A 55480-nucleotide genomic window follows, 5' to 3' on the forward strand; every position below is an offset into this window, starting at 1 on the left:
CCGTATTCATCGAAGAGTCTGCGGACCCTGGCTTCCATTTCCGTCATGGGCAACCTCCATTCACGAAATGAACGCCTTTTCGGCCATTCGGTTCACCTGCATTTCGAGAGTGCGGCAAAACAGAAAGGCCGCTCCGTTGCCGGGGCGGCCTTCTTCCTCCTCCTTGAAAAGGCGCTCCTCAGGCGGCCTTTTCGAGATCCTTCTTCCAGCTTCCCTTGGCGGAGAGCGTGTTCAATGGCCGTAGCATGTCGCCCGAGATTGGCGATGTGCTCCACAACCGATCATCAGGTCCGCGTCAGGACTTATTGACGCTTGCGGCGTAGATCTGATCGATCGTTTTGGCCAAGCTCGCGTCGAAGTCTACGTCGCTCATCGTGACGCGCAGGTTTTCCGCCAGCGCGCGCGAGAAACTCGCGATCATGCCGTGGTTATGGCTGAGCTTTTCGCAGGCGTCCGCGGTGCTGTAGCCGCCGGAAAGGGCGACGACGCGGATGACCGATTTGTGGGCGACCAGAGGAGCGTAGAAATCGGCGACCGTCGGGATCGTCAATTTGAGCATGACCGTCTCGCCTGCGGGAAGCTTGTCGAGCTGCTGCGCGATCTCGTCGCGCAAAATGGCTTCAGCCTGTTCCTTTGTCGGGCTCTTGATGGAGACTTCAGGCTCGATGATCGGCATGAGACCCTGGCCGATGATCTGGCGCGCCACCTCGAACTGCTGCTTTACGACGGCAGCGATGCCGGCCTTGTCGGCATGGCCGATCACCGACCGCATCTTGGTCCCGAATATCCCTTTTTCGCGGCCGCGGATCAGAAGAGTATCCAGCTCGGGCATCGGCTTCATCGTTTGAACGCCGTTTTCCTCGGCATTCAGGCCCTTGTCGACTTTGAGAAAGGGCACGACGCCGCGCTTTTCCCAGAGATAGGAGGGGACAGCCTGACCCTCGACGTCGCCGTCCATGGTCCGCTCGAAAAGGATGGCGCCGATAACCTTGTCGCCGGTAAAGGCGGGCGCGCTCATGATACGGACGCGCATGGCATGCACCAGGCGGTACATCTCCTCGTCACCCTGATAGTCGGTGTCGGACACGCCATACAGACGCAACGCTCCAGGTGTTGAACCACCGCTCTGATCCAGCGCCGCAATGAATCCGGGCGCAGAGCTCATCTTGTTCAACATCTTGGCGTCCACCATACTAAACTCCTGTCCCTAAAGTTGGCGCGAAACGCGCGCATATCCAAGCTATCATCCGCGGATAACAGAAGTTTTTTTAAAGGGAAATGCATGCTTAAGTTATTGAAACGATTGAATTCGTTTCAATCGTTTAAAATATCTAAATTTTTTAAAGGCAGTTCATAACGAAGCGCGCCGCTCTATATAGGCGCGCTTCGTGGCAAGTATACAACGATCAGGCCGACTTCGACAGCACCGAAACGCCCGGCAGGTCCTTGCCTTCCATCCACTCCAGGAATGCCCCACCGGCGGTCGAGACGTAGGAGAAGTCGTCTGCAACGCCCGCATGGTTGAGGGCGGCGACCGTATCGCCGCCGCCGGCGACGGAGGTGAGCTTGCCGGCTTTCGTCTGGGCTGCGGCATGCTGTGCGGCAGACACCGTCGCCTTGTCGAAGGGTTCGATTTCGAAGGCGCCGAGCGGGCCGTTCCAGACCAGCGTCGAAGCCTTGGAGATCCAGTCGTTGACGGAAGCGACCGACTTCGGGCCGACGTCGAGGACCATGGCGTCGGCCGGGATCTTGTCGATATCGACCACTTCGTTGGCGGCCCCGGCCTTGAATTCGCGCGCGATGACGCCGTCGACCGGCAGCACGATGGCGCAATTGGACGCTGCCGCTTCGGCCATGATCTTGCGTGCGGTTTCGGCAAGGTCATGCTCGCAGAGCGACTTGCCGACGTCGATACCCTGTGCCGCGATGAAGGTATTGGCCATGCCGCCGCCGATCACCAGCGCATCGACCTTCTTGACGAGGTTCTGCAGCAGGTCGATCTTGGTGGAGACCTTGGCGCCGCCGACGATCGCAACGACCGGGCGGGCGGGATTGCCGAGGCCCTTTTCGAGCGCTTCGAGCTCTTCCTGCATGGTGCGGCCGGCATAGGCGGGCAGGTGATGCGCCAGGCCTTCCGTCGAGGCATGGGCGCGGTGGGCGGCCGAGAAGGCGTCGTTGACGAAGATATCGCCGTTTTTGGCGAGCGCCTCAGTGAAGCCCGGATCGTTCTTTTCCTCGCCCTTGTGGAAGCGGGTGTTTTCGAGAAGCAGGATATCGCCGTTCTTCATGCCGGCGATCGCCTGTTCGGCTTCGGGACCGATGCAGTCGGAGGCGAATAGGATCTTCTGGCCGAGCACCTGGTTGACCGCCGAGACGATCAGCGACAGCGACATGTCGGCGACCGGTTCACCCTTCGGACGGCCGAAATGGGCGAGCAGGATAACCTTGGCGCCCTTCTTCGACAGTTCCAGAATGGTGGGCGCGACGCGCTCGATGCGGGTCGCATCGGTGACCTTGCCGTCGGCGACGGGAACGTTGAGATCGACGCGCACGAGGACGCGCTTGGCTGCGATATCGGTGAGGTCGTCAAGGGTTTTGAAGGCCGGCATGATGCTAATCCATTTACTTGGGAAATGTGCAGCGGACCATACTATGCCTGACCGGCGACGCAAGACGATTGGTTGCAGCCACCCCTATTCCGTCCAAGGCCGGACTTCGGTATGCATCTCAGAATTGGTCTTTAGACTACCGAGTCGCGGATACGCTGTACGCTCATTTTATTGTGACAATGCAGCGCGTTAACGGATTCTATTTGGACTCCTGCTAATAAAGCGACCGATCTTCTACCGCGGTGATCTAAAGAGGCGGGGAATGGCAGAACAATCGAGGCCCGGTCCTGGGCACGCCAGCGGAGTCCGGCAGACCGTCGATGACGGCCTGCTCGACAAGGCGCGCCTTCTCGACCTGATGCCGGGGATGATCGCCTATTTCGACAGCGGGCTGCGTTTCCGCTACGCCAACCAGAAATATGCCGACTGGCGGGGCACCGACAGGCAGTCGATCATCGGCCGGCACTGCCGCGAGGTCGTCGGTAGCGCGAATTTCATCGCCGTGCGCCGATGGGTGACCGAGGCGCTTGAGGGCAAGGCCGTCGCTTTCGAATACGACATGATCACCCGCGACGAAAAGCGGCGGGTGCAGGTGGAATATGTCCCGGATTTCGATAGCAGCGGAAAGGTCGCCGGCATCGTCGCGCTGGTGATCGATCTCACTGCGCGGCTCGACATCAATCAGCGGGTCGCCGAAAGCGAGGCGCTGTTCGACGATGCGTTTTCCAATTCGCCGATCGGCATGGCGCTGGTTGATACCGATGGCGTCCTGATCCGCGTCAATGCCAATTTCAGCAGCATGCTGATGCGGTCCCCGGAGGAACTCGTCGGCATGAGCTTCGGCGAGATCACCCATCCGGACGATATCGACGCGGATCTCTGTCTTTTCAACCAGGTGCTGGCGGGAAGCCGCGACGGCTACAAGATCGACAAGCGTTATCTGCAGGCGGAGGGCGGCATCGTCGAGACGACGCTGACGGTGACGGCGATGCGCAACGCGGCCGGCGAAATCGTCCGCTTCATCTCGCAGATCGAGGACATTACCCAGAGCCGCCAGGCGCAGCGGCGGCTGACCGAGACCAATACGCAGCTTTCGCTCGCCATGGAACTGGTGAGCGGCGGTTTCTGGCACATGGATGTGGGCAGCGGATATTTCCAGACGTCCGAGCGGCTGGCGCATTTCATCATGGGCGAACCGAGCGATCCGCTCGATCTGGCTGCCTATGTGTCGAGGATCAATCCCGAGGATATGGGAAACGCCGATATCCGCCCGCTGGTCGAAGGCAGGGTCGACCGCAATCGGAGCGAATACCGCCTGATGACGGCCGCCGGCGAGCGCTGGCTGCGCTGCGACCGCAAGCTGGTGCGGGGCAGCGACGGCGAGCCCCTGAAGATCGTCGGCATGGCGGTCGACATCACCAAGGAGCGCGACCAGCTGCGGCGGACGCAGGACGAGGCCGATACCGACAGCCTGACCGGCCTGCTCAACCGCCGCGGCTTCGAGAAGAGGTTCCGGCAGGAGGGGCAGGACAGCAGCTGCGGCATCCTGGCACTCGATCTCGACGGTTTCAAGCAGGTCAACGACCGGCTGGGGCACGATGCGGGCGACCAGGTGCTGGTCGAAGTGGCGCGCAGGTTGCGAGCGGCGGTCCGCGAGGGCGACCTGATCGTCCGTCTCGGCGGCGACGAGTTCGTCGTCGTTCTGGTCAAGTCCGACGAGGCGTTGAACCGTACGGTGGCGGAGCGGATCAGGGCGTCGCTCTGCGCCTCGATCCTGGTGAACGGGCAGGCGCTGGAAGCCGGCTGCAGCATCGGCACGACCTGGTTCCGGACATGGCCCGTCGATCTCCGGCAATCGCTCGCCCGTGCGGATGCGGCGCTCTACCGGGCAAAGGCCGCGGGCAAGAACACCTGGCGCTCCGGCTGATTGAACACGCGCCTATGCCGGACCTTCGGGCGGCACGGCGCCCGGTTTTACGGGGACGTGCTTGCCGCGATATTTGCGGACCAGATCGCGGATGCGATGGGCGATCTCGCGCATGTTGATGAAGATCGGCAGATTGGTCGCCGGCTCCACGGGTTCCAGCGAGATGCCGATGCTGCGGACATGTTCGTGCTCGTCGAGTTCCCGCACGATCAGGATGATCGAGCCGAAGCGGATGCGGTCGGCGTAATCCGCGCGGCCGCCGAGCCGTGAGGTCACCAGGTCGCCGACGGTCATGTTCTGCTCGTTGGCGGTGAGCAGGCCGGGGCCGTAGGCCGCATCGAGTTCCTTGGCGGGCCTGGTCGGCGAGATCGCAAACGCGCCGAAAAATTCCGCATCGTCCTCGTCGACCGGCACCTGGCTTGCGAAGATGCGGTCGAGCAGTTTCGAATAGGCGGGCGAGATGAACAGGTAGACCTGGTCGTTCTCCTTCAGCCGCCCGGCATATTGATACCGCATGCTGCGGCCGTCGCGGATGACCAGCGACGGCATGGCCCAGCGGGGAATGCGCTCGCCCTGCAGGATCGGGCTGCCCTTCATGACGCGGTAGGAGATCAGCTCGTGATGGGCGGTGCCCGGCAGGTCGAGCTCGACCTTGTCGACGGCGCCGATGCGCGGCGGAATGATGAGCCCGAGCTTGTGGGCCACCGGCTTGATCGTCCAGCCCTGGACGAGAAGCGAGACCAGCACGATGATGAAGGTAACGTTGAAAAACAGCTGGCCGTTCTCGACGCCGCTTAAGACCGGCATGATCGCCAGCAGGATGGAGACGGCGCCGCGCAGGCCGACCCAGGCGAGGAAGCTGGTCTCCTGCTGGGTGAAATCATAGGGCAGCAGGCTCAGCCACACGGCAATCGGCCGGGCGACGAAGATCAGGAAGAGCGCCAGCGCGATCGCCGGCACGAGGATGGCCGGAAACTGCGACGGCGTGGCGAGCAGGCCCAGCACCAGGAACATGATGATCTGGGCGAGCCAGGTCAGCCCCTCGTTGAAGCGGACGATCTGCGGCTTGGCGAACATCTTGCGGTTGCCGGAATAGATGCCCGCCACATAGACCGCCAGGAAGCCGCTGCCGCCCATGGCGCCGGTGAAGGAAAAGACGAGCAGGGCGAGCGTCAGCACGAAGATCGGCGCCAGCCCGCGGTCGGAGGTGAAGCGGTTCAGCACCCAGACGATCATCATGCCGCCGAACAGGCCGAAAATGACGCCGAGCCCCATTTCCTCGACGAATAGCAGCAGGAAATGCAGGTCGAGGCCGGAAAAACCCTGTCCGGTCGCCAGAAGTTCGGCGAGCGCTATCGTCAGGAAGATCGCCATCGGGTCGTTGGTGCCGGACTCGACCTCGAGCGTCGAGCGCACCTTGTCGCGGATGTTGATGCCGCTGACGCGCAGCAGGAAGAAGACGGCGGCCGCATCCGTCGAGGCGACGATCGAGCCGAGCAGCAGGCCTTCGAGCCAGCTGAAGCCGAGAAGGATCGTCGCGGCGAAGGCGAAGATGCCGGCCGTCAGGAGCACGCCGACCGAGGCGAGCGTGACCGCCGGAACGGCGGCGATGCGAAACGAGTGGATGGGGGTCATGAAGCCGGAATCGAACAGCACGATCGCCAGCGCCAGCGAGCCCAGCATGAAGGTGAAGGAAAAGTTCTCGAACTGGATGCCGAGGCCGTCGACCCCGGCAAGCAGGCCGATCGACAGGAAGATCAGGAGGAGGGGAGCACCGAAGCGGAAGGCGAGGAGGCTCGACAGGGCAGCCGCCAGCACCAGGACCGTGCCGACCAGCAGGACGATATAAAAAGCCTCCACCTATAAAGTCCCCTTCCTCATACCTCGCGCCTCACATGGTCCCCGCCCGCAGCCCCGGAAACCGGACCTGTGCCACGCCGCAACACGGCCATGCAAGAATGGGGCAGATCCCGGCCTGGGGCCAGGCGAATCGACTGATCGATTAGGCGGGAACAATTCCGGCAAGAGAAGGGCAGGGGCGGAAAAAAGACGGACGCGTGCCTTGGTGCCGATGGCTTTTCACTTTCTACCCAGCGTCCTGTCCTAAAACCGGTGCCCACTTTTGGGGACGCTGGATGATCGGAGAGCCCACACGAATGCGGAACCTCGATAGATTGAGTTAAGTGGCTCCGCATTCGCGTGGCCTTCGGCGTCTTTTCGGGGTGTCCCTCCCCTACAGGTGATCACCTCGCCTCGCTGCGTGGCTTCGTTCGCGGTCTCCTTTCGGGAAACCTTGCCACTTGCACGGCTCAACCGAACCCGGCCCGGCGGCCAGGGGGAGGCTTGATAGGGTTCGGGTTGCCCCCAGCCCATGGTTTTCACCTCTTCCACCATCCCCGCACGTTACGGTTCTGATGAAAGCGCCGGCCCCCGCCTGCCCGCGAACGTCTCGCGAAACACTCCGGTGGTGGGAGCGAGGAGGATTGTAGGCATGGGTTGGAGGGGTGGGGAAATTGGGGGTGAAAAAAATCTGGCAGTGCGTCGCGCTATGGCGATTGTCACCAATGACCCATTTTGACCCACAGCGGCCATATTTTGCGCAGCTCAAGGTATTGAAATTGCAAGGCTGGCCGCGTGTGCATAAATTTTGATTTTGCATAGCAATGGCCTTGTCTTTAGGCGTCACGCAACGGGGATTCGTATCCGCCTAGTGCCACAATTAAATGTTATGCGATCTGGTTTCGAGAAAATCGCCGCCCGCGCGAGGACGCGCATCCTCCCACTGCGGCAGTCCCGCGGCCCACCGTGGATTGCAAATCCTCGCTTCTTGACGGCCAGACCAGAAAACTGAAGGTTGAGTGTTGGGGACGAATCGGTCGCGCGTTGCCGCGCGTTTAGGGGTGTGGGGCTTTTTAATGAATTCCTTTTTAAGTCGGCTTGTGGCTCGGTTTTTGAGCCTGCTGCTTGTAGGCAGCATGATATCTGTTTCATTTGGGTCAGTAGTAAATGCTCGATTTATTTCGCCGGATACCTGGGACCCGACGGCGCCCGGTGTGGGGACAAATCGATACTCTTACTCTGAAAACGATCCGGTCAACAAAAGTGATCCTAATGGACATGCCGTTAGTCCCGACGTCTCCGAATATGGAAGCGACGGAACAGGTGGAGACGGAAACGACCGCGCCGCTGAAAAGTCTGAGCAATCAAAGGCGGTTACGGAAGCAGCCGACACACGCGTAAACGATCGTGATAAAAAGGAACAGGAACGGGAGTCTACCCCAGTGGCGACTATGGCGGATCCGCCCGGTTCTAAAAAGTTCGACTTGGTGGGGCCTTTTGGCGGCGGAGGGAGTGGAAGTCGTGCAGGTGGCGGAGGTAGGAGCAGCGCTCCGGCATCAAACGCAGCACCTCGCACTATCCAAGAGCCTAATATAAGTGAGAAGTACCAAAGGCCTAGCAACGCTACTTCAAAATCTCAACGAGAATCTGTACAGGGGAAGCCGTGTGTAGATTGTGGCACGACCGCAAAACGTCAAATTGCAGATCATAAAGAACCCTTAGTCAAAGAATACTATCGAACTGGAGCAATCGATCAGAAGAATATGAAGTCTCTCGATGCTGTTCAGCCTCAATGCCCGGAATGTTCTTCTAGGCAAGGTGGCTTTCTAAGAGGTTTTTCGACGGAAATGAAACGCGTTTTTGGGCTCGATTGATGATGGATGAAATCCAAAGAGAGTTTTGTAAATCGCATGGTATAGGCTTTTCGCCTCCAGAGGCGGATAGTATATTAGGCGTATCATTGAACGTTAAAACAGATATTCTTCCAATAAATGGGCTGAGGCACTTACCAAGCCGCGGGACAAGCGGGTGGTATATCTGGGCTGGTGATGATTTCTCACCGGAAGACGATGGTTTTTTCCAGCCTTTGCATTATTCTCATATTTCTATGTGGAATCCTCTCGTAATAAAATATTTGGCTTTGCCTCCTGGGTGGAGATTTTTGACAGACGGATCATATGAAGATATTTGGTTCGACAAAGAATTACTTATAGAATAGATAAAATACGCTCATCTATCTATTCCCCGTTCTCTCTTAATCTGAATGCTCCCTTTCTGAGCAACCTGTCGCGCTGCATGGGCGTGAACCGTGGCGGGCTGGCGTTCGTATCTTACCGTTCCAAACTGACCTCGCGTTCCCGCTGCTGCGGCCGAGAGCTGTCGCTCTTTCGAACCGTTCCCACACCACATCGAACCTCGTCCTTTTGAGCGCGATCCGTGCGCCGAAACGGTGGAGGCTGCGGGCGACGATTTCGCGCTAGAGAAGGGCAGGGGCGGAAAAAAGACGGACGCGTGCCTTGGTGCCGATGGCTTTTCACTTTCTGCCCAGCGTCCTGTCCCAAAACCGGTGCCCACTTTTGGGGACGCTGGATGATCGGAGAGCCCACACGAATGCGGAACCTCGATAGATTGAGTTAAGTGGCTCCGCATTCGCGTGGCCTTCGGCGTCTTTTCGGGGCGTCCCTCCCCTACAGGTGCTCACCTCGCCTCGCTGCGTGGCTTCGTTCGCGGTCTCCTTTCGGGAAACCTTGCCACTTGCACGGCTCAACCGAACCCGGCCCGGCGGCCAGGGGGAGGCTTGATAGGGTTCGGGTTGCCCCCAGCCCATGGTTTTCACCTCTTCCACCATCCCCGCACGTTACGGTTCTGATGAAAGCGCCGGCCCCCGCCTGCCCGCGAACGTCTCGCGAAACACTCCGGTGGTGGGAGCGAGGAGATTATAGGCATGGGTTGGAGGGGCGGGGAAATTGGGGAGTGAGTTTTTTATTAAGGAGAGGAGTTGGTTGGAATTGACAACTCAGTCGAGTAACCAGAGGTTGAAAGCGAGGGGCGAATCAGCCGCGCCTCGCTACGCGTTTAAGAGTGTGGGGCTTATTATGAATTCCTTTTTTATAGGGCTTATGGCTCGATTTTTGAGCCTGCTGCTCCTATGCGGCATGCTATCTGTTTCATTCGGATCAGCGGCGAATGCGCGATTTATTTCGCCCGATACCTGGGACCCAACTACGCCTGGCGTAGGGACTAATCGATACTCCTATTCGGAAAACGATCCCGTCAACAAAAGTGATCCTAACGGCCACTCTATAAATCCAGACGTTTCTGATTATGGCAGTGAGGGGACAGGGGGAGACGGTGGAAACCAGGAAGCCGAAACGCAGACATCAAAAGATTTCGACAATGCTGCAGGTGAAACATTTGGAGAGCGCACAGAAGACAAAAAATCCCAACAGGCGCAAATGTCAGGCAATTCGAAGCCCGGTGATGAGGATGGTGATGGCCTCCTCGACTCCAAAGACCCGACGACACCGCATGCGGTTACACTTGGACCTAATCCCTTATCCGTGGATATTGACGGCGGAAAAATCCACTACCCCGGAACTATTGGCCCTATTGGAGGAGGTGTAAGGACTGGTGTTGATCCTAGCGCTTTGTCTCCTTCTCACTCCATTGGCGGAAGGGCGTCGAGTCGGAACGTTGACGCTATATCTCAAAGTATGCGTGAGAATGGTTACAAGGGTAAACCGATTGATGTGATTGAATATAATGGTAGAACCATTATTGTTGACGGACATCACAGAGCTGCCGCAGCGAATCGCACTGGCACACCCGTTGATGTTAGAACCGTAAATCCCGGTGAATTCCCTATGGGATCTGGGGGATGGAAATCCATACAAGAAGTAATCAGCGGGGCAAACAGTTTCACAGGAAATAGTTTATCCCGGCCGGGTCGTAGATGATGAGTGACTTTCTTCATCTGGTGCATGAGTATGTTGCTGAGGTCAAAATGTGCATTGACCTCTTTGATCAACATTTCGGAAGAAAAGATATCGTTAGGGCGTGGCGAGAAGGAAAGTTACCACAGACCGGTATTTTACCCGGCAACATACGATACCAAATCCACGGCAAAGGATGCCAAGTGGAATTTGCTACCCATGATATCGACTTTGACTTCGCAGATTGGGAAGGTAATTTCGGTTTTGATGCCTGGAAGTTATGGTTGTTTGCTAGTCAATTTCCGGAAAAATATCCGCAATTACAGCATCAAGGAATTGTGGAGGAGGAAATGAAAAGATACGTATTAAACGGCTCTATTTCAGCTATTAATGATGATATGACTCTTTATATGCCAGACAATTAAATCCTGATTTCTAGCTCGTTCACAACGGGATTTATCTGAGCCGTGATGTGCTTGGGTTAGCTTCTCCACGAAACTGAGATGTAGTCGTGTTTTCTTGTCCGTGACATCTTCTGCGATAAAAAGCCCTCTCCGTTATAAGGAGAGGGCGGTTTTCCGGCTACGGCCCCAAGGGGCGACCTAAGTTAACTAGATCAGCTTCGAAAACGCCACGGCCGTGTCGGCCATGCGGTTCGAGAAGCCCCATTCGTTGTCGTACCAGGAGAGGATGCGGACGAAATTGCCTTCGAGCACCTTGGTCTGGTCGATCGCGAAGATCGACGAATGGCTGTCGTGGTTGAAGTCGCGGCTGACGAGCGGCTCTTCGGTGTAACCGAGGATGCCCTTGAGCGCGCCGTTGGAAGCGGCCTTGATCGCTTCGTTGACTTTGGCAACCGTGGTCGTCTTCTTGGCGACGAACTTGAAGTCGACGACCGAGACGTTCGGGGTCGGCACGCGGATCGAGGTGCCGTCGAGCTTGCCCTTGAGGTGCGGCAGGACTAGGCCGACGGCCTTGGCGGCACCCGTCGAGGTCGGGATCATCGAGAGCGCTGCAGCGCGGGCGCGGTACAGGTCCTTGTGCATGGTGTCGAGCGTCGGCTGGTCACCCGTGTAGGAGTGGATCGTGGTCATGAAGCCATGATCGATGCCGATCGCGTCGTCCAGAACCTTGACCACCGGAACCAGGCAGTTGGTGGTGCAGGACGCGTTGGAGATGACCAGGTGTTCCCGGGTCAGCTGGTCGTGGTTGACGCCGAAGACGACGGTGAGGTCGGCACCGTCGGCCGGAGCCGAGACGATGACGCGCTTGGCGCCGGCGGTCAGGTGCAGGGCGGCCTTGTCGCGGGCGGTGAAGATGCCCGTGCATTCGAGCGCGATATCGACGCCGAGTTCGCCATGCGGCAGGGTCGCCGGGTCCTTGATCGCGGTCACCTTGATCGGCTTGCCGCCGCCGACGGTGATCGTGTCGCCCTCGACCTTCACATCGGCCGGGAACTTGCCGTGGATGGAATCGTAGCGGAGCAGGTGGGCATTGGTCTCGACCGGGCCGAGGTCGTTGATGGCAACGACTTCGATATCGGTGCGGCCGGATTCCACGATAGCACGCAGAACGTTACGGCCGATGCGGCCAAAGCCGTTGATGGCAACTTTCACAGTCATGTCATTCTCCCGAAAATGTGCGGTCTGTCTTGGCGGGGCGCGCCGAATGCGCCCCTTTCACTGTCTGTCTTTGGCTCAGGCGAGCTGTTTTTCGGCTGCGGCAACAACCGCTTCCGCGGTGATGCCGAAGTGCTTGAAGAGATCCTTGGCAGGGCCCGAAGCGCCGAAGGACTTCATGCCGATGAAGGTGCCCTTCGGACCGATGAAGTGGTCCCAGCCCTCGCGCACAGCCGCTTCGACGGCGATCTTGACCGGCGAATTGCCGATGACCGCGGTCTGGTAGGATTCCGGCTGGTCGAAGAAGAGCTCGACGCAGGGGACGGAAACGACGCGGGTCGCGATGCCCTTGCCGTCCAGGGTCGCCTGCGCCTTCAGCGCCAGTTCGACTTCCGAACCGGAGGCGAAGATCGTCACCTTGGCGTCGGCCGCGGAGACGAGTTCGTAGGCGCCCTGGGCGCAGAGGTTCTTCTCTTCATAGGTCTTGCGGGCCGGCGTCAGGTTCTGGCGGGTCAGCGCCAGGCCGGACGGGCGGTGTTTTTCCTTCAGCGCCAGCTGCCAGCACTCGGCCGTCTCGGTCTCGTCGGCCGGGCGGAAGAGGAGCAGGTTGGGGATGGCGCGCAGCGCCGCCAGATGCTCGACCGGCTGGTGGGTCGGGCCGTCTTCGCCGACGCCGATCGAGTCATGCGTCCAGACATGCACGACGCGGATGCCCATGAGGGCGGCGAGGCGCACGGCCGGGCGGCAATAATCCGAGAAGATCAGGAAGCCGCCGGAATAGGGGATCAGGCCGCCATGCAGCGAGATGCCGTTGATGGCGGCGGCGGTCGCATGTTCGCGGATGCCCCAATGCATGTAGCGGCCGGAGAAATCGGTCGGGGTGATCGACTTCATCTGGCTGGTCTTGGTGTTGTTCGAGGGCGTCAGGTCGGCCGAGCCGCCGATCGTTTCCGGCAGCAGGCCGTTGATGACCTCGAGCGCGTCCTCGGAGGCCTTGCGGGTGGCGACCGTCGGGTTGTTCTCGGCGATCTTCTTCTTGAAGGCGTCGATGGCGCTGTCGAAATTGCCCGGCAGGTCGCCGGCGAAACGGCGCACGAATTCGGCCTTCTTGTCGGAAGCGGTGGCGGCGAGGCGATCTTCCCAGTCCTTGCGGGTCTTGGTCGAACGCAGGCCGGCAAGGCGCCAGGCATCGAGAACGTCGGCCGGAACGGTGAAGGCTTCCGCTTCCCAGTTCAGGTTCTTGCGGGCGGCCGCGATTTCCTCGGCGCCGAGCGGATTGCCGTGAACCTTGTGGGTGCCCTGCTTGTTCGGGGCGCCGAAGCCGATGATCGTTTTGCAGGCGATGAAGGTCGGGCGGTCGGACGTCTGGGCGGCTTCGATCGCGGCCGAGATCTGCTCGACGTCATGGCCGTCCACTTCGATCGTGTTCCAGTGGGCGGACTTGAAGCGCATGATCTGGTCGGTCGAATCCGACAGGGAGACGGCGCCGTCGATGGTGATCTTGTTGTCGTCCCAGAAGAGGACGAGCTTGTTGAGCTTCAGGTGGCCGGCAAGCGCGATCGCTTCCTGGCTGATGCCTTCCATCAGGCAGCCGTCGCCGCAGAGCGCATAGGTGAAATGGTTCTGCAGGTCGGAGCCGAATTCTTCTTCCAGCTTGCGCTCGGCGATCGCCATGCCGACGGCATTGGCAATGCCCTGGCCGAGCGGGCCGGTGGTGGTCTCGATACCCGACGCATGGCCGTATTCCGGATGGCCGGCGGTCTTGGAACCGAGCTGGCGGAACTGCTTGATGTCCTCGATCGTCATGTCCTCGTAACCGGTGAGGAACAGCAGCGAATAAAGCAGCATCGAACCGTGGCCGGCAGACAGCACGAAACGGTCGCGGTCCGGCCAGAGCGGGTTCTTCGGGTCGAATTTCAGGTAGCGGGTAAACAGAACCGTCGCGATGTCGGCAGCGCCCATCGGCAGGCCGGGATGGCCGGAATTGGCCTTCTCTACAGCATCCATGGCGAGGAATCGGATCGCGTTCGCCATCCGGTTATGTTTGTCGAGAGAGGTCATGGCTAATCCGCTTTTTACGGGTGTCGGTCACGGTCCGCGCGGGACCACTTGAAGGGCGGCCCGGGGACCACCTAAGAGCGGCTGATCCTTAGCAGGTGCAACGCGCAAGTCAACAAAAGCACGGTCTCTCGAAGAGAGGATGACGAACTTTCCTGCAGCCTGCCTGAATTCTATGCAGCATCCGGGCAGCCTGTGGCGAGGGGTAGAAACATAGTTGACGATCCACAGCTTGGACACGTTTGGGAGGCCTCGATTGATTGACCGGCTTGCGGGTGGTGAATAGTCTGCGGCCCTTGCTGGAGGGGCCGATCACAGCGATTCGGCCGATTTCGCGTATCGACAGGAAGCTTCGCATGCCGTCGGAAAAGACGCTCGACATGGTGATCTCGGAACTCAGGGCGGCGATTGGTGGCCTCGAGAGCGCCGTCGATGCGCGCATCGAGCGCCAGCGCGAAACGCAGGATGTGGAGGGCGAAGTCCGCCGGGTGCATGCCGACCGGGCGCGCCTGGCGCAGGAGCTCGACCAGTCGCAATTCCGCGCCAATCGACTGGAAGAAGTGAACCGGGAAGTCTCGCGGCGCCTGGTGACGGCAATGGAAACCATCCGCGCCGTGCTCGATCGCTGATGCGCCAAGATCAAAAGGGAATGCCATGGCCCAGGTAACGGTGATGATCGACGGCAAGGCCTATCGCATGGCCTGCGAGGAGGGACAGGAAGACCACCTGACCGAACTCGCCGACCGATTCGACCGTTACGTCGGGCACCTCAAGGGCCAGTTCGGCGAGATCGGCGACCTGCGCATCACCGTCATGGCCGGCATCATGATCATGGACGAGTTGTCCGAGATGACCCGCAAGCTCGGCCTCATCGAGACCGAGGTCGCGTCGCTCAAGTTCCATCGCGACGGGGCGCTCGAAAACCAGCAGCGCAACGAGCAGCAGGTGGTCTCGGCGCTCGGCGAGCTTGCCTCGCGGCTCGATGGCCTGACTGCCAAGCTCAACGGCCGCGCGCCGGCCCAGGTGAACTGATCCAAAGTCGATAATAAAGGTTTTCCGCTACTGGTGCGGATCGGCAATCACACATATATTGGCGACGCGATCTGCGCCTCACGACAGGAACCACAATCCCTGGGGCCATACTCGATCCAAAGGGAGCTGTCCCTGGCCAGGCCCGTGGGCTTGGACACACGGCGCCCACCTACGTTTGTAGGCACCCAGGATCGTAAACATCCACCGGTTGCCGTGGATCGCACTCTTTCTCTTTCACCTATTTCGGCTCTTGAGCGCAACTTTTCACACCGATTTTGACACCGGTGTGAGAATTGATCGGTCGAGATATGTCCAACCATTACCGGCTGTTTCCAGCATCCGAACGGCTGATCTCGCTGGGAGACGATCCCGAACGACAGATGCCCGGTCTGACGACTGTTCGTCGCGTGAGTTCTTTCACCACCGAAAGAAGCAGCCAAACCTCACCGCATATACGTCGTTTTCCCGATTTGAGCTGAGGGATTCCGCCGTATTTACTCAAGTCATTGAGGATGGTGTGGAGTGGCGAATGTTTTTCGTATCAGTCACGGGTGATGACGAGTTTCTGGCAGATAGCATCAAGATTGAAAACGGGAAGTTATACGCGACTGTAATCGGCGGCACACGGGCCTATAAGCTGTCGACCGTCGTGGAAGTCGCGCCCGTTGAACTGGAGAGCCGGAGCCCGGTCGAGCGTATCGAGAAAGTCGCAGCGGCCATGAAAGACCTGTTTGATTTACAGGGTCCCTCGGCAAACCCCATATCGTAGAACGTTCCTTCGGGAGGCGGAATCTCAGCACTCTCCAATGTTCGAGTTGATTGGTTCAGCTTGTAGGAAGGCCTGCCTATCTCCTGAGGAAAACAGGTTGACGACATAGACGCTAACTATCGGCGTAGTCCTGTTCGATCAGGAGGATGGCATCCCGCATCTTCATCACCTGCCGCTGGATTTGCTCCTCTGATAACGGCGGGTCTCTCTTTTCCAACTGATAGATCAGTTTGTCGCGCACCCGCTGATAAACAGCTGCCCGGTCGCCAGCCGATTGTTCGGGCAGGTTTTCAATCATCGCCCGTAATAGGGCAGTAAAAGCAGTCATATTGCCTCGGAAAAAGGGCTCGGCAGCCGTAGCTGTGAACCTGGATAAGCCGCGACCGAAACTAGTGCTGCTCGTTCTTCCGGCAAGTCATGCTAACGAGCTAGCCGAGCGCCGCCTAAAGGGTCATGTCGCAGCCGACTCATACCTTCTCTACCGCTCAAGTGGATGATGACAACCGCCGGCGTGCGGGCTTAGCTAGGCCCAAATGAAGGGGGAGAAAACCATGAGCGTAGTAGTTACGACAAGTGCGAGCTGGCGTGCGCCAGTGCTGATCCGGATTGGATTTGGTTCGTCGGAAGCCGTGCGGAGCCCATCTGAAGCCCTCGATTATTTGGTCGAGCGGTGGCCCCGTGAGGTCGGCGATCATCACAAGATTGCGCTTCACAAATGTCTTGTTGCGACGACCGGAGCAATTCCGGTGGAGGTTGCGCGGGAAGCATTTATCTCCGCTGCGATCGAGGCCTATGTACTAGCGTAGTAATCAACAGGCCTCACCAATCGCCATGGACAAGGCCCGAAAGTTGCTCTTCCGCGTAGACTTCGTTGTCGTTTGCGAGATGACGCTTTTACTCATATTTCGGCTTCCAACCGCGAACATATCCACGGCTCACAAGCTGCTCGACAATGGCAAGCTCGCCGCGAAGGTTCCGACAATCATCCAGGAGCGACTTCACGGATTCGAGGGCATCTCCGCCATGAAAAGCCAGCACCTCTTCAAGCTCGGTGCGGGCTTGCTCTTTTTCCGCGTCCTTCTGAACCGCTGACATGATTTCTCCTTCGCGCCGAAGCGCGTTCTAACCTGTGCGTAAACTGTGGATGGCGGTCCGCTGTCGGCGTATCGTGTTCCCTTTATGTTCCGTTTAGCCGTTAGAGTCAAGGGCGGGGTCAACCTCGCACGAAACTATCGAATAGGAACGTCAGTGGATGGCAATTCGTCCCTGCGTAATTACGAGAGAAACGCAATTCAGCGGTTGAAAATTTTGACACCTGTGAGCATCCGGACGTCGCGCAGGTGGACCATGAATTTAAGTGAATCCTAATTTATTTACCATGCCGCGGACTTGGCGGCGCGTGATCGCAGTTTGGGCGATAGTCTTAATCCTCTTTTCAAACGACGGGACTATTTTCCCGACATGCGCATCAACGAGATCACCAATTGGGCCTACGGCGTCACGGTCGTCCTGACCGTGCTGTCGGGCACTGCCTTCCTGCTGTCTGCAAGGAGCGCCGACCAGGAGCGGATCGCCGTCGAGGAGCACCTTTCCCTCGACGAACTTTCCGAAGGTTTGGCACTCGGCGCGGAAGAGCGCACGGATGAAGCCCGGCTTTACGTGATGCGCGGCGAGGACCGCCATCTTCAGGCTTTCCGTCGCAAGGAGGCCGAGGAACAGCGGCTTGAACAGGCCATCAAGGGCATAAAGGCGCTCGGCGCCTCCGATGCCGAGTTTGCCGCATTGGTCGAGGTAGGGCAGGATGCGGATGCTCTCGATCAGCTCGAAGAGGCGGCTGTCGCTGCCTACCAGAACGGCGACCGGGCCGGGGCGCAGGAGACATTGTTCGGCCCCGAGCATGACCGCCTTCAGACGGGGCTCCTGGAAACCGTCACCCGCTTCCGCGAACTGGTGAAGGCGCGCACCGGGACCGCAGTCGCGTTCGCGCAGTCGCGCAGCGACTGGTGGGGTTTTGCCGCCAAGACGATGCTTGCCATCACTGCCGCACTTTTCCTCGGCGTCCTCTATTTCGTGCTGAAGCGCCGCGTCGCCATGCCGCTCACCCGCATGACCGGTATCGTCACGCGGCTCGCCCGGCAGGACTATGCGGTGGAAGTGCCCCTCGACCGCCGGCGGGACGAGATCGGCGAAATGAACCAGGCCATCCACATTTTCCGCGAAAACGGGCTGGAGCGGGATCGTCTCGATGCCGAACGGCGGGCCGACCAGCTGACCAAGGATCTCATTCTGCAGATGATGCACCGCCTGCAGGCCTGCCAGGCGCAGGGCGAGCTGGCGGATGTCGTCTCCCGTTTCGCGCCGCAGATCTTTCCGAACCTTGCCGGCCAGCTTTATGTGCTGAACGACAGCCGAACGCTGCTCACCGAGATAGGCTCCTGGCTCGACCCGCAGCTTTCGGGGGCGTCCTTCCCGACCAGCGCCTGCTGGGGATTGCGCCGCGGGCGACCGCACCTGAGCCATCACGGCCAAGGCGACATTCCCTGTCAGCATCTCGGCGAAAGCGATGTCGCCGGGCTCTGCGTGCCCCTGACGGCGCAGGGCGATTCGATCGGCCTTCTCTATTTCGAAGAGCGTCCCGGCCATCAGATGGCGGCGGAAGGCTCGCGCCTCTACCTCGAACTGATCGCCGAGAATATCGGCCTTGCGGTCGCCAACCTGCAGCTTCGCGACAGGCTGACCAACCTCGCCGTGCGCGATGCGCTGACCGGCCTTCTCAACCGCCGCTGCCTCGACGAGACACTTGCGCGCCACGGGCGCGATCATGCGGGCCAGCCGCTCGCCTGCCTGATGATGGATATCGACCGCTTCAAGCGCTTCAACGACGAGTTCGGGCACGACGCCGGCGACGTGGTGATGCAATATGTCGCGCAGATGATGTTCGATACCGTCGGCCAGGCGGGGACCTGTTACCGCTTCGGCGGCGAGGAATTCACGATACTCCTGCCGGATACGGCGGAGGCCGCCGCCTTCGAGCTTGCCGAACGGCTGCGGCAAAAGATCGCCACCACGCCGCTTTCGCACGGCGGCCGCATCCTCGGCCTGGTGTCGGTTTCGATCGGCGTCGCGGGCTCGCCCGTCGAGGGGCCGGTGTCGACGCTGCTGACGCGGGCGGATGCCGCACTTCTCGAAGCCAAGGCCGGTGGGCGGAATCAGACCGTGCTTGCCGGCGCGGTAAAACTTAACGAGCAGGCGAGCCGCACCTCGGCTTGAAACAGATCGGCGATAGAACGCCGCGGCAGCCGATGTCCACTCTTGATCTGCCCATTCTTCAGCCTTTGCTTGACAACCGACGCGGTAGCGACAAGTTCTGCCCTCCATTCACTTGCCCTCCCGTTCACTTGCCGGCCGGTATCCATGCCCTTTTCGAATTCCACCTTCGCCCGATCCTCGCTGCTGATGCTTCTGGTCGGAGGCGCCGTCCTGGTGGCGATCGTGCTGTCGTCCTTTTTCCTTGCGCGCACGACGCAGGTCTATTTCCAGGACGTGGTGAAGCTGCGCGAGCTGCGAAGCGCCGCCGCCGACATCCAGCTTTTCCTGCGTGCGGCCGAATCCGGCCAGCGCGGCTACGTGCTGACGCAGGATGCCGAATTCCTGAAGCCCTATACGACTGCGAGTGCGGGCATTCCGCGACTGCGCGAGCGGTTGAAGACGTCTGCCGACAACCTGGGCGGCATGCAGGTTCCCTTTGCCGAACTCGATCCGCTGATCGACGACAAGCTCGCAGAAATGCAGTCGACGGTGGAGATGGTGCAGAAGGGCAATGCCGTCGGGGCGATCGAAGTCGTCCGCGGCGCCTACGGCCGCCAGCTGATGGAAGGCATCACGGCGATCCTCGGCAGACTGATCCGCGACCTGGATGTGCGGCTCGGGGCCGGCATCGACGATCTCAACGATTCGGCGTCGGCGCTGCAATGGATCACCATCGGCGGCGGCCTGATGATCATCCTGGTCATCGGCGGCGCGATCCTGATCGTTGGCCAGCATGTCCGCGAGCTTCAACGGGCCCGGTCCGAAGTCGAACTGCTCAATGAAGGGCTTGAGGAACGCGTCACGGAGCGCACCGAGGATCTGATCCAGGCAAACCGCGAGATCCAGCGCTATGCCTATATCGTCTCTCACGACCTGCGCGCGCCGCTGGTCAACATCATGGGTTTCACCAGCGAGCTCGACACGACGCTGAAATCGATCCGCACCTATGTGCTGGCCGAAGGCGCGCCGCTGTCCGAGAGCGACGTGAACGACGCCCGCGTCGCCGTCGAGGAGGATCTGCCGGAGGCGATCGCCTTCATCCGCTCCTCCACCAAGAAGATGGACGGGCTGATCAACGCCATCCTGAAGATTTCCCGCGACGGACGGCGCGAGCTGAAGCCGGAGAGGATCGATCTCGGGGAGCAGCTGGAAGCGACGGCCGCCAGCGTCTATCACCAGGTGAGCGAAGCGGGCGGCGAGGTGAATATTTCGGTCGGCCAGGCGCGTGGCCTTATTACCGACCGATTTTCAATGGAACAGATTTTCGGCAATCTCTTCGACAATGCGGTGAAGTACAAGCATCCGGAACGGCCGCTGAACCTTTCGGTCAAGGCCATGCCGATCGGCCGCGCTACGATCAGAATAGAGGTTGCGGACAACGGCCGGGGCATCGCCCCGGAGGATCACGAGAGGGTTTTCGAGCTTTTCCGCCGCTCGGGGGTTCAGGACCAGCAGGGCGAGGGCATCGGCCTTGCGCATGTGCGTTCATTAGTTAGAAATTTAGGCGGTGAGATTACGGTGACGTCCACATTGGGCGGCGGGACGACATTCGTCATCCGGCTGCCCACGGATTTGTCCCAGTATGTCAGGAGTAACGGGTCATGAAGGCTGCCGGCAAAGAAGTCACCATCGTGATGATCGAGGACGATGAAGGTCATGCGCGCCTGATCGAGAAGAATGTCCGTCGCGCAGGCGTCAACAACGAGATCGTTCCTTTTACCAACGGCAATGCGGCTCTCGATTTTATTCTTGGCGCGGACCGTTCCGGAAACTCAAACCAGGATCGCCATCTGCTGATCCTTCTCGACCTCAACCTGCCGGACATGTCGGGTATTGACATCCTGGAGAAGGTGAAGTCCAACCCTCATTCCAAGCGTCTGCCGGTGGTCATCCTCACGACCACGGACGATGAGCGGGAGATCCAGCGCTGCTACGATCTCGGCGCCAACGTCTATATCACCAAGCCGGTGGACTACGACAGTTTTGCGCATGCCATCCGACAGCTCGGGCTGTTCTTTGCCGTCATGCAGATACCCGGACAATAACGAGACGCGATGCCGCAAACCATACTCTATGTCGACGACGACCTTGCTCTTGCTCGACTGGCCGAACGCCATTTCGGGCGCGCCGGCTATCAGGTTGTCCATGCCGTCAACGCGGCATCGGCAATGGAGGCGGTTGAAAAGGGCGGTGTCGACGCGATCGTCCTCGATCACTACCTGAAGACCGAAACCGGGCTCGACATCCTTCACAGGCTGAGGGATCAGGGCTCGGCCATTCCGGTCATCTACGTCACCGGTTCCAGCGACGCGACGATCGCCATCGATGCGCTGAAGAGCGGCGCGTCCGACTATGTCATCAAGACGGTGGGCGAAGAGTTCTGGCCGCTGATGGAGAGCGCGATTGCGCAAGGCATCGCCAATGCCGAATTGCGGCGGGCCAAGGAAAAGGCCGAGCAGGAGATCCGCCTCGGCAAGGAACGCGCCGAGGTTCTGCTCGCCGAGGTGAACCATCGGGTGGCAAACAGCCTGGCACTGGTTGCGGCGCTCATCCGCCTGCAGGCGTCCAGCAGCAAGAACGACGACGTGAAGGCAGCGCTTTCCGAGACCCAGGCACGCATCAGCGCGATCGCCGGTATGCATCGCAGCCTCTACACGTCCGACGACGTCCGGCATGTGGAGATGGACAAATATCTGGGCACCCTGGTGCGCGAGGTGCAGGGTTCCGTCAACGACGACCAGGGGCCGTCGATCCGCCTCGAGGCCGAACCGTTGTCGCTGACCTCCGACCGCGCCGTCTCGGTCGGCATGATCGTTACGGAACTGCTCACCAATGCGCTGAAATACGCCTATCCGGCCGGCACCGAAGGCGAAGTGCGGGTGCTGCTCAAGCGTCAGGACGAGGGCAGCGCGCTTCTCGCCGTCGAGGACGACGGGATCGGCTGGCGCGAGGGCGACGCGCCCAAGGGCACCGGGCTCGGCAGCCGTATCGTCAAGTCGATGGCCGCGACGCTTGGCTCGACGATCCACTATGTGCCTTCTCTTTCCGGCACCCGCGCCGAGTTGACGGTCAGCCTCCACTAGGCTGCGGGATAAGCAGTTGCGCGGTTTTTGCAACGGCCCAAGCCGTTCATTTTGTTCCCACCATTGCAATGCCCGAATGGCGACCCTATGATTTCGCGATGCGAGTGAAGGTGCATAGCTCCGAGAACCGGCCTCGGTTCTCTGAACTGTGCGCGAAACATCGCGGACGAGGCGCTTCGGCGCGGTCGTATTGATGCGGGCTGATCTTGCGATCGGCACATTCGTTTCGCGTGCAGGCATATTGTTCCAATCAAAGAGTTTCTCTTGTTAACCGAAATACTCATCGTCATTGCCCTCACCGTTTTGAACGGTGTCCTCGCGATGTCGGAACTTGCCGTCGTCTCTTCCCGCCCGGTGCGGCTTCGGATCATGGCCGAGCAAGGTAACCGCGGCGCGGCAACAGCCATACGGCTTGCGGAAGATCCCGGCCGCTTCCTCTCCTCGGTCCAGATCGGCATCACCCTTGTCGGCGTGCTGTCCGGCGCATTCTCGGGCGCCACGCTCGGCGCGCGGCTGACCACCTGGCTGGAAGCGCAGGGAATGTCCGACAATCTCGCCGACTGGCTGGGCGTCGGTACCGTCGTCGTCGTCATCACCTATCTGTCGCTGATCATCGGCGAACTGGTGCCGAAGCAGATTGCGCTTCGGGCGCCGGAAGCGGTTGCCGCCCGGGTCGCGCCAGCCATGAAACTGCTGGCGACGGTCGGCGCTCCGATCGTCTGGTTCCTCGATGTTTCCGGCCGGCTGGTTCTGACCATGCTCGGCCAGCGGGGCGAGTCGGGCGAGCGGGTCACCGACGAGGAAATCCGCACCGTGCTGGCCGAAGCCCAGAGCGCCGGCGTCATCGAGACGGAAGAATCCGCGATGATCTCCGGCGTCATGCGGCTTGCCGACCGCACCGCGCGCGGCCTGATGACGCCGCGCCGCGATGTCGAGGTCATCGATATCGAGGACAATTCGGATGAGATCCGCGAGCAGCTTCGCGCCACCCAGCGCTCCCGCCTGCCGATCCGCAACGGCAGTTCGGACGAGATCATGGGCACGCTTTTTGTCAAGGACGCCTATGACTTCATCGCCGGCGGCAAGACGCTGGATATCCGCGGCATCATGCGCGAGGCGCCCGTCGTCTCCGACCTGACCGGCGCGCTCGACGTCATCCAGGCGCTGCGCCGCGCGCCGGCCCATATGGTGCTGGTCTACGACGAATACGGCCATTTCGAAGGCATCATCACGTCGGGCGACATCCTCGAGGCGATCACCGGCGTCTTCCAGGAGGAGGAGGACGAAGAACCTGCGATCGTGTCGCGTGACGACGGTTCTTTCCTGATCGCCGGCTGGATGCCGGTCGACGAATTCGCCGACCAGATGGGTTTTTCGCTCGGAGACGATCCGGGTTATGAGACGGTCGCGGGCTTCGTGCTCGACGAGATGAAGCGCCTGCCGGAACTCGGCGAGAGCTTCACCAAGAACGGCTGGACATTCGAGGTCATCGATCTCGACGGCCGCCGCATCGACAAGCTGCTGGTCAAGCGGTCGGACAGGCTGTGATGGACGGCTTGACGACCAAGGCGGAGCTTCGCGCCGGGCGGCTCGCCGCACGGGACGCCATCCCGCCGGTCGATCGCATCGAAAAGAGCCTTGTCATCGCATCGCACGGGGCAGAGGTGATCAGCTTCGAGGCCGGCGCGATTGTCTCCGGCTTCCTGCCGATCCGCTCGGAAGTCGATGTGCGGCCGCTGATGGCCTATCTGCGCGACCGCAGCGCGCGGCTCTGCGTGCCGGTCATCCTCGACAAGCAGACCATCATTTTTCGCGAGCTGGTGCGCGGCGCCGAGCTGGTGCCGGGCGTGTTCGGCACGTTCGGGCCGGGGCCCGACGCGGCGGAGCTCGAGCCGCAGGTGATGCTGGTGCCGCTGTCAGCCTTCGACGCGGCGGGGCACCGGATCGGCTATGGCGGCGGTTATTACGACCGGGCGATCCATCGCCTGCAGCAAAAAGGCCTGAACCCGAAGCTGATCGGGATTGCCTTCGACTGCCAGGAAGTGGCATCTGTTCCCACTGAACCTCACGATATCAGACTAGACGCTGTCCTGACGGAGAGCGGTTACCGGCCCTTCGAAGATATGGGCCGCGCACAGATTGGATAAGAATGCGCCTTTTGTTCCTGGGTGACATGGTGGGCAAGACCGGCCGCGTGGCGGTATGGGAAAAGCTGCCCGGCCTCGTCGCCGACCTCAATCTCGACTTCGTCATCGTCAACGGCGAGAATGCCGCCGGCGGCTTCGGCATTACCGAGGATATCTTTCTTGAGACGATCAATGCCGGCGCCGACGTGGTGACGACCGGCAACCATGTCTGGGACCAGAAGGAAGCGGTGAGCTTTGCCGGCCGCCACGAGCAGTTTCTGCGCCCTGCCAACTATCCCGCCGGCACGCCGGGCAAGGGATCGGGCATCTTTTACGCCCGCAATGGCGCACGTATTCTGGTCGCCAACATCATGGGGCGGGTGTTCATGCATCCCGAACTCGACGACCCCTTCAAGAGCGCCGAGACGATCCTTGCCGCGGCACCCCTGAAGGAACAGGCCGACGCGATCATCTTCGACTTCCATGCGGAGGCGACCAGCGAAAAGCAGTGCTTCGGGCATTTCGTCGACGGCCGCGCCAGCCTGGTGGTCGGCACCCACACGCATGTGCCGACGGCCGATTGCCAGATCCTCAACGGCGGCACCGGCTACATGTCGGATGCCGGCATGTGCGGCGACTACGATAGTTCGCTCGGCATGGACAAGGAAGAGCCGCTCAACCGCTTCATTTCGAAAATGCCGAAGGGCCGTTTCGAGGCGGCGACCGGACCCGCGACCATCTGCGGCCTCGGCATCGAGATTTCAGATACGACCGGGCTTGCGGAAAAGATCGAGCCGCTCCGGATCGGGCCGCGGCTTGCGGAGACCATTCCGTCCTTCTGGCGGTGATAGAAGGACAGCTATCTTGAGCCGCCGGATAAGGGTGAATATCTCAACATACGATCACTTCGAGATATTCGGGTGAGGCGAGATCTAGCATGACGGTATCGCGCGTTATGATGGGGACTTTCTTGATCCGTGCGGTGGCGATCAGGTAGCAGTCGCCCGGGTCCTTATGTCCGGTATCCATCACCACGGCCGCTGCCTCGCAGGCGATGCGATGCTTGATTGGAACAATTTTCGTCCCGGTTGCCGCGACGGCCCTCGAAAACCATTGGGCCGGCGATTTTTGGCGGGTCCCTGTGTGCCGGCTTACGGGAAGCGATTGTCAACTCCCAGGCTGTAATTGGTGACACGTAGAGTGTGCCCGCAGTCTGGTTGTCGGCGATCGCGATGAGCGCTTCTTCCGACAGCGTCTCGACAGCCGTTACCAGCCAATAAAACGTATGGGTATCGAGCAGCGCGCCCGGCAAGATCAGTTCTTCACGGAGAACTTACGCGACCTGGATGGGTCGTCTTCAAGGGCCTGTTCGGCAATCGGCTTCGTGAGATCGACGCTCTTCTTGAGAGGGAGCTGCGACGACTTCATCGAGTCGGCACCGCGCACTTCGACAAAGCGGCCGCTCTTTGAATCGCGCACCACCCACTTGCCAGTCGGTTCTCGTTTGAGTTCTGCCTTTGCCACGGCTCTTTATATAGCGCGCAATCGTTGCCAGAGCCAGTCCTGAGAAGGTTTTGATCGGAGGCCCGATTGCGTTGGGCGGAGATCGTGCCGTGCCTCCGACGTCCGGCTAAAGTTGCTGCCGGAGAAAAAACCATTCCTCGAATTCCGCGGTGGTCTTCACGTCATGATCGAGCACGGCCTCGTAGACGAGCGCGCTCGGCGCCGGCTTGCCGTCCTTCGGCGTCGTGGCGGCGAGTTCGGCCTTGATGGCGAGGATCGTTTTCCGAACCGTGTCGGTCAAGCGCGGCAGGAGCGTCTTCAGGTGTCTGAGGTCGGGCTGGCGGTCCGGTTCGTCGATGAACCAGATGTCGAAATTCCAGTCCTCGCCCTTTTCCGTCCGATAGGTGAGGCCAAGATAGAGGCCGTCCGGGTAGTTTTGCGGCTCGATGTTCCAGACGCCGCTGTCGTTGCGGTAGCGTAGCGCGCCGACGTGGCTGTCGAGCATCAGTTCGCCGGCGATCTCGGCGACGGTTCGGCGGGGGGCGGGGTCCAGCCTTTCGCAAGCCACGGTGATGTCGATGTCGCGGCGGACCATCAGGCCGAGCGCGGAGCTTCCGACCCGGACCGGATCGCCTGCGGTGCGAAGCAGGGCGTCGAGGCCGAGGGCGCTGACGATCGCATCCGCCTGCGCTTGCAGTTCGGCCTGCTTTTCCAAAATGCCCGGCATGGCCTTCTCCGCTCGATTTCCTCCCAACGGTAGATTTACGTCAGATATTAAGCTTATGGCGTCAATAGCGGCCCCGGCCGATGCCCCGCATGGACATGCTCTTTGACATTTGCGCTGCAAAAAAGTAGGAACGGCGCAAGTTCGGCTGCGAGTGTTGCAGCCACAGCGCTTTGCGCGCGGCAATCCGAAAGACAGATTTAGATGACCGACTACAACGGCGCCGTTCCGGCGATCGCCAAGGCATTGGCGAAACGGGGCTATGTTACGCTGACCCCCGTCCAGAAATCCATGCTGGACCCGGCTCTCATCCTCTCCGATGCGCTGGTTTCGGCCCAGACCGGCTCGGGCAAGACCGTCGCCTTCGGGCTTGCGATCGCACCGACACTGCTCGGCGACGCGGAGAAGTTCGGCCCGGCGCGGCAGCCCCTGGCGCTCGTCATCGCCCCGACCCGCGAACTGGCGATGCAGGTCACCCGCGAGCTTGAATGGCTCTACGAGATGACCGGTGCGGTCATCACCAGCTGCGTCGGCGGCATGGATATCCGCAGCGAACGGCGCGCGCTCGAACGCGGCGCCCATATCGTCGTCGGCACGCCCGGCCGTCTCTGCGACCATATCCGCCGCCACGCGCTCGACATGTCGGCCCTGAAGGTCGCCGTGCTCGACGAGGCGGACGAGATGCTCGATCTGGGTTTCCGCGAGGACCTGGAATTCATCCTGGAATCGGCCCCCGCCGAGCGCCGCACCCTGATGTTCTCGGCAACCGTTCCTGCCGCCATTGCCAAGCTCGCCAAGAGCTACCAGCGCGATGCGGTCCGCATCGCGACGTCTGCCGAGGAAAAGCAGCATGTCGATATCGAATATCGCGCGCTCACTGTGGCATCGGCCGACCGTGAGAATGCGATCATCAACGTGCTTCGTTATTACGAAGCCACCAATGCGATCGTGTTCTGCTCGACGCGTGCGGCCGTCAACCATCTGACGGCGCGGTTCAACAACCGCAATTTCGCGGTCGTGGCGCTCTCCGGCGAGTTGACGCAGAACGAGCGGACCCATGCGCTGCAGGCGATGCGCGACGGACGCGCCCGCGTCTGCATCGCGACCGACGTCGCCGCCCGCGGCATCGATCTGCCGGGCCTCGACCTCGTCATCCATGCCGACCTGCCGAGCAACCCGGAAACGCTGCTCCACCGCAGCGGCCGCACCGGCCGCGCCGGGCGCAAGGGCATCAGCGCACTGATCGTGCCGGTCAATGCCCGCCGCAAGGCCGAGCGCCTGCTCGGCGGTGCCGGCATTTCCGCCACCTGGGCCCGCCCGCCGTCTGCCGAAGACGTGACGCGTCGCGACGACGAGCGTCTGCTGGCCGATCCGATTTTCACCGAAAAGCCGCGCGAGGAGGAGCAGGACCTCATCGCGAAGCTGGTCGAGAGCCATGGCGCGGAAAAGCTGGCTTCCGCCTTCGTCAATCTCTACCGCACCAAATATTCGGCGCCTGAGGATCTGATCGAGGTCTCGGTGCAGCAGGATACCCGCAAGCCGCGCGAGCGGACCGGCGGTGAGGGCGATTTCCCGATGACGCCGCGCCCGTCGCGCGACGAATTCGGCCCGGCCGTGTGGTTCTCCCTGTCGGTCGGCCGCAAGCAGAATGCTGAGCCGCGCTGGCTGATCCCGATGCTCTGCCGCAACGGCAACGTCACCAAGCGCGAGATCGGCGCGATCAAGATGCAGCAGGACGAAACCTTCGTCGAGATCGCCGCCGATCACGCCGACGCCTTCATGCAGGCGGTCGGCAAGGACAAGGCGCTGGAACGGGGCATCCGCGTCACCCGGCTGGCGAGCGCGCCGGACCTCAGCCGTCCGGCACCGGCCAAGCCCTATGTCAAGAAGTCCTACGACGATCGCCCGAAAGAGCCTCGCGGCGACGACTGGTCGAAGGGCAAGCCGCGGAAGAATACGTCCAACGCGGCCGGTCCGGGCGGCCCCAAGGCAGCCGAGGCTCGCGACGGAAAGCCCTTCAACAAGGACGCCAAGCCATTTCGCAAGGACGCCCAACCCTTCAAGAAGGACGACAAGCCTTTCAAGAAGAAGGACAAGCCGAAACTGGCCAACAGCAGCAATTTCGAGCGCCGGAAGTAGGCCAGGCACAGCGTGCCAACCGGAATTGCGAGATTTCAGTGAGACCAGGGGCGGCCCGAAGCCGCCCCTTTGTCGTTTCAGAGGGTCTCTTCAAACAGGGTGAGCAGGCGCTTGAAGTGGCGCTCGGAACCGTCCTTGTTGTAGACGCTGTGGTCCGGCACCGCCCAGCCATGCGCCATGCCGACATAGTTTTCGACCGCATGATCGACGCCGGCGACGCGAAAAGCTTCGGCGAAGCGGGCTGACTGTTCCGGGGGAAAGCTGTTGTCCACGCCGGCGACGCCTACATAGACGCGTGCCTTGATCCTGTCCGCCAGCCTGTGCGGGCTGTCCTGCGCCTCGCTTGCGAGATTGCCGCCGTGGAAACTCGCCGCCGCCTTGATGCGTTCCGGATAGTGGGCCGCGGCGGTGATCGCGCGGGCGCCGCCCATGCAGTAACCGACCGTTCCGATCGCGCCGGTAACGCCTTCGGCCTCCAGCGCTTCGATGAAGGCGGCGCCGTCCTGCGCCGTCAGTGCCTGGGTGGCTGTCTGCATCATGGCCCTGATCCGGGTTTTGGTACTTTCCTCGCTGAAGGCGGTCCGGGCGATGAACGGGCCATATTCGCCGGAGCGGTAGTAGAGGTCGGGAACGAGCACGGTGTAACCGGCATCGGCGATGCGCTGGCCCATCCAGTAGAGGGCCTCGCGGGGTCCGAAGGCATCCATGTAGAGGATGACGCCCTTGGTCGTCGCCGCGCCGTCTTCCGGCTTGATGACGGCAGCCTTGGCGGTGCCGTCCTGGGTCTTGATTGCAATCTCGTGCTTCATGAAAAATATCCTCTCGCGCTTTTCAATCCGGATGCCGGCAAACTCATGTCGGGCGTTGCCCCCGCTTCTCAATAATCAATTCCATGACCTCGACCAATGACAGAATTGTGAGGCCGGCCTTCGCGATTGCGGCTGGACCGACCTTTCGCATTGCCGCATGTTTTCGCCCGGGAATGAGCATGAACGCAGTTCTTTGGGATCAGCATGATGCTACGGGCTCTCGCACTCGGCCTTTCCGGCCTCCTTCTCTCCGCCTTGGCCGCGTTCGCTCAGGATGGCCTGCCCGTCAGTCAGTGCCAGGCGATCGCCCAGAAGCTGCCCAGCGTCACCTTTGCGAGCTTCAATCCCGCGGGCCTGCAGTTCGCCCAGGCGAAGAAGAGCCTTGCGCTGGCCGAGAGGGAAGAGGTGAAGATCACCTTTGTCGGGCATTCCACCTATTTCATCGAGACGCCCGGCGGGATCGGTATCGCCACCGACTATAGCGGCGCCTACCGGCCGTCGCGCCTGCCCGACGTCGCGACCATGAACAAGGCGCATTCCACCCATTTTACACTCAGCCCCGATTCCGGGATCAAGCATGTCCTGCATGGCTGGGGTGCGGTGCCGGGCGAAAAGATCCAGCACAAGCTGATGGTGGGGGACGTCTATATCCGCAACGTCATGTCGGATATCCGCAACTGGGGCGGCGGCATCGAGGAGAACGGCAATTCGATCTTCATCTTCGAGGTGGCGGGCCTGTGCATCGGCCATCTCGGCCATCTGCATTTCGAGTTGAACGAGGCCCAGTATACCGAGATCGGCCGCCTCGACATCCTGATGGTGCCGGTCGACGGCGGGTTGACGATGGGGGCGGACAGCATGAGCCGGGTGGTGCAGCGGCTGCGTTCGTCGCTCATCCTGCCGATGCATCGCTGGGGTCCGCCGCTCGACAATTTCATCGCCATGTTCGATGCCAAGTTCGACATCGCCTATGCGAAGGACCCGACGATCCGGGTATCGATGCGCAGCCTGCCGAAAAAGCCGACGATATTGGTGCCGCAGGGGCTCTAGTTCGCCACAGCCGATAGCTCACGCGACACATCAAATTTATGTAACAGCGGGCGTTGAATACGAGGAGTTGCTACGTGCTGGCAACCATACGTTAAGTCGTTGACTTTAAATAGCAAGTGTTCAGCTTTAGGGGGTTTTGATGGACAAATTTGTTGCCCTACTTGATGCTTACTCCGTATTTTGCGCGCTTATGATCGCTCCTCGCAGCCTCGTACAATTACGGGGTGGCAAGAACGTCTACGAACTTAAGAAGGATGCTGAGGCCAGGAGTTACAATACCTTTTGGGCTTTTGGGTACTACGGTGCGTTCGCCACCGCCGCGCTGTCTTTGATAATGAAGACATTCGTGATGTGATGCTTTCTGGGGGCGGGGACAGTCCGCGAATTGGTGGCAACCAAATTACCGCTCACTATCCCCGCAATCCTTGGAGTAGTACTACTGCAAGCGCTTCAACTAGACTATGGCTCGTGGGCTATTAATCCAGACTCTAGTGGAACTGCGGGAAGGCGAGGTGCTGCTTGACGCCGACATCCGGCATCTTCTCGTCATGCAGGTTGGCCTTGGCGATCTCCCAGCCGAATTTCAGGGTGCTGTCGGTGGAGGCCCAGATTTCCGCGTCGTTGACCCGGAAGGCGAGCAGGGTCAGGAGCGGGTCTTCCTTGCCGTGCTCGAACCAGGCCGATGTCACAGCGCTCCAATATTCGTCGATCTTGGCGCGATCGTTGCGGACTTCCAGCGTGCCGGACAGGCAGGCGTGGTAGTCGTGGCTCTTGCCGATCACGACGAAGTGCGCCCGGCTGCCGGCCTGGATGGCGCGCACCAGATCCGTGTCGGACTTGGTGAAGAACCAGATGGTGTTCGACTTCGGATCGGCATTCGGCGCCATCGGCTGGAAATGCATGTGCGAACCCTCGATACCCAGCATGCCGGCATGGATATTGTTGATCTCGTCCCAGAGTTGACGTTCGGGCGCTTCGCGGGCTTCGGTCAGGCTTGCCATGGATTATCTCCTTTGTTGTTTGTCTCGGTGAACAAACGGCAAGGCTTTGGCTTTGTTCCGGGCCTTGCTTCGGCGAGGCGGTATCGGGAAAAGGCTCGACTTAGCCAGGAAATGCCCTTGAACGGCTTCGGCTTCGAAATTATAAGGCGCCATTCCAGAACAAGTTAAAGTGTCAGGGGTGCCATGGCTGGCCATTCACAGTTCAAAAACATCATGCACCGCAAGGGCAAGCAGGATTCGATCCGGTCGAAGATGTTTTCCAAGCTTGCGCGCGAAATCACCGTCGCCGCCAAGACGGGTCTGCCTGATCCGACCATGAACGCGGCGCTGCGCCTGGCGATCCAGAACGCCAAGGCGCAGTCCATGCCCAAGGACAATATCGACCGGGCGATCAAGAAGGCCTCCGGCTCGGATGCGGAAAACTACGATTCCGTCCGTTACGAGGGTTACGGCCCGGGCGGCACCGCCGTCATCGTCGAGGCGCTCACCGACAACCGCAACCGCACCGCCTCCAACGTCCGCTCGATCTTTACCAAGGCGGGCGGCGTGCTCGGTGAAACCGGCTCGGTTTCCTTCTCCTTCGACCATGTGGGCGAAATCACCTACAAGGCGAGCGTCGGCGATGCGGACAAGGTGATGGAAGCGGCGATCGAGGCCGGTGCCGACGACGTGACCACCGACGAGGACGGCCACACGATCATCTGCGCTTTCGAAAGCCTCGGCGAAGTGTCGAAGGCGCTCGAAGCGACGCTCGGCCAGGCCGAGACGGTCAAGGTGATCTGGCGGCCGCAGAACACGATCGAAGTGGATGAGGAGAAGGCGCAGTCGCTGCTGAAGCTCATCGACAACCTGGAAGACGACGACGACGTGCAGAGCGTCTATTCGAACTTCGAGGTTTCCGAAGAGGTCATGGCCAAGCTTTCGGCCTGATCCGTTCTCGACTGAACAGTTTTGAAGACGGGCTGGCATGACCAGCCCGTCCTTGTTTTATGCCTGGACTTTTTCCATCATCGGGAGCGTCGCGAACAGTTCGACGGACCGCAGCCGGGCCTCGACATCGTGGATCGGCATCGAGATGATCAGTTCGTCAGCGCCGGTTTCTCCCAGGAAATCCCTGAGCTTTGCCTCGACGGTCGCAACGGAGCCGACCGCGGCGTAACGCAGCGTGTGCTCGACATTCATCTTTTCCATCGGCGTCCAGAAACCTTCCATACTGTCGATCGGCTTGGGGAAGCGGGTGCGGACGTTCTTGCGCAGGTTGACGAACTGCTGCTGCGACGAGGTGAAATGGCGCTGCGCTTCGGCATCGGTCTCCGACGCGACGCCCATGACGCCGACCATCATATAGGGCTTGTCGAGTTCGAGCGACGGCTGGAAACGGTCGCGGTAGATCGAGATCGCTTCCATCAGCATGTCGGGTGCGAAATGCGAGGCAAACGCATAGGGCAGGCCAAGCGCTGCGGCAAGGTGGGCGCTGTAGACGCTCGATCCGAGCAGCCAGATCGGCACATGCGAATCCATGCCTGGGGTGGCGAGCAGCCCCTGATCCTTTTCGGGCGTGCCGAGCAGGCGCTGCAGCTCGAGAATGTCGTGCGGAAAACTCTCGGCGCCGGCCTCGAGATTGCGGCGCAGCGCGCTTGCGGTGCGCATGTCGGTTCCCGGCGCCCGGCCGAGGCCGAGGTCGACGCGGCCCGGCAGCAGCGCTTCCAGCGTGCCGAACTGTTCGGCGATGACGAGCGGCGAATGGTTGGGGAGCATGATGCCGCCGGAGCCGACGCGGATGGTCTTGGTCGCGGCACCGACATGGCCGATCACCAGCGCCGTTGCGGCGCTCGCAATGCCCGGCATGCCGTGGTGCTCGGCGAGCCAGACGCGTTTGTAACCCTGCTCCTCTGCCTTGATCGCCAGGCGGCGGGACTGGTCGAGCGCGTCGCTCACGGAATATCCTTCACCGACGGGTGAAAGATCGAGAATGGAAAAAGGGATCATCGGCACGTCCTGGAGGCGGAATAACTGACAGAGTGTTCCACTTATCTAGGCAGCCTTGTCCAGAAATACGACCCCACAGCCGGCGGAAAAACGACCGTCCCGCAGGACCATGGGAGACGGCTTCTCCGACGTCACGATTTGACGAGCCGGAGGTGCGAACCGGGTTTCACGGGTTTGCGGCTTTCCGGCACCGCCACGCCTCCCGGGCTCAGGATCGTGACCGGGGTGAAGCGTGCGGCATGATGGGCCATCGCGCCGATTTCGCGGCTCATGCGGCCGACCTTCGTCGTCAGCGCATCCAGGGCTCCGACCTGATCGCGGCTTGCCTTGGCAAGCGTCGTCATCGTGGTCCTGACGGCTGCAACCGCCTCGATTTCCTTCACGGAGTGTGCCGCGATCGCCTCCACATGGCCCTGCAAGGCATCCGCATAGACCGTCATCGCATCCAGCTCTCCGCCCGCCTTGGCGACCGACCTGCCACCGACTTCGGCCGCTTCCGCCGACCTGCGGGACAATCCGGAGATCTCCTTCGCCGCCTCGGCGGCCCGCTCGGCAAGCCCGCGGATTTCCTTGGCCACCGTCTTGAAATCTCTCTCGGTCTCCCCCGAACGGGCCGCTTCTATACCGGCGTTGAGGGCGAGCATGTTGGCCTGGAAAGCGATGTCCTGGATCGTCGCGGTGGCGGGCTCGATCTTCAGCGATGCCTTGCGGACGGCCTCCATCGCCACTGTTGCGGCCTGCATCATCTGCTTCGATGGACGCATGTCGAGCCGGGCATTGTGGGCGATGTCGGCAGTGTGTTGTGCCTGCATCTTTCGCACCTTGAGCGTTTCGGCGAGCGCCCCGACGTCGGCGGCGGTCTTGGCGAGGGCTGCCGTCAGGCGGCCGCCGGCCTCGGCGGTTTCCGCCATGCCGTCGCGGGTTGCGGCGCAGGTCGTGTAAAGGCCATGCGCGCCGTTGCCGATCACTCCGAGTACGTCTTCAAGGGTCGTCAGGGCATGGTTGAAATCGGCGCGCAGGCCCTCGTATTCTTCGGGAAACGGCATCTCGAGCCGGACGGTGAGATCGCCGACCGCAAGCCGCCGCAGGCCGCCGTTGAGCGCTTCGACCACGGTCGTCAGATCGCGTGCCTCATCTCGGGCAGCCTCGATGTCGCGCGCGTGGACTTTCTCCGCGACCGCCTCCCGCCGTTCGCGTTCCTCTTCGTCTTCGATCAGGCGGGTGAGATGATCGCGGCAAAGCCGCTCCAGCGACCGGGAGATCGAGCCGATTTCGTCGGTGCGCGCCAGGTGTTCGGGTGGCACCGCCGTATGGCCGGCGGCGATCTCCGAAGCGGTTCCGGCGACCTTTCGCAACGGATTGATGAGCGCGGCGGCCAGAGCGACGGTGACGAGGGACAGGGTGATCAACGACACCGTGATGCCCAGCATCTCGAAAGACGTCAGCTCATCGGCGACATAAAAGAGGAGCCCCGCGAGAATCCCATTCTGCGCCAGCACAAGCCCGATCACCTTGACGGATAGGGAATGATGTCTGCCTATCATGGCTGCCTCCTCACATTGCGTTCAAGCCGCGGAATTGCAACGCGCGGGGCGTGCAGCCGTTGCCGCCGGCAGGCTCAAAACGGGAAAACCTTCCCGACATGGTTACTCAAAGGTAAACGGCGGCCCCAAACCTCGTTTTCGGTTTGTTCACATTCTCATGGCACTGGATAGGGCTTCAGGATAGGGTATGGGCATGACAGGCACGATTCGCATCATCGGCATCGACCCGGGGCTTCGGCGCACCGGCTGGGGCATCATCGAGACGCTCGGCAACAGCCTGAAATTCGTTGCTTCCGGCACGGTGACCTCGGATGGCGACATGGATCTCGCCTCCCGCCTCTGTCAGCTGCACGACGGGCTTGCGGAAGTGGTGCATGCCTACCAGCCGGACGAGGCAGCCGTCGAACAGACCTTCGTGAACAAGGACGCCGTCGCGACGCTGAAGCTCGGCCAGGCGAGGGGCGTCGTCATGCTGGTGCCGGCAAGGGCCGGGCTACCGGTTGCCGAATATGCGCCGAACGCGGTCAAGAAATCGGTGATCGGAGTCGGCCACGGCGAAAAGCAGCAGATCCACATGATGCTGAAGATCCTGATGCCCAAGGCGGAGTTCAAGGGCAATGACGCGGCCGACGCGCTGGCGATCGCCATATGCCACGCCCATAACCGCGGCGGCCAGCGCATGCGCGCGGCCCTCGCCGGCTAGTTTGTTCTTGACTTGTTCCGGGTGGGCCGATAAGTAATACTTCAGAGGTATTACCATGCGTGTCACGGAAAAAGGCCAGGTTACGATCCCCAAAAATGTCCGTTCCAATCTGGGGATTGAACCGGGCAGCGAGGTGGAATTTGTTCTTCGCGAGGGTGAGGCCGTGCTTCGCCGTGTTGAGCCGTCTCGCGAGGAGGTGGAACGCAATGTTCGCGCGCTCGTGGATCACCTCAGGCGGCATCAGGGGTCCATGTCTCTCGGCGATATGAGCGGCGAGGAATTTTATCGTCTTCTGAGGGACTGATTTTATGGCGACCCTTGTCGATACGAATGTCCTGATCGACGTGTTCCACACGCGGAGCGCCTTCACCGAATGGTCGACCGAACAATTGGCGGCTGCCCAGATAAACGGGCCGCTGCTGATCAATCCGTTGATTTATGCGGAAATGGCTGCCGGTTACGCGACGAGCGAAGAGCTGGAATCGGCACTAGCGCCCAGTCTTTTCAGGCGGGAGGATCTCCCTTGGCAGGCTGCCTACGCGGCAGGCCACGCCTTTCTGCAGTACCGCCGCCTGGGCGGTGACAAACGTTCGCCGCTTCCCGATTTCTACATTGGTGCCCATGCGGTGGTCAAAGGCTACAGGCTGCTCAGCCGGGATGTCGCAAGGTACCGGACCTATTTTCCTTTGATTTCCATCATCTCCCCCGAAACCCATCCCTGACGGACATCTTTCATGATCGGCAAGCTCAAAGGCACTATCGATGAGATCGGCGACGACTATGTGCTCGTCGACGTTCATGGTGTTTGTTACGAGGTTTTCTGCTCGTCACGGGTGCTGTCGAAGATGGGGTCGGCCGGCGAAGCGGTGGTGCTGTTCATCGAGACCTATGTGCGCGAGGACCAGTTCAAGCTTTTCGGCTTCCTGACGGCGCTGGAGCGGGAATGGTTCAACCTGCTGCAGAGCGTGCAGGGCGTCGGCGCCAAGGTGGCGCTTGCCGTGCTCTCGACCTTGACCCCGTCCGAGCTCGCCAATGCGATCGCGCTGCAGGACAAGACGACGGTTTCGCGCGCGCCGGGTGTCGGGCCGAAGGTCGCGGTGCGTATCGTCACCGAACTCAAGAACAAGGCGCCCGCCTTTGCCGGCGAAGCCTCGGTCAATATCGGCCTCAAGCAGGAGCTTGGCGAGGGCGTGGCGGCGGCACCGGTCGCCGACGCCGTCTCGGCGCTCACCAATCTCGGTTATTCGCGCGACCAGGCGGCGAATGCGGTTGCCGCGGCGCTCAAGAACGGCGGCGAGGGGGGCGACAGTGCGAAGCTCATTCGGTTGGGACTGAAGGAGCTGGCGCGGTGAGTGGATAATTTGTGATTTTGTCGGAATAATCGTATTATTTCCGCCAATTGTAGTTTTGTTGGAGAAGTGCGCCATGGGTTGGACGCTTACGCTTTCTGCCAAGGGGCAGTTGACGATACCCAAAGACGTGCGGGAGATGATCAATTTGCATCCGGGGGATGAGGTTGTTTATTCGGTGGTGAACGGAGATCTCGTGATCACGCCAAAAAACATCGATTTCGGCGATCTTGTCGGTCTTCTCGGCAACCCACCGAACGGGCCTGCAACATTGGAGGAAATCGATGCCGCCGTGATGACCGCTGGCGGAGCCAACGTCCTCGATACCGGCGACGATGAACAGGCGGATGCAGCAGAATGATCTTGCTGGGACTTGATACCAACGTCATTTTGCGAACGCTGATCGCGGATAACGCACTCCAAGTGGCGGCCGTGGCGGAGTTTGCAAAAGGACTGGGCCGAGAATATTCTGCTTTCGTGACACTGATCAGCCTGCTCGAACTCGATTGGGCCCTTCGTTCCCAATACGGTTTCAAGAAGAAGGAAGTCGTACTTGCCATTGGAAAGCTGCTGCGGACGCGCGGTCTTGTCATAGAAAACCAGGCCCTTGTCGTCGCTGCGCTCTGGCAGGTTGAAAACACGAACATGGATTTCGCAGATGCCCTCATCGCCGGGCGCTCACTGGAAGAGGGATGCAAATCCATTAAAACCTTCGATAAAAAGGCGGCTTCGCACATCCCCGGAATGGAACTTCTCGCATGAGTGAACCCGCCCGCCTGATAACGCCGGAAAAGCGGGGCGAGGACCTGGATACGACGCTGCGCCCGCAGTCGCTGGACGAGTTCACCGGCCAGGCGGAGGCGCGCGCCAACCTCAAGGTGTTCATCGAGGCGGCGAAGAACCGCGGCGAGGCGCTGGATCACGTGCTGTTCGTCGGCCCGCCGGGGCTTGGGAAGACCACGCTGGCGCAGATCATGGCCAAGGAACTCGGGGTCAATTTCCGCTCCACCTCCGGCCCGGTCATCGCCAAGGCGGGCGATCTGGCGGCGCTGCTCACCAATCTCGAAGACCGCGACGTGCTTTTCATCGACGAAATCCACCGGCTCAATCCGGCGGTCGAGGAAATCCTCTATCCGGCGATGGAGGACTTTCAACTCGACCTGATCATCGGCGAAGGTCCGGCGGCGCGGTCGGTGAAGATCGACCTGTCGAAATTCACGCTGGTTGCCGCCACCACGCGTCTCGGCCTCCTGACCACGCCGCTGCGCGACCGCTTCGGCATTCCGGTGCGTCTGGCATTCTACACGGTCGACGAGCTGGAACTGATCGTGCGGCGTGGGGCGCGGCTGATGGGCCTGCCGATCACCGATGACGGCGCCCGCGAGATCGCCCGCCGTGCCCGCGGCACGCCGCGTATCGCCGGGCGGCTCTTGCGCCGGGTGCGCGATTTCGCCGAGGTGGCGAGGGCCGAGGCGGTGACGAAGGAGATCGCCGACGAGGCGCTGACCCGCCTTCTGGTCGACAATATGGGCCTCGACCAGCTCGACAAACGCTACCTCAACATGATCGCCGTCAATTTCGGCGGCGGCCCTGTCGGCATCGAGACGATCGCAGCCGGTCTTTCCGAACCGCGCGATGCGATCGAGGACATTATCGAGCCCTACATGATCCAGCAGGGTTTCATCCAGCGCACGCCGCGGGGCCGCGTTTTGACCGCAAATGCGTGGAAACATCTTGGGCTCCAGCCGCCCAAGGATCTCGAGGCGGCGCAATTCCGGATGTTCACTGAGGATGATTGATTGATTTCCCGCCGCGGGTTCCTGACGTCTCTTACGGGCAGTGTCGCGGCGTTTCTGGCGTTGGCCGGATATGCGGTGGCCGAGCCGCTGGTGCGGCTGAGGGTCGCCCGGAATGCGCTGACGCCGCCGGGCTGGACGCCGGGGCTGAAGCTGCGGATCGTGGCGCTGGCGGACTTTCATGCCTGCAAACCCTGGATGCCGGCTGAGCGGATCGCCTCGATCTGCGAAGCCGCCAATGCGCTCGAACCCGATGTCATCCTGCTGCTCGGCGATTATATCTCGGGCATGCGTTTCATCACCGATCACGTTCCGCCGGACGCCTGGGCCGGTGCGCTTTCGACCCTGAAGGCGCCGCTCGGCACCCATGCCATTCTCGGCAATCACGACTGGTGGGAGGATAGCGAGGTCCAGGCGAGCGGCGATGGCATCCCCTTCGGCCGTACGGCGCTCGAAGCGGCGGGCATTCCCGTCTACAGCAATCGGGCGGCGCGGTTCGAGAAGGATGGCAGGCCTTTCTGGCTGGCCGGCGTCGAGGACCAGATCGCGCTGCTTCCCGACCAGAAGACGCGTCGCTGGACGCGCGGCAAGGATGACCTTCCGGCCACGCTTGCGCAGATCACGGACGATGCTCCCGTCATCCTGATGGCCCATGAGCCGGACATCTTCCCCAAAGTCCCCGAACGGGTGTCGCTCACCCTTTCCGGCCATACCCATGGCGGGCAGGTGCGGTTGCTCGGTTATACCCCGGTCGTTCCGTCCCGGTATGGCAACCGTTATGTCTACGGGCACGTGCAGGAAGGCGGGCGCAATATCATCATTTCCAGCGGGCTCGGCTGTTCCGGTCTGCCCATCCGCTTCGGCGTGCCGCCGGAAATCAACGTGATCGATCTAGGATAACCGCATGGCAGGCCGCACCCGCATCCGCATCAAGACGAAGAACAAACGCATCTTTCAGATGCGGATCGCCGGGCTCGGCTTTCGGGACGGGTATGTGCTGGTGCATCGGGCCGTGGACGAGGCGTTCTGGACGTTTCCGGGCGGCAGGGCGGAGATCGGCGAGACATCGGAAGATACGCTCAGGCGCGAGATGGTCGAGGAAATCGGTGTCGAGGTGACGGTCGGGCGGCTGCTCTGGTCGGTCGAGAATTTCTTCCACTACGAAGACCGCGACTGGCATGAGCTCGGTTATTATTACCTGATGGAGATTCCCGAGACGTTTCCGTTTCATGCGACCGACATCGTCCACCGGATCAAGGATGAGCACGATCTGGAATTCAAATGGGTGCCGGCGACGACCGAGGCGCTCCGGGCACTCGACATCCCGCCCTATTTCATCGCCGAAGAGATCGAGAACCTGCCGGCAAGCCCGCGTCATCTCGTCTGGCGCGACGGCGATCTCGACCTGAAATCCTAAATACGGATTGTTCGGCATTCGGTTGGACTTGAGAGGCCGCTACCGGCGCCTTTCATGGAACGCGTGCCGCAGGCGCTTTCGCTCGCCCGCATTCCGGCGGGAACATCTGCGCGTGGCTTTCCGTTCTCCCCGAAAGGAGAACGCCATGCAGAAGATCGAGGTCGAAAACGAGGTCGCATGGACCTGGGGGCGATCCGAAGCCCGGGGCAAGGTCACCCAAAAGTTCACCGGCGACGTGGAGCGCAGGATCAAGGGTAAGACGATCAAGCGCAAGGCGAATGCCGATGAGCCCGCCTTTTTGATCGAGCAGGAAGATGGTGACCGCGTTCTCAAGAGTCAGTCCGAACTGAGGAAGACCCATGGATAGCGAAATCCCCGATCATATCCCGCCCGCCGAAGTGGCGCAGGCTGCCGAAAAGGGCTTGAAGCTCCGCTCCCAGTACCGCCGTGGCGGCACGATGGTCGGCGTGGCCAGGGCCCGCGACCTGAAGAACCGCAAGTCGATCTCGGAAAAGACGGTGCGGCGGATGGTGAGCTATTTTTCCCGCCACAAGGCGGACAAGCGGGCCGAGAATTTCGGCGACGACGAAAATCCCTCGACCGGTTATATCGCCTGGCTGCTCTGGGGTGGCGATGCCGGCCAGAAATGGGCCGAGGAACACAAGAAGGCGATCGAAAAGGCAAAGAACGAGGCGAAGATGCGGCGCTTCACGCAGTCGCATTGAGAGAGCGTGCAAGCTCCTCGATCGTTTGCCGCAAGAGATCGGCCCCGCCGGGTTGCCAGCCGAGCGCCCGCAACCTGTCCGTCGACATGAGACTGACCGCGCCGCGATCTGCGGACGGCGGCAGATCATGGAGGACACCCGGCAGGTGGCCGAGGATTTCAGTCGTGTCGGTCAGGATGTCCGACGCGTTGAAAACCTGGCCGGCGATCCTGCCGGTTTCGGTTTCCAGCAGGAGACGAACGGCGGCGGCGACATCGCGGCCGTGGATCTCCGTTCCCGCACGCGACGGAACCGGCCGACCGGCCAGGTAATCCGCAAACAGCCCATCCCATTTGTTGGGGCGAAGATTGCCGTAGACGCCGGTAAGCCTGAGAGACGATGTGGCAAAGCCAGGGGCCGACAGGTGTGCCAATGCCTGCTCGGCACAGAGCTTGATCTCGCCGTAGAGGCTGCCGGGCTCCAAGACAATATCTTCGCTGAGCAGCGTTCCCGCTGCTTGTCCGTCATAAACGGCCCGGCTCGACAGGAAGACTGTGCGGCGTGTGCCGGCCTTCCTGGCCGTCTCGAACAGCTTCACTGTGCCGTCGAGGTTCAGCCGGCGGAAGCGTTCGGGATCGTCGCCTTCGCCGCCGCGGTATTTTCCGGGCAGATGGTCGAAGGCGGCGTGGACGAAGAAATAGGCCTCGTCGAAAGCGTCGATCTGGTCGAGGGCGGGATCGAGCGAGAGGGAGACGAATTCGACAGGTCTGGAAAAGAAGTCAGGCGCCGGCGGCGTGCGGCCTCCGACAATCACCTGATATCCGGCATCCAGCAGGCCTTCGACGATATAACGCCCGACCAGGCCGGTCCCGCCGGAGACCAGAACCTTCATCGAGGCTCTCCCGGCGTCGGCAGGGAGGCGAGGGCGGGGATCTCGCGGCCCTCGTAAAACGCCTGCCAGAGGTCGATCAGTGGCCGCAGCCGGTCCGCCTTCGGGTGATCCTTCTCCCACGGCTTCTCATACTGGTAGTGCAGCACGCCGATCCTCTCCCAGTTCCAGAGATCCGGCATGTTGAACCAGACATATTGCAGCATGTTCATGAAGATCGGCAGTCCATGCCAGTCGGGGAAGAACGTCTCCAGAAACGTCTGGTCGGTGCGGCGCCAGAAGGCGTCCGACCGGTCGAGCGCCGCGAGCATCCTGTCGAATGTCTCGCCGGAAGGTTTGGCGACGAAGACGCCGGAATTCAGCCGGTGAAAGTCCGAGAGGTTTTGGTAGACGTTCGGGGCGGCGGAGAATTCCGGATAGGAAAACAGCTTGTCGATCGGCTTCAGCACCAGGGCATCTGCATCAATGAATACGCAGGTCTCGTATTCGGTGAGCAGCCAGAGCCTGAGCTTGCAGAAATTGTCGAGCGGCGTGTGAAAGTCCGGCTTGCGGCCCTTGGTGAAGGGCGCGGCGCCGTGGAGGCTCTTTCGCTGATGCCGTTCGTTGAAGGCGTCGGATAGCGGCAGGTGTTCGACCTTCACCATCCGGCAGCCGAGGGCCTCGAGCGGGGCGAGGGAGGGGCGCTCGACGCCGCCGGTATGGAGGACGACGATATCGGCCTCGGTACCGGTGCGGCGGATGGAGCGGGCAAGGGCGGTGGCGCCCATCGCGTAGTCGGCATTGGTGACAAGGGTGACGAAGGCGTTGGTCATGATGTCGCTCATGGGGTGCGGTGCCCTCCACACGCTCCCTCATTCCTGTGCTTGTCACAGGAATCCAGTGCGCCCAAGTCCTTGGGCGCGAGATATGCGCTTGATGTGGAAGAAGAGCCTTTCACGGCGCAGACGCGCCGTGGCTGGATTCCTGTGACAAGCACAGGAATGAGGCAGGGTGGGGCGAGCCGCGGCATTCCCGTCCCGCTCACGACACAGACTTCAACCGCACACCCTCCGGGTCATGCTCCACCTTCGCCGCAATATCCCTGGTCCAGGCGGAGACGGCCGGAACGCGTGATCTGTCAACGCGATAGGCGTATTTCTTGGCAACATCGACGATCTCGCCAAGCAGCCCCTCGCCGAGCGTTGTCGGTTCGAGGCCGAGGCCAAGGAATTTCTCGTTCTTCACCACCAGCTCGTTTTCCGGCGCTTCCTTGCGCGGGTTGGGCAGCCAGGCGATCCGCGAACCGGTCATTTTCGAGATCATCTCGGCAAGATCGCGCACCCGGTGGGTCTCGGTCATCTGGTTGAAGATCTCGACGCGGCTGCTCCGTGCCGGCGGATTGTCGAGTGCGATCTCGATGCAGCGGACCGAATCCTGGATGTGGATGAAGGCGCGGGTCTGGCCGCCGGTACCGTGGACGGTGAGCGGATAACCGATGGCCGCCTGGATGAGAAAACGATTCAAGACCGTTCCGTAATCCCCGTCATAGTCGAATCTATTGATCAATTGCGGGTGGCGGCGGGTCTGCTCGGTATGGGTGCCCCAGACGATGCCCTGATGCAGGTCGGTGATCCGCAATCCGTCGTTCTTCGCGTAGAACTGGAAGAGCTGCTGATCGAGGCATTTGGTCATGTGGTAGATCGAGCCGGGATTGCTCGGATAGAGGATTTCCTGGGAGACGGTGCGGCCGTCGGCGGTCTCGATGCCGACCGGCAGGTAACCTTCCGGGATCGCCGCGCCGACCGTCGAATAGCCGTAGACGCCCATCGTGCCGAGATGCACGAGATGCGCGTCGAGATCGAGTTCGACCAATGCATTCAAAAGGTTATGGGTGGCGTTTACATTGTTGCTGACGGTGTAGTTCTTGTGCCGGTCGCTCTTCATCGAATAGGGCGCGGCGCGCTGCTCGGCGAAATGGATGACGGCGTCAGGGCGGTGTTTCGCCAGCCAGCCCTTCAGGAGCTCGTAGTCTTTGGCAAGATCGATCAGGTGGAAATGGATGCGGCGGCCGGTTTCGGCATGCCAGATGCGGGTGCGTTCCTGGATGCTGTCCATCGGCGTCAGCGACTGGACGCCGAGTTCGGTATCGATCCAGCGGCGGGAGAGGTTGTCGAGGATATGGATCTCGTGACCGGCATCGGACAGGTGAAGCGATGTCGGCCAGCCGACGAAACCGTCACCGCCCAGAACTGCAATCTTCATGGGTTACTCTCCGCTGGTTTTCGACTGATTTCCTGATAGGGAGGATATGTGACAGGACTTCGAAACTGGGGCGAGATTACGGGCTTATCCAGTGGAGCAGAGGAAATTTCCAAGGCAAGGCCATGAAGGAATACAATTTTCTGCTATCGGGCGAGTTGATGGAAGGCGGCCATCGGCTGGCCCAGCGCGTCTATTATGAAGACACGGATTTTTCGGGCCTCGTCTATCACGCCCGCTACCTGCACTTCCTGGAGCGCGGCCGCACCGACTATCTGCGCTGCCTCGGCTGCGAGCAGAGCGCGCTGCTTTCCGCCGAGGAGGAGGGGCTGGTCTTCGTCGTCCACCGGATGGAGATCGACTTCAAGCAGCCGGCCCGCATGGACGATATCCTGATGATCCAGACGGTCACCGAAAAGGCGGGCGGCGCCAAGATGGTGCTCAACCAGGAGATCCGTCGCGGAGACACGCTGCTGATCGCCGCGAAAGTGGTGATCGCCGTGATCAACAGGCACGGGCGTCCGCGCCGGCTGCCGGAAAGCGTGGCGGAAAAGTTCCTCGGGCGATCGGCCGAGCAGGTTAATCCGATTTAAGACGGGACCTACATGCCGCCGCAGGCATGTTGCGAATCGGCCATCGCCCAGCTCTGGCCGGTGCGGGCATTGGTGACGAAATATTCGCGGCCCCGGTCGTCGCCCGGCGGGCAGCGTTTGGGAATGGAAATCAGGCACATGGTCACCTTGTCGCCGGGCTTCGAGGCGATCAGCGCCTCTTCGCGTGCGTAGGAGACCTGGTAGCCGTCATTGGCGTATTCGATGCCGGTGCCGGCATTGTAGTCCTCGTCCTTGACGGGATCCTCGCCGACTCGCGGATGGACGCCGGTCACGTTCGTCACCGTGCACTGGCCGATCTTCATGGGCAATGTGGGGGAGGGCTTGGCCCGCCCGGCCGCGATCGCGCTGGCGGTGATGTCCGCCGGGATGCTCTTAGGCCCGCCGAGTTCTCCGAGGATCGCGATATACGTGCTCAGCACGCAGGATCGGTCGGAGCCGCAGGCTGACCGGTCACTCTTGAAATCGCGCAGCACTTGGCGCGTCTCCACCTTGCGCTCCTTTTCGGCCTTTTCCTGGACCCGCGGAAGCACCGTATCCAGCGCCGAAAGAAGCGGATCGTTGCAGACGATCCGTTCATCCGGGGAGGGCACCCCCTTGCAGTCGGACGGGGCGGCATGGGCCGCCCCCGCGACCAACATCGTCAAGGCTATCATCACTGCGCGCCACATGGTTTGTCCCCAAAAATCCGATTTCGCAGTGTCATAATCCCTGAATGAGAAAAAACTAAGTTGTGAGTCGCCGGCTTTCCTTGTCCCAACTTCAAGTGATCTGGGAACTCGCGATTGCAAGGCCCGCCTAAACCTTTCGTTAACGATAATGGTGTCTTACTGAGACATGAGGAATTTGTGCAACGCACGCCTTCCTTTGACCAAAATTGAAAGCGAGAAGCCAAGCTTGAAGCTCAGGGTATCTTGGGGTTAGGGCTAAGCGCTTCCGGCGATCAAAGACATACTCGCGAGAGCGCGCTTTTGAACCGCCCGGTCCTTAAAGCCGGGCGTTTGGATTCGGGGATAGTAGATGGAACAGGTAGGTTTGGCGGCAGCGGCGAGCGAAGTGAGCCTCTGGTCGCTGTTCATGCAGGCTGGTCTGGTCGTCAAACTGGTGATGATCGGCCTTATCGGCGCATCGGTCTGGACCTGGGCGATCGTGATCGACAAATATATCAGCTTCGGCAAGGCCAAGCGTCAGTTCGACCAGTTCGAGCAGGTGTTCTGGTCCGGCCAGTCGCTGGAAGAGCTTTACCGCACGCTGTCGGAGCGCACGAACACAGGCCTTGCGGCGATTTTCGTCGCCGCCATGCGCGAGTGGAAAAAAAGCTTCGAGCGCGGTGCGCGCTCGCCGATCGGTCTGCAGATGCGTATCGACCGGGCGATGGACGTCACCATGTCGCGCGAGGCGGAAACCTACGAGGCGCGCCTCGGTTCGCTGGCGACGATCGGTTCCGCTGGTCCCTTCATCGGCCTGTTCGGTACCGTCGTCGGCATCATGACCTCGTTCCAGGCGATCGCCGGTTCGAAGTCCACCAACCTTGCGGTCGTCGCGCCGGGTATCGCCGAAGCGCTGCTCGCCACCGCGATCGGCCTCGTCGCCGCCATTCCGGCAGTTATCGCCTACAACAAGTTCACCGCCGATGCCGGCAAGCTTTCGGGCCGCATGGAAGGTTTTGCGGACGAGTTCTCCGCCATCCTGTCGCGCCAGATCGACGAGAAGCTGCAGCCGCGCCAGGCGGCGCAGTAAAGGCCTTTCGGGCTCTCGAGGAGTAACGTCTCATGGGTATGTCTGCCGGAGGAGCAAAGTCATCGGGTGGCGGTCGTCGCAGGCGCGGCGGACGGCGCGGCGGTGCGATCAGCGAAATCAACGTGACGCCGCTTGTCGACGTCATGCTCGTGCTGCTCATCATCTTCATGGTGGCGGCACCGATGATGACCGTCGGCGTGCCGATTGACCTGCCGGAAACGCAGGCGAAGCCGATGAACGCCGATACCCAGCCGATCACCGTTTCGGTCAATCCGAAGGGCGAGATCTATCTGCAGGAAACGCCGATCGCCCTCGAGGAGATCGTGCCGAAGCTGCAGGCGATCGCCACCACAGGCTATAACGAGCGCATCTACGTGCGCGGCGATACGACCGCGGCCTACGGCGTCGTGATGAAGGTCATGGCCCGCATTTCTTCTGCCGGTTACAAGAATATCGGCCTCGTCACTCTTCAAGAACAGGCGAAGTGATCGCGGCGCCATGAAGGTCAGTCTCGGCACATCGCTGGTCCTACACTCGCTGGTCCTCGGCCTGGCGCTCGTGTCGCTGAGCGCGCCGGCGTCTTTCGAGGTGGCCGACGTCGAGGCCGTGCCTGTCGAGATCATCTCCGACACCCAGATGATGCAGGGCGACAAGAAGGCTCCGCCGGCTGAAAAGCCGTCCGTAAAGCCGACGACCAACAAGAAGGTCGTCGATAATGCCCAGAATTCCGGCGAAAATGACGTTGATCTGAAGAGCCCGCCGACGCCCACGAGGAAACCGGTGCAGAACGAGACGGCGGCCGCGCAGAAGCCCGTCGAGCGCCCGGTTCCGACCCCGACCGAAGAGCAGAACCAGGTTAAGGACGTGGTGAAGGAGGAGACTGCGCCGAAGCCGGCGGAAGTCGCCGCTCTGCCGCAGCCGAAGCCGGAGATCACCCCGCCGATCCCGAAGCCGGAGCCGACACCGCCGGTCCCGACCCCTGCAAAGCCCGAGCCGAAGCCGGAGGCCGCAAAGCCGACGCCTGCGCCGGTGCAGGCCGAAAACACGTCCGATACGGGCGAGTTGCCGCCGCAGGTGGCGACACCGGTCTCCAAGCCGACGCCGCCGAAGCCCGAGCCGCCGAAGCCGGAACCGCCCAAGGAACAGGCGAAGCCGGTGGAAAAGCCGCAGCCGCCGAAACCCGATACCAAGCCGGCCGAGACCGCCACCGCGATGGACAGCAAGGCGACCCAAAGCGCGCCACAGACCGACAAGAAGGATGGCAAGAAGCAGGAGACCGCCAAGGCCTCGTCTTCGAAGTCCAGCGACTTCAATGCCGACCAGATCGCCTCGCTGCTCAACAAGCAGGATGCGTCGGGTGGCGGCGCCAAGCGCTCGTCGACGCCGGTCTCGACAGGCAGCACGAAGCCGTCCAGCGGTGCCAAGCTCAGCCTGAGCGAGATGGATGCGCTGCGCGGCCAGATCGCCAACAACTGGAACACCATTGCCGGCCTCGACGGCCTCAAGGGCATGGTCATCCGTGTCAGGATGAAGCTCGATCAGTCGGGCGCGATCGTCGGAGATCCGGAAGTATCGTCGAGCGGTGGTTCCGACAATGTTCGCAGCACCATGGAGGCCAGCGCCCGCCGCGCGGTGTTGCGGTCTTCTCCCTTCAAGAATCTTCCTTCGGAAAAATATGACTCTTGGAGCGAAGTCGTCGTCAATTTCGATCCCAGCGACCTGGGTCTCTAATAGGAAGTAGCTGAAAGGCTTTAGTATTATGATCAGACGTTTCTTCCTCGGCCTCATGTTGGCCGTTGCCGGCGTGGCGGCAATCTCCTCCCCGGCCAACGCTCTCGTCGAGATCAACATCAACAAGGGCAATGTTCAGCCGCTGCCGATCGCGGTGACGGATTTCCTGTCGAACAACGAGCTCGGTGCCCAGATTTCCCAGGTGATCGCCGCAGACCTGCAGCGCTCCGGGCTTTTCGCGCCGATCAACAAGAGCGCCTTCATCGAGAAGATCTCCGATCCCAACAAGGCGCCTCGCTTCGAGGACTGGAAGGTCATCAATGCGCAGGCACTGGTGACGGGCCGGATCACCCGCGAAGGCGACGGGCGCCTGCGGGCCGAGTTCCGCCTGTGGGATACGTTTGCCGGCAGCCAGATGACCGGCCAGCAGTTCTTCACCCAGCCGGAGAACTGGCGCCGTGTCGCACATATCATCGCCGATGCGATCTACAAGCAGATCACCGGTGAGAACGGCTATTTCGACACCCGCGTCGTGTTCGTCTCGGAAAGCGGGCCAAAGACCGCCCGCCAGCGTCAGCTGGCGATCATGGACCAGGACGGCTTCAACGTCCGCATGCTGACCAACACCAAGGATATCGTGCTGACGCCGCGCTTCTCGCCGAGCCGGCAGGAAGTCACCTACATGTCGTTCGAGGGCAACCAGCCGCGGGTCTACCTGCTGCAGCTGGAGACCGGGCAGCGCGAAGTGGTCGGCAATTTTCCGGGCATGACGTTTTCGCCGCGGTTCTCTCCGGACGGCCAGAAGGTCATCATGAGCCTGCAGCAGGAAGGCAATTCCAACATCTATACGATGGACCTGCGCTCGCGCACCACGACGCGGCTCACCTCCACCGCCGCGATCGACACGTCGCCGTCCTATGCGCCGGATGGCGGGCGCATCGCGTTTGAAAGCGACCGCGGCGGCCGCCCGCAGATCTACGTGATGAACGCGGACGGCTCCGGCCAGACCCGCATCTCCTTCGGCGACGGCTCCTATTCGACGCCGGTCTGGTCGCCGCGCGGCGATCTGATCGCCTTCACCAAGCAGTCGGGCGGCAAGTTCTCGATCGGCGTCATGAAGCCGGACGGTTCGGGCGAGCGCATCCTGACGAGCGGCTTCCACAACGAAGGTCCGACCTGGGCGCCGAACGGCCGCGTGCTGATGTTCTTCCGCCAGAATGCCGGCGCCGGCGGTCCGCAGCTCTATTCCATCGACCTGACCGGCTATAACGAACTCCAGGTCAAGACCCCGTCCTACGGTTCGGATCCGGCCTGGTCGCCGCTGCTCGAATAGGCGATTGAGGCAAAAGAGGCGGTTTTGCGCCTCTTTCCCGCCCCAATCTGCTGGAAATGAACGAAAATGGACACCGGGAATATTTTGTTAACCATAAGAATTTGATCATGGTTAACCGAACCCGGTTAGAATCTGGAAACTCTGAAAGTTACTGATCAAGGAGAGACCGGCCATGAGCCGCATCGATACTTCGGCCATGAGCCGCATGCAGATCCTCGCCCGCAATCCTGCCGTCATCGCGCTGACGCTGGCACTTGCGCTCGCCGGCTGCGCCAACAAGAAGAACCTGCCGAACAATGCCGGTGAGCTCGGCCTCAACGGCGCCGGCGCCGCAACGCCCGGCTCGACCCAGGACTTCACCGTCAATGTCGGCGACCGCATCTTCTTCGACACCGATAGCACCTCGATCCGCGCCGACGCTCAGCAGACGCTCGACCGTCAGGCCCAGTGGCTGGCCCGCTATCCGAACTACGCGATCACGGTCGAAGGCCATGCCGACGAACGCGGTACGCGCGAGTACAATCTCGCGCTCGGCGCCCGCCGTGCTGCCGCCACCAAGGAATATCTCGCCTCGCGCGGTGTTCCGGCGAATCGCATGAAGACCATCTCCTACGGCAAGGAACGCCCGGTTGCCGTCTGCGACGACATCTCGTGCTGGTCGCAGAACCGTCGCGCCGTCACCGTTCTCGGCGGCGCTGGTATGTGATCCGCGCCACAGGCTGATAATAAAAGGCGGTCTTCGGGCCGCCTTTTTGTTTTTTCCATAGTTTGGCCCTGTTTTCCGGGATTTTTGATCTGGAACTCGGTTGCTTTTTGCCGGCAGTTGGAAAAATCTCCTCTCGCGCCAATCCGGCGCAGACTAAAGAGCAGGACGGACAAAGATGAAGAAACTTGTCTTGGCAGCGATGCTGGGGCTGATGGCGACGAGCGCCCCGGCCGGGGCTTTGTCGCTGCCGAAACTCTTCCAGGGCAGCAATCAGCCTGCTGCAGAACAGCCGCGGGAAGCCACTCCGCCCCCGGTCATTCTGGCGCAGAGCAATGAGGCAGTCCGTATCCAGCAGCTCCAGGAACAGATCCGGCAGTTGAACGGGCGGATCGAGGAAATGAGTTTTCAGCTGCTGCAGATGCAGGAGCAGATCCGCAAGACGCAGGAAGACAACGAATTCCGCTTCCAGGACCTGGAAAAGAAGAAGAGAACCGAAGTTGACGACGCGGCCGGGAAACCGGCCGTGGCGTCCAATCGGCTTCCCGCCGCCCAACCTCCGTCGCAGCCGTCGACCGCTCCCGTCCAATCCTCCGACGATGTCGCCCGGATCATCGAATCGCCGTCCGACCAGGGCCTCGGCGCGGCGACCGCACCCGGCCGCGCCCCGCCACCGACGACGCTCGGTTCGATCGAACTCGACCAGAGCGGCAATCCCCGCGGCGCGTCGCGTAACGACCGGGCCAACAATGCCGCCGGCCTTCCGGGCGTCGATACCGGTCCCCAGGTTTCGCCCCGGGCGCCGTCGACGCCGACGGGCAGACCCGACCCGCAGCAGACCGCCTCGCTCGGCAGCGAGAACGATGCCTATCAGACCGCCTACAACCATGTGCTGGCCGGCGACTATCCGCTCGCCGAGAAGGAATTCAACGGCTACCTGGCGGCCTATCCGAAGGGCGCCAAGGTGGCGGATGCAAGCTTCTGGCTCGGCGAGTCGCAGTATTCCCAGGGCAAGTACAACGACGCCGCCAAGACCTTCCTCAACGCGCACCAGACTTACGGCAAGTCGCCCAAGGCGCCGGAAATGCTCCTGAAGCTCGGCATGTCGCTGGCCGCGCTCGACAATACCGACACCGCCTGCGCCACCCTCAAGGAAGTCAGCCGCCGTTATCCGAGTGCGCCCAAGGCCGTGCTCGCCAAGGTGGGCAGCGAACAGAAGCGTCTCGCCTGCTGATCCGCCCGTGACCGCCGGCCCGAAGATCCTGTCACCCGAACAGGCGGCCGAGCGGCTGATCGCCGATATCGCCAGACCCGCGCGCCTTCTCGTCGCGGTTTCCGGGGGCAGCGATTCCACCGGGCTTCTGATCGCCCTTTCGAATTTCATTTCCGACGGTTCCGGCCTGTCGCTTTTCGCGGCGACGATCGATCATGCGCTGAGACCCGAATCCGCGGACGAGGCGCGTGCCGTCGCGGCCCTTTGCGGCAAACTCGGCATCCCGCATTTCATCCGCCGCTGGGAAGGGGAGAAACCCCCGACCGGCGTTTCCGCCGCCGCTCGCGAGGCACGCTACCGGCTGCTGATGGACGTCGCCGACGCGATCGATGCGACTGCGATCGTCACCGGCCATACGATCGACGACCAGGCGGAAACCATCGCCATGCGTGCCGCTCGCAACGAGGGCGAGGAAAATTCGGGCCTCGCCGGCATGGCGCAGGCGGTGCTTCTCGATCGCCGCCGCTGGCTGCTCAGGCCGTTTCTCGGCAGCCGCCGGGCCGATATCCGCGACTTCCTCACGAGACAGCGGCAGGGCTGGATCGACGACCCCAGCAATATCGATCCACACTACGAGCGGGTGAGGGTGCGTGGCCAGCTGGAGCAGGAAAGCCCGTTCGATACCGCCGCCCAGGCATTGGCCGCCGCGCGGCGCACGGCGCTTTCCGACGAGGCCGCGCGGCTGCTTCGTGAGCATGTGACGATCGCCCATGGTGTTTTGGCGCATATCGATCCCGTGGGACTGCAGGGGGATGCGGCGGTACGGCGGCATGCATTGTCCTTGCTCGCGGCGGTGCTCGGTGGCAGGGCACATGCGCTCGGCAGCGACAGCCTGGACCGGGTCATGGCCTTTCTCGACGGCGGCCAGCCCGGCCGCATCACCGCTGGCCGGGTGATCTTCGACCGGCGCCGCGACGGGCTCTATCTTGTGCGCGAAAACCGCGGCATACTGCCGCTGCATGTTCCGCCGGGCGGCACCGTCATCTGGGACGGCCGCTACCGCATCACGAACCCGGCCTCTGCCGACATCGTCGTCGGCCCGACCGCACCGGATCGCGACGAAGCATTGGCCCTTTTTCCAGATGTGCCGCCCGCGATCGCCATGCGCGCCGTGGCAGCGATGCCTTTCATCGAATCCAATGCCCTTCTTTCGACGGAGGATCGCCAAAACAAAGGGGTGGCCGAACGAAGTATCGTCCAGCCTCTCCTTGCGCCTTTCGACCGTTTTTTGCCGCAGTTCGAGCTTACTCTCGGCATTCAGTTCGCGGTTTTGCTCGGATGCGACGTTTTCCCCCGGCTACCAGTTAAGGATTCCTCACGGAAAAGGTAGGCGGCGACACCGGTTCGCCTTGGCAAGGACTTGCCGCAACCCTATGTTATGCGGCAAGCAAGGCGGCCGCCTCAAGAAGCTGGCCGTCGCAGTCCGGGGAGTTCAATGAACCCAAACTTTCGTAATATCGCCCTCTGGGTCATCATAGCCCTCCTGCTGGTCGCATTGTTCAGCATGTTCCAGACGGCGCCGTCGCAGACCAGCTCGCGTGAGGTCCCATATTCGCAGTTCCTGCGGGATGTGGATTCGGGGCGAGTGCGGGATGTCGTCGTCACGGGCAATCGGGTGCTCGGCACCTACAATGAAAACGGCTCGGGGTTTCAGACCTATTCGCCCGTCATCGACGATTCGTTGATGGATCGGCTGCAGGCCAAGAACGTCACCATCGTCGCACGCCCGGAAACGGACGGATCCTCGGGGTTCCTCAGCTATCTCGGCACGCTGCTGCCGATGCTGCTCATCCTCGGCGTCTGGCTGTTCTTCATGCGGCAGATGCAGGGCGGGTCGCGTGGCGCGATGGGCTTCGGCAAGTCCAAGGCCAAGCTTCTCACCGAAGCGCATGGCCGCGTGACGTTTGAAGACGTCGCCGGCGTCGACGAAGCCAAGCAGGATCTCGAAGAAATCGTCGAATTCCTGCGCGATCCGCAGAAGTTTCAGCGGCTCGGCGGCCGTATCCCGCGCGGCGTGCTGCTTGTCGGCCCTCCGGGTACCGGTAAGACGCTGCTTGCCCGTGCGATTGCCGGTGAAGCGAACGTGCCCTTCTTCACCATTTCCGGTTCCGACTTCGTCGAAATGTTCGTCGGCGTCGGTGCAAGCCGCGTGCGCGACATGTTCGAGCAGGCGAAGAAGAATGCGCCCTGCATCATCTTCATCGACGAAATCGACGCGGTCGGCCGTCATCGTGGCGCCGGTCTTGGCGGCGGCAACGACGAACGCGAACAGACCCTCAACCAGCTCCTCGTCGAGATGGACGGTTTCGAAGCCAATGAAGGCATCATCCTGATCGCCGCGACCAACCGTCCGGACGTTCTCGACCCGGCGCTGCTGCGTCCAGGCCGTTTCGACCGTCAGGTCGTCGTGCCGAACCCGGATATCGTCGGCCGCGAGCGCATTCTCAAGGTTCACGCCCGCAACGTGCCGCTGGCTCCGAATGTCGATCTCAAGGTTCTCGCCCGCGGTACGCCCGGCTTCTCCGGTGCCGACCTCATGAACCTCGTCAACGAAGCCGCCCTGATGGCCGCGCGCCGCAACAAGCGCATGGTCACCATGAGCGAGTTCGAAGACGCCAAGGACAAGATCATGATGGGCGCCGAGCGCCGCTCGTCGGCGATGACCGAAGCGGAAAAGAAGCTCACCGCCTATCACGAAGCCGGTCACGCCATCACCGCGCTGCATGTCGCCGTCGCCGATCCGCTGCACAAGGCGACGATCATTCCCCGCGGCCGTGCACTCGGCATGGTCATGCAGCTGCCGGAAGGCGACCGCTATTCGATGAGCTACAAGTGGATGGTGTCGCGCCTCTGCATCATGATGGGCGGCCGCATCGCGGAAGAGCTCACCTTCGGCAAGGAGAACATCACCTCCGGCGCGTCCTCGGATATCGAGCAGGCCACCAAGCTTGCCCGCGCCATGGTCACCCAGTGGGGCTTCTCCGACGAACTTGGCCAGGTCGCCTACGGCGAGAACCAGCAGGAGGTCTTCCTTGGTCACTCGGTCTCGCAGTCGAAGAACGTTTCGGAAGCAACCGCGCAGAAGATCGACAACGAAGTGCGCCGTCTGATCGACGAGGCCTATACCCAGGCGCGTGAGATTCTCACGACCAAGCACGACGAGTTCGTGGCGATCGCCGAAGGCCTGCTCGAATACGAGACGCTGTCGGGCGAAGAGATCAAGGCCTTGATCAAGGGCCAGAAGCCGTCGCGCGATCTCGGCGACGATGCACCTCCGGCCCGTGGTTCGGCCGTGCCGAGCGCCGGTTCGAAGAAGGACGAGCCGAAGGGCGGCGAGCCGGAAAGCGGTCTCGAACCCCAGCCGCATTGAACCTTCCTCACTCAATTTGAAAGCCGCCGTGGAGCGATCCGCGGCGGCTTTTGCTTGGAAGGGTTTATTTATGAGTAACGGGATATAATCGATTTTGACGCTAATTTATGTGCTTGTGCCGTTAATCTATGGCATGAGCCAAGCTTCAGGCCGGTTTTGCCGTCTAACATGGAGCGGGGTTCGATTCCCTGGCTTAGGCCGCGACGTTCAGGCGCGATGACGAAGGAGCTTATATGACACGCCGCTATTTTGGCACCGATGGCATTCGCGGACAGTCCAACATCCATCCGATGACGCCGGATCTGGCGATGCGCGTCGGCATCGCCGTCGGCACGATCTTTCGCAACGGCAATCATCGCCACCGGGTGGTGATCGGCAAGGATACGCGCCTCTCCGGCTACATGCTGGAAAACGCCATGGTGGCAGGTTTCACCGCCGCCGGTCTCGACGTCTTCCTCCTCGGGCCGATCCCGACGCCAGCCGTCGCCATGCTCACCCGCTCGCTGCGTGCCGATGTCGGCGTGATGATCTCCGCCTCGCACAATCCTTACGAGGACAATG

The 55480-nt window shown here is 61.4% G+C and carries 60 protein-coding genes and 1 other RNA gene (2 of these 61 only partly in view); 42 read left to right on the forward strand and 19 right to left on the reverse strand.

The window, feature by feature from the left end:
- The 3 genes from PMI07_RS21045 to PMI07_RS21055 all read right to left on the reverse strand — a co-directional run.
- On the reverse strand, window positions 1-47 hold the start of the coding sequence (locus tag PMI07_RS21045) for a hypothetical protein (protein ID WP_007774406.1). It extends 400 nt beyond the left edge of the window; only the first 47 of its 447 coding nucleotides appear in the window; it begins with the start codon at window positions 45-47; its stop codon lies off the left edge, out of view.
- Between the two features lie 248 nt (window positions 48-295).
- Window positions 296-1192 carry a fructose bisphosphate aldolase gene (locus PMI07_RS21050; protein ID WP_007774418.1) on the reverse strand — a complete coding sequence of 299 codons (897 nt, stop codon included), beginning with the start codon at window positions 1190-1192 and terminating at the stop codon, window positions 296-298.
- Between the two features lie 214 nt (window positions 1193-1406).
- The gene (locus tag PMI07_RS21055) at window positions 1407-2609 is read right to left on the reverse strand and encodes a phosphoglycerate kinase (protein ID WP_007774420.1); all 1203 of its coding nucleotides are present in this window, start codon (window positions 2607-2609) and stop codon (window positions 1407-1409) included.
- A gap of 262 nt (window positions 2610-2871) precedes the next feature.
- Here PMI07_RS21055 and PMI07_RS21060 point away from each other — a divergent pair, with 262 nt between their 5' ends.
- Window positions 2872-4536: a GGDEF and EAL domain-containing protein gene (locus tag PMI07_RS21060; RefSeq protein WP_007774422.1), complete on the forward strand. Its 1665-nt coding sequence runs from the start codon at window positions 2872-2874 to the stop codon at window positions 4534-4536.
- A gap of 12 nt (window positions 4537-4548) precedes the next feature.
- Here PMI07_RS21060 and PMI07_RS21065 read toward each other — a convergent pair whose 3' ends face one another.
- Window positions 4549-6396: a potassium/proton antiporter gene (locus tag PMI07_RS21065; RefSeq protein WP_007774424.1), complete on the reverse strand. Its 1848-nt coding sequence runs from the start codon at window positions 6394-6396 to the stop codon at window positions 4549-4551.
- Between the two features lie 1055 nt (window positions 6397-7451).
- Between PMI07_RS21065 and PMI07_RS35400 the strand changes: the two genes are divergently transcribed.
- The 4 genes from PMI07_RS35400 (at window position 7452) to PMI07_RS21070 (ending at window position 10732) form a co-directional block, all read left to right on the forward strand.
- Complete coding sequence (locus tag PMI07_RS35400; RefSeq protein WP_197032548.1) at window positions 7452-8249, forward strand: hypothetical protein; 798 nt, start codon at window positions 7452-7454, stop codon at window positions 8247-8249.
- A complete protein-coding gene (locus tag PMI07_RS34395) occupies window positions 8249-8593 on the forward strand; it encodes a hypothetical protein (RefSeq protein WP_081760884.1) in 345 nt (114 codons plus the stop codon). Before PMI07_RS35400 ends, PMI07_RS34395 begins: the two co-directional genes overlap by 1 nt.
- 877 nt (window positions 8594-9470) lie before the next feature.
- Window positions 9471-10331 (forward strand): ParB N-terminal domain-containing protein, encoded by an 861-nt coding sequence (locus tag PMI07_RS34400; RefSeq protein WP_155956592.1) that lies wholly within the window; start codon window positions 9471-9473, stop codon window positions 10329-10331.
- Window positions 10331-10732, forward strand: coding sequence for a hypothetical protein (locus tag PMI07_RS21070; RefSeq protein ID WP_155956593.1), 402 nt, complete (start codon window positions 10331-10333; stop codon window positions 10730-10732). Before PMI07_RS34400 ends, PMI07_RS21070 begins: the two co-directional genes overlap by 1 nt.
- A gap of 186 nt (window positions 10733-10918) precedes the next feature.
- On the opposite strand, the gene gap is transcribed toward PMI07_RS21070, so the two are convergent.
- Together gap and tkt are read right to left on the reverse strand one after the other, a co-directional pair.
- Window positions 10919-11929: a type I glyceraldehyde-3-phosphate dehydrogenase gene (gene gap, locus PMI07_RS21075; protein WP_007751961.1), complete on the reverse strand. Its 1011-nt coding sequence runs from the start codon at window positions 11927-11929 to the stop codon at window positions 10919-10921.
- A gap of 75 nt (window positions 11930-12004) precedes the next feature.
- Entirely contained in the window at window positions 12005-13987 is a 1983-nt protein-coding gene (tkt, locus tag PMI07_RS21080; protein WP_007751959.1) for a transketolase, read from the reverse strand.
- A gap of 353 nt (window positions 13988-14340) precedes the next feature.
- On the opposite strand from tkt, the gene PMI07_RS21085 reads away from it, so the two are divergent.
- The 4 genes from PMI07_RS21085 to PMI07_RS21095 all read left to right on the forward strand — a co-directional run bounded on the left by PMI07_RS21085 (window position 14341) and on the right by PMI07_RS21095 (window position 15785).
- Window positions 14341-14613, forward strand: coding sequence for a DUF4164 domain-containing protein (locus PMI07_RS21085; RefSeq protein ID WP_007751956.1), 273 nt, complete (start codon window positions 14341-14343; stop codon window positions 14611-14613).
- A 25-nt stretch (window positions 14614-14638) separates the two neighbouring features.
- Window positions 14639-15016, forward strand: a complete 378-nt coding sequence (locus PMI07_RS21090; protein WP_007751953.1) for a cell division protein ZapA — start codon at window positions 14639-14641, stop codon at window positions 15014-15016.
- 65 nt (window positions 15017-15081) lie between these two features.
- Window positions 15082-15240, forward strand: a non-coding RNA gene (ssrS, locus tag PMI07_RS34405) — 6S RNA.
- Between the two features lie 305 nt (window positions 15241-15545).
- Complete coding sequence (locus PMI07_RS21095) at window positions 15546-15785, forward strand: hypothetical protein (RefSeq protein ID WP_007751949.1); 240 nt, start codon at window positions 15546-15548, stop codon at window positions 15783-15785.
- Between the two features lie 112 nt (window positions 15786-15897).
- Here the strand turns inward: PMI07_RS21095 and PMI07_RS21100 are convergent, their stop codons facing one another.
- Entirely contained in the window at window positions 15898-16113 is a 216-nt protein-coding gene (locus PMI07_RS21100; RefSeq protein ID WP_007751947.1) for a hypothetical protein, read from the reverse strand.
- A 223-nt stretch (window positions 16114-16336) separates the two neighbouring features.
- Between PMI07_RS21100 and PMI07_RS21105 the strand changes: the two genes are divergently transcribed.
- A complete protein-coding gene (locus PMI07_RS21105; protein WP_007751945.1) occupies window positions 16337-16591 on the forward strand; it encodes a DUF982 domain-containing protein in 255 nt (84 codons plus the stop codon).
- 88 nt (window positions 16592-16679) lie between these two features.
- Here PMI07_RS21105 and PMI07_RS34410 read toward each other — a convergent pair whose 3' ends face one another.
- Window positions 16680-16880, reverse strand: a complete 201-nt coding sequence (locus PMI07_RS34410; RefSeq protein WP_007751939.1) for a hypothetical protein — start codon at window positions 16878-16880, stop codon at window positions 16680-16682.
- Window positions 16881-17246: 366 nt separating this feature from the next.
- On the opposite strand from PMI07_RS34410, the gene PMI07_RS21115 reads away from it, so the two are divergent.
- The 7 genes from PMI07_RS21115 to PMI07_RS21145 all read left to right on the forward strand — a co-directional run bounded on the left by PMI07_RS21115 (window position 17247) and on the right by PMI07_RS21145 (window position 25151).
- Window positions 17247-19055, forward strand: a complete 1809-nt coding sequence (locus PMI07_RS21115; protein WP_007751937.1) for a diguanylate cyclase — start codon at window positions 17247-17249, stop codon at window positions 19053-19055.
- A 144-nt stretch (window positions 19056-19199) separates the two neighbouring features.
- Window positions 19200-20699, forward strand: coding sequence for an ATP-binding protein (locus PMI07_RS21120; protein WP_007751935.1), 1500 nt, complete (start codon window positions 19200-19202; stop codon window positions 20697-20699).
- Window positions 20696-21139 carry a response regulator gene (locus PMI07_RS21125; protein WP_007751932.1) on the forward strand — a complete coding sequence of 148 codons (444 nt, stop codon included), beginning with the start codon at window positions 20696-20698 and terminating at the stop codon, window positions 21137-21139. The genes PMI07_RS21120 and PMI07_RS21125 overlap by 4 nt, the downstream gene beginning before the upstream one ends.
- Window positions 21140-21148: 9 nt before the next feature.
- Window positions 21149-22177, forward strand: a complete 1029-nt coding sequence (locus tag PMI07_RS21130) for a histidine kinase dimerization/phosphoacceptor domain -containing protein (RefSeq protein ID WP_007751931.1) — start codon at window positions 21149-21151, stop codon at window positions 22175-22177.
- 264 nt (window positions 22178-22441) lie between these two features.
- Complete coding sequence (locus PMI07_RS21135) at window positions 22442-23725, forward strand: hemolysin family protein (protein WP_024164005.1); 1284 nt, start codon at window positions 22442-22444, stop codon at window positions 23723-23725.
- Window positions 23725-24324 carry a 5-formyltetrahydrofolate cyclo-ligase gene (locus tag PMI07_RS21140; RefSeq protein WP_007772704.1) on the forward strand — a complete coding sequence of 200 codons (600 nt, stop codon included), beginning with the start codon at window positions 23725-23727 and terminating at the stop codon, window positions 24322-24324. The genes PMI07_RS21135 and PMI07_RS21140 overlap by 1 nt, the downstream gene beginning before the upstream one ends.
- Before the next feature lie 2 nt (window positions 24325-24326).
- Window positions 24327-25151: a TIGR00282 family metallophosphoesterase gene (locus PMI07_RS21145; RefSeq protein WP_024164006.1), complete on the forward strand. Its 825-nt coding sequence runs from the start codon at window positions 24327-24329 to the stop codon at window positions 25149-25151.
- A gap of 164 nt (window positions 25152-25315) precedes the next feature.
- Here the strand turns inward: PMI07_RS21145 and PMI07_RS35775 are convergent, their stop codons facing one another.
- The 3 genes from PMI07_RS35775 to PMI07_RS21155 all read right to left on the reverse strand — a co-directional run bounded on the left by PMI07_RS35775 (window position 25316) and on the right by PMI07_RS21155 (window position 26533).
- Complete coding sequence (locus PMI07_RS35775; RefSeq protein WP_037087746.1) at window positions 25316-25615, reverse strand: hypothetical protein; 300 nt, start codon at window positions 25613-25615, stop codon at window positions 25316-25318.
- 2 nt (window positions 25616-25617) lie between these two features.
- Window positions 25618-25827: a hypothetical protein gene (locus PMI07_RS35020; RefSeq protein ID WP_197032549.1), complete on the reverse strand. Its 210-nt coding sequence runs from the start codon at window positions 25825-25827 to the stop codon at window positions 25618-25620.
- 106 nt (window positions 25828-25933) lie between these two features.
- Window positions 25934-26533, reverse strand: a complete 600-nt coding sequence (locus tag PMI07_RS21155) for a hypothetical protein (protein ID WP_024164007.1) — start codon at window positions 26531-26533, stop codon at window positions 25934-25936.
- A 201-nt stretch (window positions 26534-26734) separates the two neighbouring features.
- On the opposite strand from PMI07_RS21155, the gene PMI07_RS21160 reads away from it, so the two are divergent.
- Entirely contained in the window at window positions 26735-28669 is a 1935-nt protein-coding gene (locus PMI07_RS21160) for a DEAD/DEAH box helicase (protein ID WP_007759783.1), read from the forward strand.
- A gap of 77 nt (window positions 28670-28746) precedes the next feature.
- Here PMI07_RS21160 and PMI07_RS21165 read toward each other — a convergent pair whose 3' ends face one another.
- Window positions 28747-29478 (reverse strand): dienelactone hydrolase family protein, encoded by a 732-nt coding sequence (locus tag PMI07_RS21165; protein WP_007759785.1) that lies wholly within the window; start codon window positions 29476-29478, stop codon window positions 28747-28749.
- 204 nt (window positions 29479-29682) lie between these two features.
- Here PMI07_RS21165 and PMI07_RS21170 point away from each other — a divergent pair, with 204 nt between their 5' ends.
- Both PMI07_RS21170 and PMI07_RS21175 read left to right on the forward strand, forming a co-directional pair.
- On the forward strand, window positions 29683-30528 hold the full coding sequence (locus PMI07_RS21170) for an MBL fold metallo-hydrolase (protein WP_007759786.1): 846 nt from the start codon (window positions 29683-29685) through the stop codon (window positions 30526-30528).
- Window positions 30529-30667: 139 nt separating this feature from the next.
- Window positions 30668-30883, forward strand: a complete 216-nt coding sequence (locus PMI07_RS21175; protein ID WP_007759787.1) for a hypothetical protein — start codon at window positions 30668-30670, stop codon at window positions 30881-30883.
- Window positions 30884-31016: 133 nt separating this feature from the next.
- On the opposite strand, the gene PMI07_RS21180 is transcribed toward PMI07_RS21175, so the two are convergent.
- Window positions 31017-31529, reverse strand: a complete 513-nt coding sequence (locus PMI07_RS21180) for a pyridoxamine 5'-phosphate oxidase family protein (RefSeq protein ID WP_007759788.1) — start codon at window positions 31527-31529, stop codon at window positions 31017-31019.
- A gap of 183 nt (window positions 31530-31712) precedes the next feature.
- Here PMI07_RS21180 and PMI07_RS21185 point away from each other — a divergent pair, with 183 nt between their 5' ends.
- Window positions 31713-32459, forward strand: a complete 747-nt coding sequence (locus PMI07_RS21185; protein ID WP_007759789.1) for a YebC/PmpR family DNA-binding transcriptional regulator — start codon at window positions 31713-31715, stop codon at window positions 32457-32459.
- A gap of 57 nt (window positions 32460-32516) precedes the next feature.
- Here the strand turns inward: PMI07_RS21185 and PMI07_RS21190 are convergent, their stop codons facing one another.
- The gene (locus PMI07_RS21190; RefSeq protein WP_007759790.1) at window positions 32517-33518 is read right to left on the reverse strand and encodes an LLM class flavin-dependent oxidoreductase; all 1002 of its coding nucleotides are present in this window, start codon (window positions 33516-33518) and stop codon (window positions 32517-32519) included.
- A 131-nt stretch (window positions 33519-33649) separates the two neighbouring features.
- Window positions 33650-35062, reverse strand: a complete 1413-nt coding sequence (locus PMI07_RS21195; RefSeq protein WP_024164008.1) for a methyl-accepting chemotaxis protein — start codon at window positions 35060-35062, stop codon at window positions 33650-33652.
- A gap of 193 nt (window positions 35063-35255) precedes the next feature.
- Here PMI07_RS21195 and ruvC point away from each other — a divergent pair, with 193 nt between their 5' ends.
- The 11 genes from ruvC (at window position 35256) to PMI07_RS21250 (ending at window position 41052) form a co-directional block, all read left to right on the forward strand.
- Window positions 35256-35765, forward strand: a complete 510-nt coding sequence (gene ruvC / locus PMI07_RS21200; protein WP_037078104.1) for a crossover junction endodeoxyribonuclease RuvC — start codon at window positions 35256-35258, stop codon at window positions 35763-35765.
- Between the two features lie 55 nt (window positions 35766-35820).
- Entirely contained in the window at window positions 35821-36069 is a 249-nt protein-coding gene (locus PMI07_RS21205) for an AbrB/MazE/SpoVT family DNA-binding domain-containing protein (RefSeq protein ID WP_007765254.1), read from the forward strand.
- Between the two features lie 4 nt (window positions 36070-36073).
- On the forward strand, window positions 36074-36487 hold the full coding sequence (locus tag PMI07_RS21210) for a type II toxin-antitoxin system VapC family toxin (protein WP_007765255.1): 414 nt from the start codon (window positions 36074-36076) through the stop codon (window positions 36485-36487).
- A gap of 12 nt (window positions 36488-36499) precedes the next feature.
- The gene (gene ruvA, locus PMI07_RS21215; RefSeq protein ID WP_007765258.1) at window positions 36500-37117 is read left to right on the forward strand and encodes a Holliday junction branch migration protein RuvA; all 618 of its coding nucleotides are present in this window, start codon (window positions 36500-36502) and stop codon (window positions 37115-37117) included.
- Between the two features lie 73 nt (window positions 37118-37190).
- Entirely contained in the window at window positions 37191-37475 is a 285-nt protein-coding gene (locus PMI07_RS21220; RefSeq protein WP_007765261.1) for an AbrB/MazE/SpoVT family DNA-binding domain-containing protein, read from the forward strand.
- Complete coding sequence (locus tag PMI07_RS21225; RefSeq protein ID WP_007765264.1) at window positions 37472-37876, forward strand: type II toxin-antitoxin system VapC family toxin; 405 nt, start codon at window positions 37472-37474, stop codon at window positions 37874-37876. The genes PMI07_RS21220 and PMI07_RS21225 overlap by 4 nt, the downstream gene beginning before the upstream one ends.
- Entirely contained in the window at window positions 37873-38913 is a 1041-nt protein-coding gene (gene ruvB / locus PMI07_RS21230; protein ID WP_007765265.1) for a Holliday junction branch migration DNA helicase RuvB, read from the forward strand. The genes PMI07_RS21225 and ruvB overlap by 4 nt, the downstream gene beginning before the upstream one ends.
- Window positions 38914-39810 carry a metallophosphoesterase gene (locus PMI07_RS21235; protein ID WP_007765266.1) on the forward strand — a complete coding sequence of 299 codons (897 nt, stop codon included), beginning with the start codon at window positions 38914-38916 and terminating at the stop codon, window positions 39808-39810.
- A 4-nt stretch (window positions 39811-39814) separates the two neighbouring features.
- Complete coding sequence (locus tag PMI07_RS21240; RefSeq protein ID WP_007765269.1) at window positions 39815-40327, forward strand: NUDIX hydrolase; 513 nt, start codon at window positions 39815-39817, stop codon at window positions 40325-40327.
- A 145-nt stretch (window positions 40328-40472) separates the two neighbouring features.
- Window positions 40473-40694 (forward strand): DUF2945 domain-containing protein, encoded by a 222-nt coding sequence (locus PMI07_RS21245; RefSeq protein ID WP_007765272.1) that lies wholly within the window; start codon window positions 40473-40475, stop codon window positions 40692-40694.
- Complete coding sequence (locus PMI07_RS21250; RefSeq protein WP_007765275.1) at window positions 40687-41052, forward strand: hypothetical protein; 366 nt, start codon at window positions 40687-40689, stop codon at window positions 41050-41052. Before PMI07_RS21245 ends, PMI07_RS21250 begins: the two co-directional genes overlap by 8 nt.
- Here PMI07_RS21250 and PMI07_RS21255 read toward each other — a convergent pair.
- The 3 genes from PMI07_RS21255 to PMI07_RS21265 form a co-directional block, all read right to left on the reverse strand.
- Entirely contained in the window at window positions 41036-41923 is an 888-nt protein-coding gene (locus PMI07_RS21255; protein WP_007765278.1) for an NAD(P)-dependent oxidoreductase, read from the reverse strand. The two genes, PMI07_RS21250 and PMI07_RS21255, sit on opposite strands and share 17 nt — an antisense overlap.
- Complete coding sequence (locus PMI07_RS21260) at window positions 41920-42744, reverse strand: glycosyltransferase (protein WP_024164009.1); 825 nt, start codon at window positions 42742-42744, stop codon at window positions 41920-41922. The genes PMI07_RS21255 and PMI07_RS21260 overlap by 4 nt, the downstream gene beginning before the upstream one ends.
- A gap of 196 nt (window positions 42745-42940) precedes the next feature.
- Entirely contained in the window at window positions 42941-44161 is a 1221-nt protein-coding gene (locus PMI07_RS21265) for an NAD-dependent epimerase/dehydratase family protein (RefSeq protein ID WP_007773273.1), read from the reverse strand.
- 122 nt (window positions 44162-44283) lie between these two features.
- On the opposite strand from PMI07_RS21265, the gene ybgC reads away from it, so the two are divergent.
- Window positions 44284-44751, forward strand: coding sequence for a tol-pal system-associated acyl-CoA thioesterase (gene ybgC, locus PMI07_RS21270; RefSeq protein ID WP_007773274.1), 468 nt, complete (start codon window positions 44284-44286; stop codon window positions 44749-44751).
- Window positions 44752-44759: 8 nt separating this feature from the next.
- On the opposite strand, the gene PMI07_RS21275 is transcribed toward ybgC, so the two are convergent.
- Window positions 44760-45425: a hypothetical protein gene (locus PMI07_RS21275; protein ID WP_037087887.1), complete on the reverse strand. Its 666-nt coding sequence runs from the start codon at window positions 45423-45425 to the stop codon at window positions 44760-44762.
- A gap of 364 nt (window positions 45426-45789) precedes the next feature.
- On the opposite strand from PMI07_RS21275, the gene tolQ reads away from it, so the two are divergent.
- The 9 genes from tolQ to glmM form a co-directional block, all read left to right on the forward strand.
- Window positions 45790-46509: a protein TolQ gene (tolQ, locus tag PMI07_RS21280; protein ID WP_007773276.1), complete on the forward strand. Its 720-nt coding sequence runs from the start codon at window positions 45790-45792 to the stop codon at window positions 46507-46509.
- Between the two features lie 32 nt (window positions 46510-46541).
- The gene (gene tolR / locus PMI07_RS21285; RefSeq protein WP_007773277.1) at window positions 46542-46997 is read left to right on the forward strand and encodes a protein TolR; all 456 of its coding nucleotides are present in this window, start codon (window positions 46542-46544) and stop codon (window positions 46995-46997) included.
- A 10-nt stretch (window positions 46998-47007) separates the two neighbouring features.
- Window positions 47008-48240, forward strand: coding sequence for a hypothetical protein (locus tag PMI07_RS21290; RefSeq protein ID WP_007773280.1), 1233 nt, complete (start codon window positions 47008-47010; stop codon window positions 48238-48240).
- A gap of 28 nt (window positions 48241-48268) precedes the next feature.
- Window positions 48269-49573, forward strand: a complete 1305-nt coding sequence (tolB, locus tag PMI07_RS21295; protein ID WP_007773282.1) for a Tol-Pal system beta propeller repeat protein TolB — start codon at window positions 48269-48271, stop codon at window positions 49571-49573.
- Between the two features lie 172 nt (window positions 49574-49745).
- Window positions 49746-50279 carry a peptidoglycan-associated lipoprotein Pal gene (gene pal / locus PMI07_RS21300; RefSeq protein ID WP_024164010.1) on the forward strand — a complete coding sequence of 178 codons (534 nt, stop codon included), beginning with the start codon at window positions 49746-49748 and terminating at the stop codon, window positions 50277-50279.
- Window positions 50280-50454: 175 nt separating this feature from the next.
- Window positions 50455-51510, forward strand: coding sequence for a tol-pal system protein YbgF (ybgF, locus tag PMI07_RS21305; RefSeq protein WP_024164011.1), 1056 nt, complete (start codon window positions 50455-50457; stop codon window positions 51508-51510).
- 7 nt (window positions 51511-51517) lie between these two features.
- Window positions 51518-52879, forward strand: coding sequence for a tRNA lysidine(34) synthetase TilS (gene tilS, locus PMI07_RS21310; protein ID WP_024164012.1), 1362 nt, complete (start codon window positions 51518-51520; stop codon window positions 52877-52879).
- A gap of 105 nt (window positions 52880-52984) precedes the next feature.
- Window positions 52985-54919 carry an ATP-dependent zinc metalloprotease FtsH gene (gene ftsH, locus PMI07_RS21315; RefSeq protein WP_007758490.1) on the forward strand — a complete coding sequence of 645 codons (1935 nt, stop codon included), beginning with the start codon at window positions 52985-52987 and terminating at the stop codon, window positions 54917-54919.
- 233 nt (window positions 54920-55152) lie between these two features.
- On the forward strand, window positions 55153-55480 hold the 5' end (the start) of the coding sequence (glmM, locus tag PMI07_RS21320) for a phosphoglucosamine mutase (RefSeq protein WP_007758491.1). It continues 1025 nt past the right edge of the window; only the first 328 of its 1353 coding nucleotides appear in the window; the start codon lies at window positions 55153-55155; the stop codon falls past the right edge of the window.

The sequence above is a fragment of the Rhizobium sp. CF080 genome, from assembly GCF_000282095.2.
Lineage (GTDB): Bacteria > Pseudomonadota > Alphaproteobacteria > Rhizobiales > Rhizobiaceae > Neorhizobium.

Coding starts and splice junctions, on each gene's coding strand:
- PMI07_RS21175 (WP_007759787.1), top strand. CDS start 30,668: ATGGACAAATTTGTTGCCCTACTTGATGCTTACTCCGTATTTTGCGCG.
- PMI07_RS21155 (WP_024164007.1), bottom strand. CDS start 26,533: ATGCCGGGCATTTTGGAAAAGCAGGCCGAACTGCAAGCGCAGGCGGAT.
- PMI07_RS21085 (WP_007751956.1), top strand. CDS start 14,341: ATGCCGTCGGAAAAGACGCTCGACATGGTGATCTCGGAACTCAGGGCG.
- PMI07_RS21090 (WP_007751953.1), top strand. CDS start 14,639: ATGGCCCAGGTAACGGTGATGATCGACGGCAAGGCCTATCGCATGGCC.
- PMI07_RS21160 (WP_007759783.1), top strand. CDS start 26,735: ATGACCGACTACAACGGCGCCGTTCCGGCGATCGCCAAGGCATTGGCG.
- PMI07_RS21165 (WP_007759785.1), bottom strand. CDS start 29,478: ATGAAGCACGAGATTGCAATCAAGACCCAGGACGGCACCGCCAAGGCT.
- PMI07_RS21210 (WP_007765255.1), top strand. CDS start 36,074: ATGGCGACCCTTGTCGATACGAATGTCCTGATCGACGTGTTCCACACG.
- PMI07_RS21070 (WP_155956593.1), top strand. CDS start 10,331: ATGAGTGACTTTCTTCATCTGGTGCATGAGTATGTTGCTGAGGTCAAA.
- tolQ (WP_007773276.1), top strand. CDS start 45,790: ATGGAACAGGTAGGTTTGGCGGCAGCGGCGAGCGAAGTGAGCCTCTGG.
- PMI07_RS21125 (WP_007751932.1), top strand. CDS start 20,696: ATGAAGGCTGCCGGCAAAGAAGTCACCATCGTGATGATCGAGGACGAT.
- PMI07_RS21250 (WP_007765275.1), top strand. CDS start 40,687: ATGGATAGCGAAATCCCCGATCATATCCCGCCCGCCGAAGTGGCGCAG.
- PMI07_RS21245 (WP_007765272.1), top strand. CDS start 40,473: ATGCAGAAGATCGAGGTCGAAAACGAGGTCGCATGGACCTGGGGGCGA.
- PMI07_RS34410 (WP_007751939.1), bottom strand. CDS start 16,880: ATGTCAGCGGTTCAGAAGGACGCGGAAAAAGAGCAAGCCCGCACCGAG.
- PMI07_RS21050 (WP_007774418.1), bottom strand. CDS start 1,192: ATGGTGGACGCCAAGATGTTGAACAAGATGAGCTCTGCGCCCGGATTC.
- PMI07_RS21055 (WP_007774420.1), bottom strand. CDS start 2,609: ATGCCGGCCTTCAAAACCCTTGACGACCTCACCGATATCGCAGCCAAG.
- PMI07_RS21140 (WP_007772704.1), top strand. CDS start 23,725: ATGGACGGCTTGACGACCAAGGCGGAGCTTCGCGCCGGGCGGCTCGCC.
- PMI07_RS21060 (WP_007774422.1), top strand. CDS start 2,872: ATGGCAGAACAATCGAGGCCCGGTCCTGGGCACGCCAGCGGAGTCCGG.
- ruvB (WP_007765265.1), top strand. CDS start 37,873: ATGAGTGAACCCGCCCGCCTGATAACGCCGGAAAAGCGGGGCGAGGAC.
- PMI07_RS21265 (WP_007773273.1), bottom strand. CDS start 44,161: ATGAAGATTGCAGTTCTGGGCGGTGACGGTTTCGTCGGCTGGCCGACA.
- pal (WP_024164010.1), top strand. CDS start 49,746: ATGAGCCGCATCGATACTTCGGCCATGAGCCGCATGCAGATCCTCGCC.
- ruvC (WP_037078104.1), top strand. CDS start 35,256: ATGACAGGCACGATTCGCATCATCGGCATCGACCCGGGGCTTCGGCGC.
- PMI07_RS21130 (WP_007751931.1), top strand. CDS start 21,149: ATGCCGCAAACCATACTCTATGTCGACGACGACCTTGCTCTTGCTCGA.
- PMI07_RS21170 (WP_007759786.1), top strand. CDS start 29,683: ATGATGCTACGGGCTCTCGCACTCGGCCTTTCCGGCCTCCTTCTCTCC.
- PMI07_RS21240 (WP_007765269.1), top strand. CDS start 39,815: ATGGCAGGCCGCACCCGCATCCGCATCAAGACGAAGAACAAACGCATC.
- PMI07_RS21220 (WP_007765261.1), top strand. CDS start 37,191: ATGGGTTGGACGCTTACGCTTTCTGCCAAGGGGCAGTTGACGATACCC.
- tkt (WP_007751959.1), bottom strand. CDS start 13,987: ATGACCTCTCTCGACAAACATAACCGGATGGCGAACGCGATCCGATTC.
- ftsH (WP_007758490.1), top strand. CDS start 52,985: ATGAACCCAAACTTTCGTAATATCGCCCTCTGGGTCATCATAGCCCTC.
- PMI07_RS35400 (WP_197032548.1), top strand. CDS start 7,452: ATGAATTCCTTTTTAAGTCGGCTTGTGGCTCGGTTTTTGAGCCTGCTG.
- PMI07_RS21290 (WP_007773280.1), top strand. CDS start 47,008: ATGAAGGTCAGTCTCGGCACATCGCTGGTCCTACACTCGCTGGTCCTC.
- PMI07_RS21260 (WP_024164009.1), bottom strand. CDS start 42,744: ATGAGCGACATCATGACCAACGCCTTCGTCACCCTTGTCACCAATGCC.
- PMI07_RS21100 (WP_007751947.1), bottom strand. CDS start 16,113: ATGACTGCTTTTACTGCCCTATTACGGGCGATGATTGAAAACCTGCCC.
- ybgF (WP_024164011.1), top strand. CDS start 50,455: ATGAAGAAACTTGTCTTGGCAGCGATGCTGGGGCTGATGGCGACGAGC.
- PMI07_RS34395 (WP_081760884.1), top strand. CDS start 8,249: ATGATGGATGAAATCCAAAGAGAGTTTTGTAAATCGCATGGTATAGGC.
- ruvA (WP_007765258.1), top strand. CDS start 36,500: ATGATCGGCAAGCTCAAAGGCACTATCGATGAGATCGGCGACGACTAT.
- PMI07_RS21255 (WP_007765278.1), bottom strand. CDS start 41,923: ATGAAGGTTCTGGTCTCCGGCGGGACCGGCCTGGTCGGGCGTTATATC.
- PMI07_RS21195 (WP_024164008.1), bottom strand. CDS start 35,062: ATGATAGGCAGACATCATTCCCTATCCGTCAAGGTGATCGGGCTTGTG.
- PMI07_RS21145 (WP_024164006.1), top strand. CDS start 24,327: ATGCGCCTTTTGTTCCTGGGTGACATGGTGGGCAAGACCGGCCGCGTG.
- PMI07_RS21105 (WP_007751945.1), top strand. CDS start 16,337: ATGAGCGTAGTAGTTACGACAAGTGCGAGCTGGCGTGCGCCAGTGCTG.
- PMI07_RS21190 (WP_007759790.1), bottom strand. CDS start 33,518: ATGATCCCTTTTTCCATTCTCGATCTTTCACCCGTCGGTGAAGGATAT.
- tolR (WP_007773277.1), top strand. CDS start 46,542: ATGGGTATGTCTGCCGGAGGAGCAAAGTCATCGGGTGGCGGTCGTCGC.
- PMI07_RS21205 (WP_007765254.1), top strand. CDS start 35,821: ATGCGTGTCACGGAAAAAGGCCAGGTTACGATCCCCAAAAATGTCCGT.
- PMI07_RS21095 (WP_007751949.1), top strand. CDS start 15,546: ATGTTTTTCGTATCAGTCACGGGTGATGACGAGTTTCTGGCAGATAGC.
- gap (WP_007751961.1), bottom strand. CDS start 11,929: ATGACTGTGAAAGTTGCCATCAACGGCTTTGGCCGCATCGGCCGTAAC.
- tolB (WP_007773282.1), top strand. CDS start 48,269: ATGATCAGACGTTTCTTCCTCGGCCTCATGTTGGCCGTTGCCGGCGTG.
- ybgC (WP_007773274.1), top strand. CDS start 44,284: ATGAAGGAATACAATTTTCTGCTATCGGGCGAGTTGATGGAAGGCGGC.
- PMI07_RS21180 (WP_007759788.1), bottom strand. CDS start 31,529: ATGGCAAGCCTGACCGAAGCCCGCGAAGCGCCCGAACGTCAACTCTGG.
- PMI07_RS21115 (WP_007751937.1), top strand. CDS start 17,247: ATGCGCATCAACGAGATCACCAATTGGGCCTACGGCGTCACGGTCGTC.
- PMI07_RS34400 (WP_155956592.1), top strand. CDS start 9,471: ATGAATTCCTTTTTTATAGGGCTTATGGCTCGATTTTTGAGCCTGCTG.
- PMI07_RS21225 (WP_007765264.1), top strand. CDS start 37,472: ATGATCTTGCTGGGACTTGATACCAACGTCATTTTGCGAACGCTGATC.
- PMI07_RS21275 (WP_037087887.1), bottom strand. CDS start 45,425: ATGATAGCCTTGACGATGTTGGTCGCGGGGGCGGCCCATGCCGCCCCG.
- PMI07_RS21120 (WP_007751935.1), top strand. CDS start 19,200: ATGCCCTTTTCGAATTCCACCTTCGCCCGATCCTCGCTGCTGATGCTT.
- PMI07_RS21185 (WP_007759789.1), top strand. CDS start 31,713: ATGGCTGGCCATTCACAGTTCAAAAACATCATGCACCGCAAGGGCAAG.